This is a genomic window from Telluria sp. AIW5, assembly GCF_056680575.1.
The window spans coordinates 5,201,995-5,259,665 of sequence record NZ_CM155289.1 but is presented as its reverse complement, the minus strand read 5'-3'; the positions used below and the strand labels follow the sequence as shown (position 1 = coordinate 5,259,665).

At 64.3% G+C, this 57,671-nt stretch carries 47 protein-coding genes and 2 pseudogenes (2 of these 49 only partly in view); 30 read left to right on the top strand and 19 right to left on the bottom strand.

The features are described 5' to 3' along the window. The 6 genes from AC1MEM_RS23130 to AC1MEM_RS23105 form a co-directional block, all read left to right on the top strand. Positions 1 to 542, top strand: partial view of an adenosine deaminase gene (locus tag AC1MEM_RS23130; RefSeq protein ID WP_499474430.1) — the end only. 973 nt of this gene lie to the left of the window's left edge; 542 of the gene's 1,515 nt are visible here — the last part of the coding sequence; the start codon falls outside the window, past its left edge; the stop codon is at positions 540 to 542. A gap of 534 nt (positions 543 to 1,076) precedes the next feature. Continuing rightward, positions 1,077 to 3,449, top strand: a complete 2,373-nt coding sequence (locus tag AC1MEM_RS23125; protein WP_499474429.1) for a TonB-dependent receptor — start codon at positions 1,077 to 1,079, stop codon at positions 3,447 to 3,449. A gap of 285 nt (positions 3,450 to 3,734) precedes the next feature. After that, positions 3,735 to 5,441: a bifunctional metallophosphatase/5'-nucleotidase gene (locus AC1MEM_RS23120; protein ID WP_499474428.1), complete on the top strand. Its 1,707-nt coding sequence runs from the start codon at positions 3,735 to 3,737 to the stop codon at positions 5,439 to 5,441. 21 nt (positions 5,442 to 5,462) lie between these two features. Next, the gene (locus AC1MEM_RS23115; RefSeq protein ID WP_499474427.1) at positions 5,463 to 6,530 is read left to right on the top strand and encodes a S1/P1 nuclease; all 1,068 of its coding nucleotides are present in this window, start codon (positions 5,463 to 5,465) and stop codon (positions 6,528 to 6,530) included. 210 nt (positions 6,531 to 6,740) lie between these two features. Further along, a complete protein-coding gene (locus AC1MEM_RS23110) occupies positions 6,741 to 7,598 on the top strand; it encodes a MipA/OmpV family protein (protein WP_499474426.1) in 858 nt (285 codons plus the stop codon). A gap of 88 nt (positions 7,599 to 7,686) precedes the next feature. Beyond that, positions 7,687 to 9,057: a hypothetical protein gene (locus tag AC1MEM_RS23105; protein WP_499474425.1), complete on the top strand. Its 1,371-nt coding sequence runs from the start codon at positions 7,687 to 7,689 to the stop codon at positions 9,055 to 9,057. Positions 9,058 to 9,135: 78 nt separating this feature from the next. Here AC1MEM_RS23105 and AC1MEM_RS23100 read toward each other — a convergent pair. The 6 genes and pseudogenes from AC1MEM_RS23100 to AC1MEM_RS23075 form a co-directional block, all read right to left on the bottom strand. Continuing rightward, positions 9,136 to 10,703, bottom strand: a pseudogene (locus AC1MEM_RS23100) (IS3 family transposase). A gap of 171 nt (positions 10,704 to 10,874) precedes the next feature. After that, complete coding sequence (locus AC1MEM_RS23095) at positions 10,875 to 11,843, bottom strand: ABC transporter permease (RefSeq protein ID WP_499474424.1); 969 nt, start codon at positions 11,841 to 11,843, stop codon at positions 10,875 to 10,877. Between the two features lie 3 nt (positions 11,844 to 11,846). Continuing rightward, entirely contained in the window at positions 11,847 to 12,932 is a 1,086-nt protein-coding gene (locus tag AC1MEM_RS23090; RefSeq protein ID WP_499477743.1) for an ABC transporter permease, read from the bottom strand. A 5-nt stretch (positions 12,933 to 12,937) separates the two neighbouring features. Beyond that, entirely contained in the window at positions 12,938 to 14,467 is a 1,530-nt protein-coding gene (locus tag AC1MEM_RS23085) for an ABC transporter ATP-binding protein (RefSeq protein ID WP_499474423.1), read from the bottom strand. A 97-nt stretch (positions 14,468 to 14,564) separates the two neighbouring features. After that, positions 14,565 to 15,572, bottom strand: coding sequence for a BMP family lipoprotein (locus AC1MEM_RS23080; protein ID WP_499474422.1), 1,008 nt, complete (start codon positions 15,570 to 15,572; stop codon positions 14,565 to 14,567). Positions 15,573 to 15,958: 386 nt separating this feature from the next. After that, positions 15,959 to 16,831: an alpha/beta hydrolase gene (locus AC1MEM_RS23075; RefSeq protein ID WP_499474421.1), complete on the bottom strand. Its 873-nt coding sequence runs from the start codon at positions 16,829 to 16,831 to the stop codon at positions 15,959 to 15,961. Between the two features lie 271 nt (positions 16,832 to 17,102). On the opposite strand from AC1MEM_RS23075, the gene AC1MEM_RS23070 reads away from it, so the two are divergent. After that, positions 17,103 to 17,405 carry a YciI-like protein gene (locus AC1MEM_RS23070; RefSeq protein WP_499474420.1) on the top strand — a complete coding sequence of 101 codons (303 nt, stop codon included), beginning with the start codon at positions 17,103 to 17,105 and terminating at the stop codon, positions 17,403 to 17,405. Between the two features lie 30 nt (positions 17,406 to 17,435). Here the strand turns inward: AC1MEM_RS23070 and AC1MEM_RS23065 are convergent, their stop codons facing one another. Further along, positions 17,436 to 18,620: an NHL domain-containing protein gene (locus AC1MEM_RS23065; RefSeq protein WP_499474419.1), complete on the bottom strand. Its 1,185-nt coding sequence runs from the start codon at positions 18,618 to 18,620 to the stop codon at positions 17,436 to 17,438. A gap of 248 nt (positions 18,621 to 18,868) precedes the next feature. Between AC1MEM_RS23065 and AC1MEM_RS23060 the strand changes: the two genes are divergently transcribed. From AC1MEM_RS23060 to pcp, 3 genes are read left to right on the top strand one after another with little or no spacing between them, the layout of a single operon-like run. Then, entirely contained in the window at positions 18,869 to 19,561 is a 693-nt protein-coding gene (locus AC1MEM_RS23060; protein ID WP_499474418.1) for a DUF969 domain-containing protein, read from the top strand. After that, complete coding sequence (locus tag AC1MEM_RS23055) at positions 19,558 to 20,532, top strand: DUF979 domain-containing protein (RefSeq protein ID WP_499474417.1); 975 nt, start codon at positions 19,558 to 19,560, stop codon at positions 20,530 to 20,532. The genes AC1MEM_RS23060 and AC1MEM_RS23055 overlap by 4 nt, the downstream gene beginning before the upstream one ends. Beyond that, positions 20,529 to 21,173, top strand: a complete 645-nt coding sequence (gene pcp, locus AC1MEM_RS23050) for a pyroglutamyl-peptidase I (protein ID WP_499474416.1) — start codon at positions 20,529 to 20,531, stop codon at positions 21,171 to 21,173. The genes AC1MEM_RS23055 and pcp overlap by 4 nt, the downstream gene beginning before the upstream one ends. A gap of 136 nt (positions 21,174 to 21,309) precedes the next feature. On the opposite strand, the gene AC1MEM_RS23045 is transcribed toward pcp, so the two are convergent. The 3 genes from AC1MEM_RS23045 to AC1MEM_RS23035 are packed head-to-tail and all read right to left on the bottom strand — an operon-like array spanning position 21,310 to position 24,259. Next, complete coding sequence (locus tag AC1MEM_RS23045) at positions 21,310 to 22,221, bottom strand: LysR family transcriptional regulator (RefSeq protein ID WP_499474415.1); 912 nt, start codon at positions 22,219 to 22,221, stop codon at positions 21,310 to 21,312. A gap of 12 nt (positions 22,222 to 22,233) precedes the next feature. Then, positions 22,234 to 23,151: a pseudouridine-5'-phosphate glycosidase gene (locus AC1MEM_RS23040; protein ID WP_499474414.1), complete on the bottom strand. Its 918-nt coding sequence runs from the start codon at positions 23,149 to 23,151 to the stop codon at positions 22,234 to 22,236. A gap of 16 nt (positions 23,152 to 23,167) precedes the next feature. Beyond that, on the bottom strand, positions 23,168 to 24,259 hold the full coding sequence (locus AC1MEM_RS23035) for a carbohydrate kinase family protein (RefSeq protein ID WP_499474413.1): 1,092 nt from the start codon (positions 24,257 to 24,259) through the stop codon (positions 23,168 to 23,170). A gap of 310 nt (positions 24,260 to 24,569) precedes the next feature. Here AC1MEM_RS23035 and xapA point away from each other — a divergent pair, with 310 nt between their 5' ends. The 9 genes from xapA to AC1MEM_RS22990 all read left to right on the top strand — a co-directional run bounded on the left by xapA (position 24,570) and on the right by AC1MEM_RS22990 (position 37,251). Then, positions 24,570 to 25,415, top strand: a complete 846-nt coding sequence (gene xapA / locus AC1MEM_RS23030) for a xanthosine phosphorylase (protein ID WP_499474412.1) — start codon at positions 24,570 to 24,572, stop codon at positions 25,413 to 25,415. 19 nt (positions 25,416 to 25,434) lie between these two features. Further along, a complete protein-coding gene (locus AC1MEM_RS23025) occupies positions 25,435 to 26,628 on the top strand; it encodes a phosphopentomutase (RefSeq protein WP_499474411.1) in 1,194 nt (397 codons plus the stop codon). Beyond that, positions 26,625 to 27,581 carry a deoxyribose-phosphate aldolase gene (gene deoC, locus AC1MEM_RS23020; protein WP_499474410.1) on the top strand — a complete coding sequence of 319 codons (957 nt, stop codon included), beginning with the start codon at positions 26,625 to 26,627 and terminating at the stop codon, positions 27,579 to 27,581. The genes AC1MEM_RS23025 and deoC overlap by 4 nt, the downstream gene beginning before the upstream one ends. 18 nt (positions 27,582 to 27,599) lie before the next feature. Then, entirely contained in the window at positions 27,600 to 29,978 is a 2,379-nt protein-coding gene (locus AC1MEM_RS23015) for an aldehyde dehydrogenase family protein (protein WP_499474409.1), read from the top strand. A 181-nt stretch (positions 29,979 to 30,159) separates the two neighbouring features. Next, complete coding sequence (deoA, locus tag AC1MEM_RS23010; RefSeq protein ID WP_499474408.1) at positions 30,160 to 31,485, top strand: thymidine phosphorylase; 1,326 nt, start codon at positions 30,160 to 30,162, stop codon at positions 31,483 to 31,485. A 9-nt stretch (positions 31,486 to 31,494) separates the two neighbouring features. Continuing rightward, entirely contained in the window at positions 31,495 to 31,899 is a 405-nt protein-coding gene (locus AC1MEM_RS23005; RefSeq protein ID WP_499474407.1) for a cytidine deaminase, read from the top strand. Between the two features lie 269 nt (positions 31,900 to 32,168). After that, a complete protein-coding gene (locus AC1MEM_RS23000) occupies positions 32,169 to 35,060 on the top strand; it encodes a type VI secretion system Vgr family protein (RefSeq protein WP_499474406.1) in 2,892 nt (963 codons plus the stop codon). A gap of 11 nt (positions 35,061 to 35,071) precedes the next feature. Further along, the gene (locus tag AC1MEM_RS22995) at positions 35,072 to 36,451 is read left to right on the top strand and encodes a hypothetical protein (RefSeq protein ID WP_499474405.1); all 1,380 of its coding nucleotides are present in this window, start codon (positions 35,072 to 35,074) and stop codon (positions 36,449 to 36,451) included. Positions 36,452 to 36,516: 65 nt separating this feature from the next. Beyond that, positions 36,517 to 37,251: a hypothetical protein gene (locus tag AC1MEM_RS22990; RefSeq protein WP_499474404.1), complete on the top strand. Its 735-nt coding sequence runs from the start codon at positions 36,517 to 36,519 to the stop codon at positions 37,249 to 37,251. Positions 37,252 to 37,273: 22 nt separating this feature from the next. Here AC1MEM_RS22990 and AC1MEM_RS22985 read toward each other — a convergent pair whose 3' ends face one another. The 6 genes from AC1MEM_RS22985 to AC1MEM_RS22960 all read right to left on the bottom strand — a co-directional run bounded on the left by AC1MEM_RS22985 (position 37,274) and on the right by AC1MEM_RS22960 (position 40,738). Continuing rightward, entirely contained in the window at positions 37,274 to 37,660 is a 387-nt protein-coding gene (locus AC1MEM_RS22985) for a VOC family protein (RefSeq protein ID WP_499474403.1), read from the bottom strand. Positions 37,661 to 37,679: 19 nt separating this feature from the next. After that, positions 37,680 to 37,934: a DUF1272 domain-containing protein gene (locus AC1MEM_RS22980; RefSeq protein ID WP_499474402.1), complete on the bottom strand. Its 255-nt coding sequence runs from the start codon at positions 37,932 to 37,934 to the stop codon at positions 37,680 to 37,682. Positions 37,935 to 38,137: 203 nt separating this feature from the next. Beyond that, a complete protein-coding gene (locus AC1MEM_RS22975) occupies positions 38,138 to 38,905 on the bottom strand; it encodes a LytR/AlgR family response regulator transcription factor (protein WP_499477741.1) in 768 nt (255 codons plus the stop codon). 5 nt (positions 38,906 to 38,910) lie between these two features. Then, the gene (locus tag AC1MEM_RS22970; protein WP_499474401.1) at positions 38,911 to 39,801 is read right to left on the bottom strand and encodes a sensor histidine kinase; all 891 of its coding nucleotides are present in this window, start codon (positions 39,799 to 39,801) and stop codon (positions 38,911 to 38,913) included. A gap of 2 nt (positions 39,802 to 39,803) precedes the next feature. Further along, entirely contained in the window at positions 39,804 to 40,055 is a 252-nt protein-coding gene (locus tag AC1MEM_RS22965; RefSeq protein ID WP_499474400.1) for a hypothetical protein, read from the bottom strand. A 95-nt stretch (positions 40,056 to 40,150) separates the two neighbouring features. Continuing rightward, positions 40,151 to 40,738, bottom strand: coding sequence for a GNAT family N-acetyltransferase (locus tag AC1MEM_RS22960; RefSeq protein ID WP_499474399.1), 588 nt, complete (start codon positions 40,736 to 40,738; stop codon positions 40,151 to 40,153). A 344-nt stretch (positions 40,739 to 41,082) separates the two neighbouring features. Between AC1MEM_RS22960 and aptA the strand changes: the two genes are divergently transcribed. From aptA to AC1MEM_RS22910, 10 genes and pseudogenes are all read left to right on the top strand, one after another. Further along, the gene (gene aptA, locus AC1MEM_RS22955) at positions 41,083 to 42,399 is read left to right on the top strand and encodes an omega-aminotransferase AptA (RefSeq protein WP_499474398.1); all 1,317 of its coding nucleotides are present in this window, start codon (positions 41,083 to 41,085) and stop codon (positions 42,397 to 42,399) included. Between the two features lie 12 nt (positions 42,400 to 42,411). Continuing rightward, entirely contained in the window at positions 42,412 to 43,926 is a 1,515-nt protein-coding gene (locus AC1MEM_RS22950) for a CoA-acylating methylmalonate-semialdehyde dehydrogenase (RefSeq protein ID WP_499474397.1), read from the top strand. A gap of 345 nt (positions 43,927 to 44,271) precedes the next feature. Further along, positions 44,272 to 45,643 (top strand): annotated as a pseudogene (locus AC1MEM_RS22945) (NAD(P)-dependent oxidoreductase). Then, positions 45,631 to 46,950 carry an NAD-dependent dihydropyrimidine dehydrogenase subunit PreA gene (preA, locus tag AC1MEM_RS22940; protein WP_499474396.1) on the top strand — a complete coding sequence of 440 codons (1,320 nt, stop codon included), beginning with the start codon at positions 45,631 to 45,633 and terminating at the stop codon, positions 46,948 to 46,950. The pseudogene AC1MEM_RS22945 and the gene preA overlap by 13 nt, the downstream one beginning before the upstream one ends. A gap of 103 nt (positions 46,951 to 47,053) precedes the next feature. Beyond that, positions 47,054 to 48,541, top strand: coding sequence for an NCS1 family nucleobase:cation symporter-1 (locus AC1MEM_RS22935; RefSeq protein ID WP_499474395.1), 1,488 nt, complete (start codon positions 47,054 to 47,056; stop codon positions 48,539 to 48,541). Between the two features lie 40 nt (positions 48,542 to 48,581). Further along, on the top strand, positions 48,582 to 49,973 hold the full coding sequence (hydA, locus tag AC1MEM_RS22930) for a dihydropyrimidinase (RefSeq protein WP_499474394.1): 1,392 nt from the start codon (positions 48,582 to 48,584) through the stop codon (positions 49,971 to 49,973). An 87-nt stretch (positions 49,974 to 50,060) separates the two neighbouring features. Then, on the top strand, positions 50,061 to 51,335 hold the full coding sequence (locus AC1MEM_RS22925; RefSeq protein ID WP_499474393.1) for a Zn-dependent hydrolase: 1,275 nt from the start codon (positions 50,061 to 50,063) through the stop codon (positions 51,333 to 51,335). An 82-nt stretch (positions 51,336 to 51,417) separates the two neighbouring features. Then, entirely contained in the window at positions 51,418 to 51,747 is a 330-nt protein-coding gene (locus tag AC1MEM_RS22920) for a hypothetical protein (RefSeq protein WP_499474392.1), read from the top strand. Positions 51,748 to 51,803: 56 nt separating this feature from the next. Beyond that, a complete protein-coding gene (locus AC1MEM_RS22915) occupies positions 51,804 to 52,676 on the top strand; it encodes a DMT family transporter (RefSeq protein WP_499474391.1) in 873 nt (290 codons plus the stop codon). A 373-nt stretch (positions 52,677 to 53,049) separates the two neighbouring features. After that, a complete protein-coding gene (locus AC1MEM_RS22910) occupies positions 53,050 to 53,379 on the top strand; it encodes a hypothetical protein (protein WP_499474390.1) in 330 nt (109 codons plus the stop codon). 36 nt (positions 53,380 to 53,415) lie between these two features. Here AC1MEM_RS22910 and AC1MEM_RS22905 read toward each other — a convergent pair whose 3' ends face one another. Continuing rightward, positions 53,416 to 54,354 (bottom strand): LysR substrate-binding domain-containing protein, encoded by a 939-nt coding sequence (locus tag AC1MEM_RS22905; RefSeq protein ID WP_499474389.1) that lies wholly within the window; start codon positions 54,352 to 54,354, stop codon positions 53,416 to 53,418. A 116-nt stretch (positions 54,355 to 54,470) separates the two neighbouring features. Between AC1MEM_RS22905 and AC1MEM_RS22900 the strand changes: the two genes are divergently transcribed. Beyond that, positions 54,471 to 55,697 carry a urate hydroxylase PuuD gene (locus AC1MEM_RS22900; protein WP_499474388.1) on the top strand — a complete coding sequence of 409 codons (1,227 nt, stop codon included), beginning with the start codon at positions 54,471 to 54,473 and terminating at the stop codon, positions 55,695 to 55,697. Positions 55,698 to 55,778: 81 nt separating this feature from the next. Here AC1MEM_RS22900 and AC1MEM_RS22895 read toward each other — a convergent pair whose 3' ends face one another. Continuing rightward, a complete protein-coding gene (locus tag AC1MEM_RS22895; protein WP_499474387.1) occupies positions 55,779 to 57,464 on the bottom strand; it encodes a vWA domain-containing protein in 1,686 nt (561 codons plus the stop codon). A gap of 89 nt (positions 57,465 to 57,553) precedes the next feature. Then, on the bottom strand, positions 57,554 to 57,671 hold the 3' portion of the coding sequence (locus tag AC1MEM_RS22890; RefSeq protein ID WP_499474386.1) for a hypothetical protein. 2,159 nt of this gene lie beyond the right edge of the window; the window shows 118 of its 2,277 coding nt (coding positions 2,160–2,277); its start codon lies beyond the right edge, outside the window; the stop codon is at positions 57,554 to 57,556.

The following is a 57,671-nucleotide window of genomic DNA, read 5'->3' as shown; positions in this document are numbered from 1 at the left end:
AAACCATCTACCCGGACGTCAAGGTGGCGCTGCACGCGGGCGAGCTGGCGCTGGGCGACGTGCCGCCGGAGGGCCTGAAGTTCCACATCGACCAGGCCGTGAGCGTGGCCGGCGCCAACCGCATCGGCCACGGCATCGACCTCGCGCACGAAGCGAATGCGCCCGCCATCCTGCGCAAAATGCGCGCTGATGATATCCCGGTCGAGATCAACCTGACCTCGAACGCTTTCATCAACGGCATCAAGGGCGAGAACCATCCGGTCACGCTGTACCGCAAGTACGGTGTGCCCTATGTGATCTCCACTGACGACGCAGGCGTCACGCGCCATACGCTGTCGCAGGAATACGTGCTGTTCGCGAGCCGCTACAAGCCGGACTACGCGGAAATCAAGAAGGCCTCGTACAACAGCATCCGCTATGCCTTCCTGGCACCGGGTGACAAGGCGCGCCTGACGCGCCAGCTCGACGCGCGCTACGCCGCCTTCGAAGCAGGCGTGGCCGGGCTGGCCCGCACGGCGGTGGGCCAGCGCAGCAAGCGCTGAACGCGCGCCAACCGCCCGCGTTAACAACAAAAGGCGAGCGCCCAACGGCTGCTCGCCTTTGTTGTTTTTAAAGGAGCGATCCTGCCTCTTTTTAGGGCGGATGTGGCCTTCTAGCTACACATTCTGAGCCGCCCCGGGGCATTTCAAAAAATAGTTGCCTGTTTTATTTCCAGCGAGAATGCCTCCTTTATAATCGCCGCCGTAGCGTAGACACATCAAATCATGTCGCTGTGGCAGGTTTAAGTGTCTAAAGGGCAGCGATTTATTCGCACAATGTATAAATTCCTAACGGAAACAATATTTGTGTCGGATATCGGAGGCGTGCATAGTTTCTCAGGTTGACAAGAAGCTTAGTCAATCGATCAACTTTGCCGCAGTCGGCAGCTGGGTCAGCGAGTTTGCAAGTTGTCATCAGCTTGACACAAGCTGTCCTTATATTGGCGTGCCCTGAAGCAGGAATCCGGTTCCCTACGTATGCCGTCATGCAGGTTCAAGCTTGCAGCTGAAAATTTTTAAACACTCTAGGAGTTTTGAATGCAATCCGCTTTGATTCAACAACCGAAGTTGCGCCTGAGCCTGATCGCTCTGGCATGCCACGTGGCATGTGTGGGCGTCGTCCACGCCCAGGAAACGACGGCTTCGGAAGCCGCGCCACGTTCGCAGGTGGTCATCACCGGCAAAAAAATCGGCATGGGCCTGATGGTGGCGGAAGACGCACCGAAAGCGCGTTCGACCGTGACGGCGGAAGAGTTGGAAAAGCAGCGTCCGACCGGCAATGCATACGAGGCACTGGAGATGCTGCCATCGGTAAACAGCTACAACCATGACGCAACCGGCCTGTTCGGCGGCGGCCTGACCCTGCGCGGCTTCAACAGCGACCAGATCGGCGCCACCATCAACGGCGTGCCGGTCAATGACTCGGGTTCGTTCTCGGTCTACCCGCAAGAATACGTCGACCAGGAAAACACCTGCAGCCAGTTCGTGACCCAGGGCTCGACCGACGTCGATTCGCCACAGGTCGGCGCGACCGGCGGCAACTTCGGCATCATCACCTGCAACCCGGAAAACACCCAGCGTTTCCGCGTCATGCAGACCCTCGGTCAGCTCAACAGCTACAAGACCTTCGTGCGTTTCGACAGCGGCAAGCTGTCGGACAACCGTTCGAAGTTCTTCGTCTCGGCCTCGCGCGCCGAAGCGGACAAGTGGAAGGGCAAGGGCCAGGCCAAGCGTGACCACATCGACGGCGGCTTCAACTACGACTGGGACAAGTACAACTACATCCACGCGACCATCCTGTGGAATGAAGCGATGAACAACAGCGTCAACAACCTGACGCTGAAGGAAATCAACGAAAAAGGTTACTACTACGACACGAGCGACGTCTTCGCTGGTCACCTGGCCCCTGTCAACGGCACCGCCCAGGTCGAAGCGACCCAGAGCCCGCTGTACTACGGCCTGTACATCAACCCGTTCAAGAACGCGATTGCGTCGGCCGAAGCGAAGTTCCGCCTGACCGACGACCTGAACCTGAAGATCGTTCCTTACTTCTGGTACGGCTTCGGTAACGGCGGCCTGCAGCAGCGCGTCCAGCGCGAAGGTTCCGGCTTCCTGAACCCGGCGACGAACAAGAACACCGGCGCGGTGGACCTGAACGGCGACGGCGACACGCTCGACACCATCATCATGGCCAACGCCAGCGTGACCAACACCAAGCGCCCAGGTATCACCTCGTCGCTGACCTGGAACTATGGCGACCACCAGATCCTGGGTGGCTTCTGGTGGGAGCGCGCGCGTCACCGCCAGACCGGCACCATGGTGCCTGTGACGGCCGAAGGCAATCCAGTCGATCCATACCTGGAAGACCAGGCCGTGCATCGCGCCGACGGTTCGCTGTTCGAGAGCCGCAACTGGGATACGGTCTCGACCGCCTACCAGGCCTTCATCCAGGACACGATCAGCTTCGCCGACAACAAGGGCCAGATCAACGTCGGTATCCGTACCCCGTTCATCAAGCGTGACTTCACGAACTTCGCCAGCGAAGGCAACCAGAATCCGACGTACAACATCCAGAAGAAGTACGACGACATCCTGCCGCAGCTGGGCGCGCGCTACCGCGTGACCAACGACGACCAGTTCTTCGCCAGCATCGCGAAGAACATGAAGGCGCCGCCGAACTTCGTGTTCAGCAACGTCGGTACGAACGTGATCCTGAACGGCAACGTCGCTACCCTGCGCGGCGACGTCAAGGAAGAGACCTCGTACAACACCGACATCGGCTTCCGTCACCAGGACAGCAAGTACATCGCCACGGTGACCGTGTTCAACGTCGACTTCCGTAACCGCCAGGCAACCGCATTCGACCCGATCACCAACACCAGCAGCTACACCAATGCCGGCCACGTGGTCACCCGCGGCTTCGAACTCGAAGCGGGTAACACCCCGTTCCACGGCTGGTCGTTCTACGGCTCGTTCGGCTACACCGACAGCGAGATCAAGGACGACCTGCAGGTGAGCGCAACGGCATCGCTGCCGACCGCCGGCAAGGAAATGCCGCTGACGCCGAAGCTGAAGGCTGGCCTGTCGGCCGAGTACCAGGTCGGCGCCTTCTGGGCCCGCCTGAAAGCCAAGGCAACCGGCAAGCAGGCCGCCACCCTGGTCAACGACGAGTGGGCACCTGGCTACACGACCTTCGGTATCGATGCCGGCTACACCTTCGACAACTTCGGTATCTTCAAGCGTCCGAAGCTGAACGTGAACCTGAGCAACATCACCAACAAGCAGTATCGCAACCCGTCGTCGCAGAGCGTGAACAACACGACCGCCTACCCAGGCGTGAACCCGGGCACCCTGCGTTACTACCTGGGCGCACCACGCTTCGCGTCGGTCACCCTGTCGGTCGACATCTAAGTCGCCCCGGGTCCGCCGCGCCGGCGTGGCGGACCGTAGCAAGGGCAACATCCCAACAGGCCTTCGGGCCTGTTTTTCATTGCGTAAAAAGCTGGGGTCAGGTCTGACATTTGGACACGGCCTCAACGATACCAGGGCGAGTAAGGCAGAGGTCGCGCCAAGGCGGTAGTCCGAATGTCAGACCTGACCCCAGCCCTGCTGTAAAGATGGCCGAGCGCGATCCCACGTGCAATAATCCGGAGCGCCGCGGGCGTCCGTGTTCACCAGCATCAGCGAAAGACTTCCATGATCGTTTCCCCGCGCGCCCGCGCATCCCTGACCCTCCTGGTGCTGTCCCTGGCCGTCGCCGGCTGCGCCACGCCGACACGTGAGCCGATCACGCTGAACCTCGTCGCGATCAACGATTTCCACGGCAACCTCGAGCCGAGCAAGTACACCTACACCAGCGCCGCCACGGGGAAAAGCGAGACCCTGCGGGCGGGCGGCATCGAAACCCTGAGTGGGGCGCTGGCCGCCTGGCGCAAGGAAGACAAGGACCTGCTGTTCATCGGCGCGGGCGACCTGATCGGCGCCAGCCCGGCGCTGTCCTCGATGTGGGCCGACGAGCCGAGCATCGAAGCGATGAACCTGCTCGGCCTGCGCCTGTCCTCGGTGGGCAACCATGAATTCGACCAGGGCCGCAAGGAACTGCTGCGCCAGCAAACCGGCGGCTGCGATTCGCCGCGTCCCGGCAAGGCCTGCCGCCTCCTGCCGAACTACACCGGCGCGCGCTTCACCTATCTCGCCGCGAACGTTCTCGACAGCGCCACCGGCAAGCCCTTCATGCCGGCTTACCGCATCGAAAATGTGAAAGGTGTGAAGATCGGCGTGGTCGGCGCGGTGCTGCAGGGCACGGCCTCGGTCGCGGTCGCATCAAGCATCGCCGGCCTGGACTTCATCGACGAAGCCGAGGCCATCAACAAGGCGCTGCCGCAGATGCGCGCCGACGGCGCCAGGGTATTCGTCGCACTGATCCACGAAGGCGGGCACACGGCCACGCCGCCGGACCAGCCGGCCTGTAACGATTTAAAGGGCGGCATCGTCGACATCGTGAAAAAGCTCGACCCGGCCTTCCGCCTGGTCATCACCGGGCACTCGCACCAGGGCTATCTGTGCAAGGTCGACGGCCGCGTCGTGACCCAGGCCGATGCTGCCGGGCACCTGCTGTCGCGCATCGCATTGAAGGTCGACCCGGCCAGCGGCGCGGTGGCCGACATCGACGTGCACAATGTCGTCATGAACCCGGAACAGTTCCCGGCCGAGCCGCGCATGACTGCCTTCCTTGCCCGCGTGAAGGAGCGCAGCCGCGCGGCGCTGGCCAGACCCCTGGGCAAGCTCGGCATCGCCACCGTCGCGCGCAAGGCCAATGAGGCGGGCGAGTCGCCGCTCGGCAACCTGATCGCCGACGCCGTGCTGGCCGCGACCCGTGCCCAGGGCGCGCAGATCGGCTTCATGAACAATGGCGGCATCCGCAAGGACCTGGACACCTCCGACGCGGGGCTGGTCACCAATTTCGGCCATGCCCAGGCGGTGCTGCCTTTCGGGAATACCCTGGTCGTGATGGACCTGACTGGCGCGCAATTGCGCCGCCTGTTCGAACAGCAATGGCAGCGCCCGAGCGCCTCCGGCACGACCATCCTGCAAGTGTCGCAAGGCCTCAGCTATACCTGGGACGAGGCGCGTCCCGTCGGCCAGCGCCTGGTGCCGGGCAGCCTGAAGTTCAATGGCGCGCCTGTTGAAGATACGAAAACCTACCGCGTGGTCGCAAACAACTTCCTGGCCGAAGGCGGCGACAACTTCCCCGAATTTGCCAAGGGCACGAACCGCGTCGACACGCAGGTCGTCGACCTCGACGCCCTGAGCGACTATATCGCCAAACATCCGGGCGCCGGCGGCACGCAAGCCGGCCTGGCCCCAAGAGTGCGCATCGATAAAGTGCGCGCGCAAAAATAAACCGCTCAACACGGAGAACCCATGAAAAAACTCGCTCTCGTCTTCGCGCTTGCAGGCGCCTTCGCCTCCAGCAATGCCTTCGCCTGGGGCGGCGACGGCCACCGTGCGGTCGGCGCCATCGCCGACAAACTGCTGAAGGGCACGAATGCCGAAAAGCAGATCGCCGCCTTGCTGCTGCCGGGCGAATCGCTCGAAGCCATCGCCAACTGGCCTGATTGCGTGAAGGGAACCTATTGCGGCCCGCAGTCGCCGGAAATGGTCGAGTACACGAACGCCAATCCGAAGCACGGCGAGTACCACTACACCGACGTGCCCTTCCAGCTCGCGCACTACCATGACGGCGCGGTCGGCACGACGGACATGGACATCGTCCAGACCCTGAAGCAGTGCATCGCCGTATTGCAAGGCAAGACCGACCCGGCGCTGAACCCGCACAAGTTCACCAAGCGCCAGGCGCTCATTTTGCTGACCCACATGACCGGCGACATCCACCAGCCGCTGCACGTGGGCGCGGCCTATGTCAGCAAGGACGGCAGGTTCGTGGTGCCGAAGACCCATGCGGAAGTGGACGAGGCCGCGATTTTCGACTCGCGCGGCGGCAACAACCTGCTGCTCGACGACCAGAAGCTGAGCCAGCTGAGCGCGAACCTGATCCCGCCGGGCGAGCCGAAGCCGGTGCGGGAAGGCGTGCTTAAGGAAGGCATACCCCAAGCGCTGACGAAACCTTTCCACTCGTACTGGGACAGCACCACGGTCGACTACGCTTTCCGCCGCATCCGCACCAAAACGCCGGGCCAGTTCGCCCAGGCGGCGATCGACAGCAAACCGTCCATCATGGCCAATACCGGCGACCCGGCCACCTGGCCCTACCAGTGGGCGGACGACGCGCTGGTGGTGGCGAAGTTTGCCTACGCCGACGTGGTGCCGGGCAAGATCACGCAACAGACCAGCAAGAAGGGCGACACCTATTACACCTTCGCGCTCGAAGTGCCGGCCAATTATCCGGTGCCGAGCTCGCAGATTGCCAAGGAACAGCTGATCAAGGGCGGCTACAAGCTGGCCGAGGTGCTGAAGGCGATCTACGGTTAAGGCGGGATGAATGGTGGAGCGGGGCGCAGGTCCCGTTCCGGCAAGGGCCGCGGCGGATGCGCCGGCGGCCCTTTTTTTGTCCTGTTTCCGGACTGCTGTGCGGTGACCCGCGGGGAGGCTGGGTTGCCGTGCATGGCGTGCGGCTGGGCTTGCGCGGCCGCGGCTAGAATGGCGGTTCCGGCGCGCCGCGCCTTCATTTTCGGGTAACGCATGAACCGTCACCTCCTTGCCTGCGCGAGCCTTGCCTGCCTCGTTGTGTCCAGCGCCCACGCCCAGACGGGTGGCGTTTCCGAAACTGCGCCCGACCCGCGCCCCGGCCAGCCGCTGTGGGAACTGGGCCTGGCCGGCGGCGTGGTCAGCACGCCCTCGTATCCGGGCGCGATGGATCGCGAAACGCGCGGCCTCGGGCTGCCCCTGCTTATCTATCGCGGCAAGGTATTCCGTTCCGACCAGTCCGGTATCGGTGCGCGCGTGTTCAAGAGCGATGCCGCGGAACTCGACGTCGGCCTGGCGGCTTCCCTGCCTGCGCGCTCGAATGATGTCGCGGCCCGGGCCGGCATGCCGGACCTGGGCGCACTGGCCGAATTCGGTCCGCGCCTGAAATTGCGCCTGGCGCGCTTCGACGCGCAAAGCGGCCTGCGTGCCGAGTTCCCCTTGCGCGCGGTGATGGAAGTGAAAAACGGCCTGCGCCACCAGGGCTATACCTTCGAACCGCGCCTGGTCTACGAGCGGCGCAGCCTGGACGGCAAATGGCTGTTCGACACCCACCTCGCCGCGGTCGTCGGCGACGGCAAGATCAACCGCTATTTCTACGAGGTGCGGCCCGAATACGCGACCGCCACCCGTGCCGCCTACAGCGCGGATGCCGGCCTGATCCTGGTGCGTGCCGGGGTGTTTGCGGCGCGCGTGGTCAATCGGGATGTGCGCGTGTATGGCTTCCTGCGCGCCGAGAATTATGGCGTGGGCGCGAATCGGAATAGTCCGCTGCACCTGCGGGATAATGGTCTGTCAGCCGGCTTCGGGCTGTCGTGGACCATCAAGCGCTCGATCGCGCTCGCCAGCGATTAGGCTTCTCGCGAGACCTTGTTCGTTCGCAATTCGTCAGGATGGCTGGAGGGAAAAATGGACTGTTTTCACTTCCTTCCAAGAAACGGACATGCGCACTCACACCCTTTGCCTGTGCCTCGCCGGCGCCTTGATCGCGCTGCCGGCAGCCGCCACCACCCCGGACCCCTACCTCGACCATAACGGACGCACGCCGGCGCCCGCCGACTACGCCGGGCCGCTGTTCAAGCTCAGCCATGACTATCCGTCCGGCCTGCCCGCACCACACATGCCCTGGCGCACGGCCATCGGCAACGTCCCGATCACGGCGGCGAACGCTGCTGCCTACACCCAGGCATTGAAGGACACGGTCGCGCGCGACATGGTGGCGCTGTTGTTTGACGATGGCGACTGGGATGCCGGCCGGCGCGGCTGGTACAACGATCCCTGGCTCGGCGCGCAGCGCGAAGCGGTCCACGGCATGCTGGTCGGAATGGAGCGCGTCGACGACGGCCTGTTCCCGAAGAGCGGCCTGGCTAAACCGTTCACGACCTATGTCGTCACCTATTACAACCGCACGGCGGCGCAGACGCTGGGCGCGATCTGGCGCGACCCGCAGGCGCCGCAGCTTGGCGGCGGCGTCACGCAGTACGCGGAAGGGTCGATCACGGTGAAACTCGCGTTCACGACGGCCGGTCCGCAGGAGTGGCCGGCCATGCGCGGCGCGCCGTCCTGGCCGATGATGATGACCGCCAACGCCACCACCGGCCAGTTCGACCGGCCCACGCTCGGCAAGGGCTACCTGATGCAGGTCGACATCGTGGTGAAGGACACCCAATCTGCGCCGCAGACAGGCTGGGTCTTCACGACCCTGGTCTATGACCGCAGCACGCGTCCCGGCAGCCGCGGCGTGTGGGACCAGATGGTGCCGCTGGGCGCGCAATGGGGCAACGATCCGCAGGTCGACAGCGCCGCCAATCCGGGCGCGCCGCTGTTGGAGTCCTGGATCAATCCGGCCGCGCCGCTGTACGCGACCGAGACGCTGGGCTGGGGAGGGCGCCTGTCGGGACCGAACGACCACGGGGCGAACGACATCTCGTTTGTCGCCGCAGGCAAGCGCAGCCTGCTGCTGCGTGCCGGCAATTCGTCCTGCCTCAGTTGTCACGGCACCTCGCAGTGGAACGCCGCCAACTCCGCGAAGGGCATGAGCTCCTTCCTGATGCCGCTGCTGCCGCCCGAGCCCGATGGCGCGCCGAACGCCGGCGCGCCCCACCTGAACTCGCCCGCGCCCGGTTCCGCCACCTGGCTGCGCTGGTTCCAGAACCGGGCGGGCGATGAGCCGATGGATGTCGGCAGCGTTGCCGGCGATTATGATTTGGCGCTGACGTTCCGGGTGCTGCCGGCCTGGCAGGAGGCGCAGAGCGGCAGGAAGCATGCGCTGCAAAAGCTCGATGCGGGTGGCGCCACGCTGCAACGCGAATGACCGATACCGGCGTGCGGAAGAGCTGGGGTCAGGTCTGACATTCGGTGGTTGTCAAGCTAGTTGTCGCGTGAGCAGCCGTTAAGCTGCTCTTCTAAAAGCCGGCATATTGGTCGCCGGCGCTGTGGTTTCGCTGATCGCGTGGTCGGGGTTGAGATGCACTTCCCTGATCGGCGACCAGTTGCGTATGGCCCCGGTCCAACGCAGCGGATTGGCCTCACGTGCAGCGTTGTAGACGGCTGTGCGGGCTGCCAGCAACACGTGGTGGAGGCCCGCGTGACGTTGGGTCGGCGTCACGAAGTTGATGGTGCTGTGACGGTGCTCGTTGTTATACCAGCGCACGAATCTGGCCACCCAGTTGCGTGCGTGTGCGAGGTCCGTAAATGCTTTACCGGGATAGTCGGGACGGTACTTCAAGGTCTTGAATAACGACTCCGAATACGGGTTGTCATTGCTGACGGCCGGCCGGCTGAACGAAGGCATCACGCCCAGTGCCTGCAAGGTCGCCAGCATAGTCGCGCCCTTCATCGGGCTGCCATTGTCGGAATGTAGAATCACCTGGTTGGGCTGGATTTTTTCACGTGCACAGATGTCGCGCATGACCTCGGCCGCAAGGTTGCTATGCTCGTCCCGATAAACCTGCCAGCCAACGACCTTTCGGCTGTAGATATCGATGAACATGTACAGGTAAAAATAGATTCCCTTTACCCCGCTCGGCAAATAGGTAATGTCCCAACTGTAGAGCTGGTTAGGCGCCGTGGCACAGATGGCGCGCGGTTTGCTGCGCTCTTGAACCGGCCGCGCCGCCTGCCGATGCTTGACCAGGCCAGCGCTTCGCAACACCCGATAGAACGTCGATTCGGAGGCCAGGTAAGTGCCCTGGTCGGCCAGGCGCGGCACGATCTGGCTAGGCGGCATCTGGCCAAACTCGGCCGAGTTGGCGATAGCGAGAATCTCTTCACGCTCTCGCGCCGTCAACGCATGAACTGGTTGTTGGACGCGCGTCGTACGCCCATCGGGCGCAGCACCGACTAGCTTCCAGCGCTGCAATGTGCGCAAGCTCAAGCCGATGATTTCACATGCTTTGGTATGGCGCGCTCCCGAGGAAACGGCTTGGGCGACCATCGCGACGATATCGGCCCGCGCTGCGGGCAAGGTCATTTGACCTCGTCCTCCCACAGCGCATTGAACTTTTTTTGCAGTAAAAGCAGCGCTGCGGCCTCCACCAGTGCTTTCTCTTTCCGATCCAACTCCCGCTTCAATTTGTCATTCTCTTGCTGCAAGCTGCGCACCTCGCGTGCATCGGTGGCCACGGCCGGCTTTGCATCCAGGCAGAAGGCCGTACGCCATGCTTCGAGATGGTGCACGAACAGCCCACGCTCACGACACCATGCCTGCAGCGCTTCCTCATCCAATGCGTGCGTTTCGTGCAGGGCCACCAGCTGCTCGCTTCGGCTCCAGTCCTGCGGCCGCTTTTCCCTGTCGGAAGAGGCTTTCAACATATACAAATTCTTTCTGCGTATCCAGTTCTTGACCGTGTAGACGTTGACGTGCAAATCGTCTGCAACGTCTTGTATGGTGCGTTTTCCGCGAGAATACACCTTCACCAAGGCTTGTTCGATGAAGGCGTCAGAATACATTTTACTCATGTTGTCTCCTAAAAATATAAGGTGACAACTAGCCTGACAGAGGGGGCATTCGGACACGACCTCTGCCTTAATCGACCCGGTATCGTTGAGGCCGTGTCTAAATGTCAGACCTGACCCCAGCTTTTTCCGAGGCCGTGTCTAAATGTCAGACCTGACCCCAGTTTTTTCCGATCAGCGCGACTTGACGAATGGCTTGCCCACCGCCTTCGGTGCCACCGACTTCGCCATCAGGCCCGCCAGCACGACCACCGTCACGACATAGGGAATCATCTGGATCAGCGAACCCGGGATGCGCCCGACCAGGGGCAGGTCGCGGCCTTCGAGCTGGATCTGCACGGCCGTGAAAAAGCCGAACATCAGGCAGCCGAGCACCGTGTGCAGCGGGCGCCAGTTGCCGAACACGAGGGCGGTCAAGGCCAGGTAGCCGGCGCCGGCCGACATGTCGCGCAAGAAGAAGCCACTCTGGACGATCGACAGGTAGGCGCCCGAGAACGAGCACAGCACGCCGGCCACCAGCATGGCCAGATAGCGCGTCTTCTCGACCGAGACGCCGGCCGCATCGGCCGCATGCGGGTTTTCGCCGCAGGCGCGCAGGCGCAGGCCGAAGCGGCTGTGGTAGACCACCCAGTGCACCACCGGCACCAGCGCAAACGCGAGATACACCAGCGGCGAGTGGCCGCCGATCACGCTGCCCCACAGCCAGCCGAGGAAGGGCACGTCCTTCAGCAGCTCGGTCCCCGGCAGGACGATGTTCGACAGGCGCGCTTCGCCCAGGTCCGGCGTGCGGCCGCCTTGCTGGAAAATGAACTGGGCGACGACAAAGGTCAGGCCGCTCATGGCGATGTTGATGGCGATGCCGGCGACCAGCTGGTTGCCCTTCTGGGTAATCGACACGAAGGCCTGCACCATCGCGATCGCAACCGAGACGGCGATACCGGCCGCGATGCCGGCCCATGGATTTTGCGTCGAATAGGCGACGGCAGCCGACACGAAAGCCGAGGCCAGGATCTTGCCCTCGAGGCCGAGGTCGACCACGCCGCTGCGTTCGGCGAACAGGCCGGCCAGCGCGGCGAACATCAGCACTGGCGCGCTGCGCACCATCGAGACGATGACGGCGCCGGCGAAATCAAAGAATTCCATGGTTTATCCCTTGCGTGTTGCGTTGATCAGTTTCAGGAGCGCGGGTGCGTAGAAGTGTTCCATCGCGCCGCAGAACAGGATGATCAATCCCTGGATGAAGATGAAGGTCTCGACCGGGATGTTCGGCTTTTCCAGCGACAGGTCGAAGCCGCCCTGGATCAGCGCGCCGAACAGCACCGACGACAGGAAAATGCCGACCGGGTGCTGGCGGCCCATCAGGGCAATCGCGATACCCACGAAACCGGCGCCCGCAGGGAAGTTCAGGCTCAGGTAGTGGGTCGATCCCATGATCGAATTCATGGCGGCGAGGCCGGCCAGCGCGCCCGAGATCAGCATCGCGACGATGATCATGCGGCTGATGCGCACGCCCGCGTAGTGGGCCGCGTGCTGGTTCAAGCCGGTGGCGCGCAACTGGTAGCCCCAGCTCGAACGCGACACCATCACGCCATAGATCGCAAGCGCGACGATGGCGATCGGGAAGCCGATGTTCAGCGGCGAATCGCCGAAGAAGGAGAACCAGGTATTCAGGGTCGGCAGGGCGGCGGCATCGGCGAACACGCGGCTGGCCGGGTTCTGCTCGCCCTCGGGCAGCAGGGCCTTGACGATGATGAAGTTCATCAGGTTGGCGGCGATGAAGTTGAACATGATGGTCGTGACCACCACGTGGCTGCCGCGTTTGGCCTGCAGGTAGCCGGGCAGGAAGGCCCACAGCGCGCCGAACAGCGCGCTGCCCAGCATCGCCAGCGGGATCAGGAGCCAGGGCGAAAGCGTGTGGTCGAAGGCCAGTACGGCCAGGGTCAGGCCCAGGCCGCCGAAATACATCTGGCCTTCGGCGCCGATGTTGAACAGGCCCGCCTTCATCGCGATCGACACGGCCAGGCCCGTGAAGATGAAGGTGCTGGCGTAGAACAGCGTGTAGCCCAGTCCTTCTGGATTGATGACCGCGGAGTTGATCAGGATCTGCATCGACTCGACCGGGCTTTCGCCCAGCAGGTGGATGACGAGCGCGGCGACCAGCAGCGCCGACAGCAGGTTCAGGAGCGGCAGGACGAAGCCTGTCGCCCAGCGTGGCAGTTCGGTGGTTTTCATCTGTTTCATGACTTGTGCATCCCGCCCATCAACAGGCCGATGCGGGTGGTGTCGAATTCATCGATATTCAGTTCGCCGGTGATACGGCCGCCCGACATGACCACGATGCGGTCGGCCAGGGCGCGGACTTCTTCCAGTTCCACCGACACCAGCAAAATCGCCACGCCTTCGTCGCGCAGGCGCAGCAGCTGGGTGTGGATCGATTCGATGGTGCCGATGTCGACGCCGCGGGTCGGCTGGCCGACCAGCATCAGTTTCGGCTGGGCCGAGACTTCGCGTGCGATCACGACCTTCTGCTGGTTGCCGCCCGAGAGCAGGCCAATACGCAGGTCCGGATTGTTCGGACGTACGTCGAAAGCTTGCAGCAGGTGCGCGCAGCGCTTGGCGATGGCATCGGAATCGAACAGGCCCCAGCGGTTTTTCACGCGCTCCTGGTAGCCGAACACGGTGTTTTGCATCACCGAGAAATCCTTGATGACACCGTCGCGCAGGCGGTCTTCCGGCACGTGGCCGATGCCGAGATTGCGGAAGGCGGCGGGCAGGCCGTCGGCGTTCGTGCGGCGGCCGAAGGGCAATGCCTTGCCTTCCAGCTCGACCTGGCCGGAGGTCGGCAGGCGCATGCCCGCCAGGATTTCCATCAGCTCGCTCTGGCCGTTGCCCGACACGCCGGCGATGGCGACGATCTCGCCGGCGCGTACGTTGAGGTCGATGTCGGCCAGCAGCTGGACGCCGTTCGCATCTTTCAATTGCAGGTTCGAGACCTTCAGCACCGGCGCGCCCGGGTTGAACGGCTTGCGCGGCAGGTTGCCCTCGATCGGGCGTCCCACCATCATGTTGGCCAGCTGCTCTTTCGACGTCTCGGCGGTCGTGACGGCGCCCGACACACGGCCGGCGCGCAGCACCGTCACCTGGTCGGTGATGTCCATGATCTCCTGCAGCTTATGCGTGATCAGGATGATGGTCTTGCCCTGGTCCTTGAACAGGCGCAGGATCTCGAACAGCGAAGCCGTTTCCTGGGCCGTCAGCACGGCGGTCGGCTCGTCCAGGATCAGGATATTGGCGCTGCGGTAGATCTGTTTCAGGATTTCGACCCGCTGCTGGGCGCCGACCGACAGGTCCTCGATGGTCGCCAGCGGATCGACGTCGAGGCGGTAGGTGGTGCAGATTTCGCGCAGCTTCGCTTCGACTGCGGCGCGCTTTGCTGCCAGCTTGAAACCGCCCTCGGCGCCGAGCATCACGTTGTCGAGCACGGTCATGTTCTCGACCAGCATGAAGTGCTGGTGGACCATGCCGATGCCCAGGTCGATGGCTTCCTGGCTGCTGCGAATAGCGCGCGCCTGGCCGTCGATCACGAGTTGCCCGCTGTCGGCGTGGTAATAGCCGTACAGGATGCTCATCAAGGTGGATTTGCCGGCGCCGTTCTCCCCGATGACGCCATGGATGGAACCCTTGGCGATCGTGAAGCTGACGTCAGCGTTCGCTTGCACCGGCCCGAAGGCCTTGCTGATGTTGCGAAATTCTACGGCTGGCTGCATAGCGATCAGTAGTGAAAATGTGAATGCTTCTACTCAAAAGCGCGCCGCGCCGGAATCCCGGCGCGGCGCGCTTTGGTTTCTTGAAACTGAAGTTGAATCAGACCGGGCAGCTGCCTGCGGCGCGGTAGTCGATGACCTTGATCTTGCCGCTGATGATGTCGGCCTTCACGCCATTGACGCGCTTTTCGATTTCCGGCGAGACGACCTTGCGGTTGTCCTTGTCCAGCACCCAGTCGACGCCGCCTTCCTTCAGGCCCTTATAGGTCGTGCCGGCCTTCCAGGTGTTGTTCTTGACCTGCATGAAGGCGTCGTAGATCGCGACGTCGACGTGCTTGACCATCGAGGTCAGCATCGAGCCCGGATGCAGGTAGTTCTGGTTCGAATCGACACCGATCGCCAGCTTGCCTTTTTCCTTGGCCATCTGCAGCGCGCCCATGCCCGAGCCGCCGGCAACGGCGAACACGACGTCGGCGCCGCGGTCGAATTGCTGGCGTGCCAGCTCGCCGCCCTTGGCCGGGTCGTTCCAGGCCGCGCTGGTGGTGCCGACCATGTTCGACATGATCTCGATCTTCGGCAACTGCGCCTTGGCGCCCTGGCCATAACCGCAGGCGAATGCGCGGATCAGCGGGATGTCCATGCCGCCGACGAAACCGATCTTCTTGGATTTCGAGGCCATGGCCGCGGCGACGCCGACCAGGTAGGAGCCTTCCTGTTCCTTGAACATGATCGAGTTCACGTTCGCGCCCGGCGCGATCGAATCGATCAGGACGAATTTCACTTTCGGGAATTCCTTCGCGACCTTGGCCACGGCCTGGGTCTGCGAGAAGCCGATGGCGGCGATCATGTCGAGCTTCTTGCGCGCAAGACCGCGCATCACCTGCTCGGCCTGGGTATCGCTGTTGGCCTGGACTTCGATATAGGGGATGTTCGTTTCTTTCTTGAAACGCTCAGCGCCTTCGTAAGCGGACTGGTTGAACGATTTGTCGAACTTGCCGCCGGCATCGTAAATGATCCCCAGCTTCGGTGCGCCGGCGGGTGCTTGTGCCATGGCGCTGCCGGCGAGGAACAAAGCCGCAATCGTGGTGCTGAGTTGCTTGAATTTCATGAATGAGCTCCTGGAATGTCGATATTGTACCCGGCGCAACCGTTGCGTTGGGAGGCATGACCTAGAGGCAAGGCTCGGCGCACCAGCGAATTGCGTGTCGCACGGCGCGGCGTAATGCCGTGCGGATTGTGTCAGTCCCCAGCGTTTCATGGGGTTACGATTTGTATCGGAACCTTTCCCCGGCGCGCTGCGGGCGCGAATGTGGCGTCATCGCAACATTTATTTCGGGGAAGGTTGGCCATGCTGCGTCGACCGGATGGCGAAAAACACTGCGCAGCTCAAGCTGTCGAATATGCATCAGTCCGCCGATGCAAGGCAAATACGATTTTACTTGGCAATTTATTCGGAGGAAATATAAATGCCGACAAGATTCGGCATTTTTTCGCCTACGCGACAGTCTGGATGAGCTCGGGCGTTGCCAGGGGCTGGCTGAAGCGCTGTGTGAGAAAACCGGCGATGCGGCTTTGCGTCGCTTCCAGGTAGGGGATGTTCATGTGGTCGGAGCCGGGAACGATGTCGTCGAGGATCAGGTTGGCGAGTTTTTCGCACAGTTGGTCGGTATGCGAGTGCGGCACGATGTCATCGCGCTCGGCGCGCACTACATAGGTCGGCACTTTCAGCAAAGGCGCATGCTTGATCGACTCGAAGCGGTGGCGCAGCATGTATTCGATCGGCATTGCGCGGAACTTGCGCTTGGCAATTGCCAGGATCGAATCGTAGGGCGTGATCAACACGACCGAATGCGCCGCGCGTTCCTTGGCGACCTGTACCGCGACGCCGGAACCGAGGCTGCGCCCGACCACGGCGATGCGGCGCGCGTCGACCTGGCCCAGGGCGGCCAGCCAGTCGAACAGCGTGCAGCCGTCCTCGATCAGCAAGGTCTCGTCGGGGATGCCATGCGAATTGCCGTAGCCGCGGTAGTTCAGCGCCAGGACCGTCATGTTCGGAAACAGGTTGCCGGCATCGCGCACGACCCAGGACACTTCCTCGGAGCGGCCGCCGAAGTAGAGCACGGCCGGACGCGGGCCAGGCGTGCGCGGCGTCATTAGCCAGCCGCACAGGCGGGTGCCGTCTTTTGCGCGCAGCACGATCGGACGGGTACGGTGGCCGCTGCTGCGCGGGCTGTTCACTTCCGGGGTGATGGTCGGGTTGAACACCAGCCGGCGCTGGTTCGCCGCGACGGCAGCCGTGAGGCCCAGCCACAACACGCTGGCGAAGCCCGCCATTCCTGCCGCCATCTTTTTGCTCGATGTGTTCATGGGCCCAGTCTACCTCGTCGTTAGAAGTTGTTCTGTGCGCCATGTCGCAATGCACCGCAGCATAAAGCGTTGTCGGCCGGCGAGTATGGTTTTCGCTACAAAAGAACATGGGGGCGGGAGGGGCCGGAAGGCCGGCAGGGACGCATGCCCGCGTCCTGCCGCTGAGGAAGCGGCACGCTTATCCCGGAAATTCGCCGATGCGGGCTCGCGTACGCCGTCGTCCCAATGGGGTAACATTGGACAACCATTGCCCATCCAACAAGGAACCGCCGTGCACTACCTGCTCACCTATGACCTCGCCCCCGACTATCTCGAGCGCCGCGCTGAATTTCGCGACGAACATCTGAAACTGGCGTGGGAAGCCCAGGAACGCGGCGAAATCGTGCTGGCCGGCGCCCTCGGCGAACCGGCCGATCGCGCGCTGCTGGTCTTCAATTGCGACAGCGCCGAAACACCACAGCTGTTCGCCGCGACAGACCCGTACGTGACGCACGGCCTGGTGCGCGCCTTCCACGTGCGTCCCTGGAACACGGTGGTCGGCGACATGGCGACCTCGCCGGTGCGCCCGGAATAAGCCTGGCCACTGCCGCGCCTGAACCCCGGTTCAGCGCGGCACCAGTTTCAGTACCAGGTTGTGCGTGGTGACCGCCAGCGCGCCGCTACCGAACGCCGTAATGCCGCGCGGCGCGTTCAGCCCGCCCGGCAGGGGACCGAGCACGTTGTTGTGGGTGCCGGCGACCCCGATCACCGTGCTGACCGCGTTCGAGATACTGATGCGGCGGACCGTGCCGTTACCGGTATCAGCCACGTATATGTTGCCGCTGCCGTCGAGCGTGAGCCCGGCCGCATGGCACAGGCGTGCATCCGTGGATGTGCCGTCGGCGCTGCCGCACTGTCCCGCCGCCCCGGCGATCGTGCGCACCTCACCCGCGGGCGAGATTTCGCGGATGGTCGAATTGCCCGTATCGGCAACGTACAAATAGCCCGCGTTGTCGACCTCGATATCCTGCGGCTCGCAAAAGCGCGCCGCCGCGCCGTGCCCGTCGCTGCTGCCGCAGGCGCCGGCCGCGCCGGCAATCGTCGTCACCACATTGGCTTTGTCGATGCGCCGGATCGTGTGGTTCAAGGTATCGGCCACGTACACATTGCCTTGGCGGTCCAGCGTAATCCCCTGCGGCGAGCAGAAGCGGGCGTTGCGCGCGTCGCCATCGACGCTGCCGCACTGGCCCGCCGCGCCGGCCAGCGTGGTGACGGCGCCGGCGGCGCTGATCTTGCGGATGGTCGAGTTGCCGGTATCGGTCACGTACAGGTTGCCGTCGGGATCGGCCTCGATCCGGGTCGGCATGTTGAAGCGCGCGGCGGTGCCGGCGCCGTCCGCGCTGCCAATCGCGCCCACGCTGCCGGCGAAGGTGACGGCCACGCCCTGGGGCGAAACGCGGCGGATCGTCGCGCTGTTCTTTTCGGCGACGTACAGGTTGCCGTCGGGGGCGTTGACGATGCCCTCGGGCGCGTCGAAGCGGGCGCTCGAGCCCGAACCGTCGAGCGCGCCGCCGCAGGTCGGGCACAGGCTGCCCGCAATCAGGAAGATGCCGGTCTCGGCGCTGGGACGATCATGGTCCGGGCGGTCCGGCCTGTCGTGGTGCCCGAGATCGTCATCGCTGTAGCCGAAGCCGATCGCCACCCCGCCGCCGCAGGCGGCCAGGGCGCCGCACAGGACGAAGGGACCGAGCCGCCGGGCGAGGCGGCGCAGGGCGTGCAAAAGCGCGGGCAAGATCGCAGGCAGGCGCATGGTGTCTCCTTGTCGATGGCAGGACTTCCCGCCGTTTGTGCCCCGAGATTAATGAAGGTGTGCGCCCTGGGCATGAGCGCGATCAAGCGTGCGCGGGTGGGTCAGGCAGCGGCGGAAAGCGTGCGGCAGCGGCGCCACAAAGCGTCGATGCGGTGCACGTCTCCATGGCCCGGTCCGCGGCCGTGTTTCGTTCCCGCAAGCTCGCTTCGGGTACACTCGCTCGGCTAAATAGTGAAGCCGGAGAGTGCATGCAAACTGCCGTCAACCTGTGGCCGCTGCTGGGCGTGGCCGTCATCGCCGCCGGCTTCCTGCTGCGGGCAAACCCTGTGCTGGCCGTGGTCGCCGCCTGCGGCGTCACCGGCGCAGCAAGCGCCATGCCCCTCATGCATGTGCTCGAGTCGCTCGGCAGCGCCTTCATCAAGACGCGCAACCTGCCGCTGGTCTTGCTGCTGCCGCTGGCGGCAATCGGCTTGCTCGAGCGCTTCGGCCTGAAAGAGCATGCGATGGCGAGCATCGCGAAGATCCGCTCGGCCACAACCGGACGCCTGTTGATCGTGTATTTATTCCTGCGCGAGATCTCGGCGGCGGCCGGCCTCACCAGCCTGGGCGGCCAGCCGTCGATGGTGCGTCCGCTGATTGCGCCGCTGGCCGAGGGCGCGGCCGAGGCGCGCAACGGCACGCTGTCGGATGCGCTGCGCCACCGCATCCGCGCGATGGCGGCGGCCACCGATAACGTCGGCCTGTTTTTTGGTGAGGACATATTCGTCGCCTTCGGCGCAATCGTGCTGATGCAGACCATCCTGCGCGCCGAAGGCATCGAGGTCAATCCGATCCGCATGGCGCTGTGGGGCATCCCGACGGCGATCTGCGCCTTCGTGATCCACAGCTGGAATTTGCGCCGCCTGGATGCCGCGATCCGCCGCGAAGGGGAGGGCAAGTGATCTTGTCGCCGATTTTTTCCCTGCCTTTGCTGTACCTGCTGGTCGGCCTGCTGCTGGGCTTCGTGGCGCTGTTGACCGCGCTCGACCGTGCGCACCCGCGCCGTTTTACCAGTGCGCTGTTCTGGGGGTTGTACGCGGCCGTCTATCTGGTGGGTGACTTCATGGCGCCCGCGCTGGCCGGGGCGCTGATGATCGCGATGGCGCTGCTGGCCGGATGCGGCCTCGTCAAGCCAGGCAAGCATGGCAGCCTGGCCGAGTCCGATCGCCGCGCCAGCGCCGCGCGGCTGGGCAACCGCCTGTTCCTGCCGGCGCTGCTGATTCCGCTGGTGACCGTGCTCGGCGCGACCTTGTTGAAGGATATCCACATCGGCGAATTCGCCCTGTTCGACAAGGCGCACCTGACCCTTGCCAGCCTGGGCCTGGGCGCGCTGCTGGCGCTGGGCACGGCTTGCTGGCTGACCCGCGCCAGCCCGCTGCAAGGCCTGCGCGAGGGGCGTCGCCTGGTCGATGCGATGAGCTGGGCGGTAACGCTGCCGCACATGCTGGCCGTGCTGGGCCTGCTGTTCACGGAAGCCGGCGTCGGCAAGGCGGTGGCGCACGTGACGACGTCCTGGTTCGCGGTCGATTCGCGCTTTGCAGCGGTCGCGCTGTATTGCGTCGGCATGGCGCTGTTCACCATCATCATGGGCAATGGCTTCGCCGCCTTCCCGGTGATCGCCGGCGGCATCGGCGTACCCATATTGGTTGGACAATACGATGCCGATCCTGCTGTAATGGCTGCCATCGGCATGTTCAGTGCGTATTGCGGCACATTAATGACACCGATGGCGGCGAACTTTAATATCGTCCCCGCCGCCTTGCTGGAGTTGCCCGACAAGAATGCCGTGATCAAGGCGCAAATTCCGACGGCGCTGCCGCTATTGGCGGCGAACATTGTCCTTCTCTACTTCCTGATGAATCGATCGCCATGAAAAAAACTGTGCTGCTGACTGGATTCGAACCCTTCAATGGCGCGACGATCAACCCGGCCTGGGAGGCGGTGCGGGCCTTGAAGGGCTGGGTGGAAGACGATTTTCTGGTCGAAGTCCTGCAGCTGCCCTGCGTATTCTGCTTTGCCAACCGCGTGCTGTGCGGCGCGGTGGACGAGATCAAGCCCGATGTCGTGATCTGCGTCGGCCAGGCCGGCGGGCGCACGGACCTGACGGTCGAGCGGGTCGCGATCAATGTCGACGACGCGCCGATCACCGACAACGACGGGCAGCAGCCGATCGATGCGCCAATTGCGGTCGATGGTCCGGCAGCCTATTTCGCGACGCTGCCGGTGAAGGCGATCGTCGGTGTGATGCAGGAGCGCGACCTGCGCGCGTCGGTGTCGCAGACGGCGGGCACCTTCGTCTGCAATCACGTGTTTTATGGCTTGATGCATCACATGCAGGGAACGGAGACGATCGGCGGGTTCATTCACGTGCCGTATCTGCCGGAGCAGGCCGCGGCCTTCGAGGGTGCGCCGTCGATGCGGCTGGCGCAGATGGTCGAGGGCTTGAAAGTGGCGGTGGAAGTGGCGGTGCGCGGTGGTGACGAACAGGTTGAGGTACTCGGAGCAACCCACTAAACGCAGGGTGGGCTCCGCCCACGCGGTGCTGCGCGTGATAGGTGGTTGCCCTTGCAGGCGAACGGTTCGCATGCGTTACGGATGACGATCGGCGCCGCCGCATGGCAACCGGTGAACCGCGTGGGCGAAGCCCACCCTACATATCGCGATCGCCGTCCGGCTTTAAAATCTTCAAAAACGCGCGCACCACCGGCGCGTCGTCCTGGCTGGTGTAGGTGATATACAAATTCGCCGACGGCGTATTGGTCCGGATCGGCACGAATACCACCCCCGGCCAGCCGATCCGGCTGGTCGTCTCCGGCATCAGCGCCACCCCTAAACCCGCGCCCACCATCGCCAGCAGCGTCTGCGGTTCGGCCGCTTCCTGGAAAATCGTCGGCTGGAAGCCGGCGTTGATGCAGCACTGGACCAGGTAACGCGGTTCGGCCGACTGGCTCAGGTGCAGGGTCAGCATCGGTTCGTTCGCGATGTCGACCAGGTCGATCGCCTCACGCCCGGCCAGCGCGTGGCCCTTGTGCACGGCCACGCAGACATCCTCGCGAAAACACAACTCCTGGTGCAGTTGCGCCGTTTTCAGTTCTTCTTCCCCGAGCCTCGGCTCGCGCCAGAAGCCGACGTCGATCTGCTTCGAGCGCAGCGCCTCGAACTGCTGGTCGGGACCCATTTCGTGCAGGGTCCAGGTCACGCGCGGAAATTCGCTCTGGAAGCGTTCCAGCAGGCTCGGGATCGGCCCCCACATCGCCGAGCCGACGATCCCGACGCGCAGGCGGCCGACTTCGCCCCGGTCGATCTGGCGGATGGTGTCGATCGTCATGCGCATGCGCGCCAGCAGGTCCGCCGCTTCCGTCATCAGCGCCTTGCCCGCCACCGTCAGCTCGAAGCTGCGCGTGGTGCGCGCGAACAGGCGCACGCCCAGTTCGGATTCGAGCTTCATGATCTGCTGGGAGAGGGGCGGCTGCGAAATGTGCAGGCGCTCGGCGGCGCGGCTGAAGCTTTTTTCCTCGGCGACCGCCAGGAAGTATTTCAGCTGTTTCAGGTCGATCGACATGGTGTGTGCAGCTTATGCGGCGTGTGCGTTCAAAGCGACGGCCAGGCGCGCCCCGACCAGGGCGTTGTGCTCGACCAGGGCGATATTCGTGGCGAGGCTGCGGCCCTCGGTCAGCTCCTTGATGCGCGCCAGCAGGAAGGGCGTGACCTTCTTGCCGGTGACGCCCTGTTCACCCGCTTCTCGTAAAGCCTGTTCCGTGATGCGGTCGATCTCGTCCTTCGGCATCGCGAACTGCTGCGGCACCGGATTGCTGACGACGACGCCCCCTTCCAGGCCCAGCTGCCATTTGGTGCGGATGAACTTCGCCTGCTGCTCGGCGCTGTCGAGCTGGAAGTCCGCATTGAAGCCGGACTCGCGCGTAAAGAAAGCAGGGAATCCGGGCTGGCCGACGCTCACCACCGGCACGCCATGCGTCTCCAGGTATTCGAGCGTGAGGCCGATGTCGAGGATCGATTTCACGCCGGCGCACACCACCGCCACGCTGGTGTTGGCCAGTTCCTGCAAATCCGCCGAGATGTCGAAGCTGGTCTCGGCGCCGCGGTGCACGCCGCCGATGCCGCCGGTGACGAACACTTCGATGCCGGCCAGCTGCGCGCAGATCATGGTTGCGGCGACGGTGGTCGCGCCCAGCAGGCGCTGCGACAGCACATAGGCCAGGTCGCGCCGGCTCACTTTAATCGCATCGGGCGCGGTGCCGAGCTGCTCCAGCTGCTCGTCGGAGAGACCGATGCAGATCTTGCCGTCCATGATGGCAATGGTGGCGGGCACGGCGCCGGCATCGCGGATGATCTGTTCGACCTTGCGTGCGGTCTGCACGTTCTGCGGGTAGGGCATGCCGTGCGAGATGATGGTCGACTCGAGCGCGACGATGGGGCGGCCCGCGTTGCGTGCACTGACGACTTCGGGGGAAAACAGCAGGAAGGAGTGCATGGTGGTTCCAATATTTTTAAATGAGAGCGCCGAAGGTGTCCGGCGCCAGTTGCGGACAAACCGTCTCGCGGCATTCGATGGTGAGCGTGGCGAGCTGCAGGCCACGGCGGCAGGCCAGCGCCAGGTCGGCACCGCCGTCCTGCAGCGACAGCACGAGCGCGGCGGCAAAGGCGTCGCCGGCGCCGGTGACATCGACCACGTTTGCCGGTGGCGCGTCCAGCCGTTCGACGCCGTTTGGCGTGGTGAACAGCACGCCGCGCGGGCCCAGGGTGACGACGACATCCTGCACGCCTTGCGCCTGCAGTTCGCGGCAGGCGGCCGCCAGTTCGTCCTCGCCGTTCAATTCGCGGCCGAGGCGTGCACCGAGCTCGCCGCGGTTCAGGATCAGCAGGCGCACGCCTTCCAGGGACGCCGGCAGCCGGTTCATCTTCGGCTCGGAGACGGCGACGATGACCAGCATCACGCCGTCGCGCGCGGCGTCGAGGCGCAGCGTTTCGACCGCCTCCACGCCCAGGTTCAGGTCCGCCACGATCAGCGAGGCGGTTGCGCGCTGCTGCTGGCGCAGGGCGAGGAAGTCCGGGGTGATGCGGTCGTAGAGCGCCATGTCGGCCAGGGCGACGACCATCTGGCCGTCATGGTCGAGTACCGCGGTGTAGGTGCCGCTGGCCGCGTCGTCGAGTTTCAGGGCGCCGCGCGTGTCGATCCCGACAGCGTCGGCGTGGGCGAGCAGGGCGCTGCCGGACGAGTCCTTGCCGACCGCCGTGATCAGGCCGACCGCTGCGCCCATCCGCGCCAGGTTCTCGGCGATGTTGCGCGCCACCCCGCCGAAGGATTCGACCGCGCTGGCCGGGTTCGAGCTGCCCATCGCCAGCGGGTTCGATGCACGCAGCTTGCGGTCCAGGTTGGCCGCCCCGATGCACAGGATCGGCCGTGCGTCGGGCAGCACATAGGCGCGTCCGAGCAGGCGCCGTTCGCGCACCAGGCTGGCGATATAGCCGGCCACGGCCGAGCGCGACAGCTGCAGCACGGCGGCGAGCTCGGTCTGCGCGATGAAGGGATTGGCGCGGATCAGCTCGTACAACTGCTCTTTTTTCGAAAGGTCGGTCACAGTGAAATAGGGTTAAACAAATGTTTGTCTAGATTAGACAAATGTTTTGGTGACGTCAACCGATATCGCTTGCGCGATCAATCTTGGCGCCCTCCGAATCGATCATTGCGGATTTATTCGATCGTCATATAAATGGGCAAGAGAAATGGTATTTGCTATACATATCCGCGATAATGCATAGTTCTCATAATTTTTCGGCTTCGTTCGCTCGCTCGACGCCGCCGGGCCGTTCCTGCGCCCGCCCGCACGACTGCCTCTCCCATTTCAGCTTATTTTCAGCTTATTTTCGGATCCAACAGAAGGAAACCTCATGTCCAGCAATACCCCATTCGAAGCCGCCGAGATCATCCGCGCCCGCAAACCAGGATTCGAGCCGCGTGTGGCGATGATCCTCGGCTCCGGCCTCGGGGTGCTCGCCGAGCAGATGCTGGACGCGGTCTCGATCAGCTATTCGGAACTGCCGGGCTTCCCGATCAGTACCGTGCATGGCCACGCGGGCGAACTGGTGCTGGGCACCCTGGCCGGCGTGCCGGTGGTCTGCATGAAGGGCCGCGGCCACTTCTACGAAGGCTACGGCGCCAACGTGATGACCTCCGCCGTGCGCACCTTTAAATTGCTCGGCTGCGAGATGCTCTTGGTGACGAATGCCGCCGGCTCGCTGCGCACCGAAGTCGACGCCGGCAGCGTCGTCGTCCTGACCGACCACATCAACTTCCTGCCGGGCAGCCCGATGGCCGGCCCGAACGACGACCGTTTTGGTCCGCGCTTCTTCAGCATGGCCAACGCGTACGACGCCGACCTGCGCGCCCTGGTGAAAGCCACCGCGCTTGAAAAGAACATCACGATCGCCGAAGGCGTCTACCTGGCCGCGCCGGGTCCGAACTTCGAGACCGCCGCCGAAATCCGCGCCTTCCGCACGCTGGGCGCCGACGTCGTCGGCATGTCGGTGGTGCCGGAAGTGATCTCGGCGCGTCACTGCGGCCTGAAAGTGGTCGGCATCTCCGCCATCACCAACCTGGCGGAAGGCTTGAGCCCATTCCCGCTGTCGCACGAGCAGACCCTGAAGTACGCGGCCATCGCGGCGAAGGACCTGGTCACCCTGATCCATTCGTTCACCGAGCGCCTGGGTTCGATCCCACGCGCTGCCGCCGTTTAATTTAACGTCGAGGACTTCCATGTCACGCGCATTCATCCTCCTGCTTGACTCCTTCGGCCTGGGCGCGCTGCCCGACGCCGACAAATACGGCGACACGGGCGCCAACACCTTCGGCCACATCGCCGAGTGGGCCGCGAAAGAGGGCAAGCCGATGTCGCTGCCCAACCTCGAGCGCCTGGGCCTCGCTGCCGCCGCGCACAAGGCGAGCGGCGAATGGGCCGCCGGTTTCGCGCAACGCGACGGCTTCACCGGCGCCTGGGGCGCCGCTCGCGAACAGTCGACCGGCAAGGACACGCAGAGCGGCCACTGGGAGATCGCCGGCGTCCCGGTGCTGTTCGACTGGGGTTATTTTCCGAAGACGGTGCCGTCCTTCCCGAAGGAGCTGACCGACAAGCTGCAAGAGATCACGGGCGTCGCCGGCTGGCTCGGCAACTGCCACGCCTCGGGCACGACGATCATCGACGAACTGGGCGACGAGCATGTCGCTACCGGCAAAGTCATCCTCTACACCTCGGCCGACTCGGTGCTGCAGATCGCCGCGCACGAAGAACACTTCGGCCTGGAGCGCCTGTACGCGGTCTGCGAAGCGGCCTATGAACTGGTCAAGCCCTACAACATCGGCCGCGTGATCGCGCGTCCTTTCCTGGGCGCGAACGGCAAGTACAAGCGCACGTCCAATCGCCACGACTACGCCGTGCCGCCAACCGCGCCGACGCTGCTCGATCACGTTGCCAACGAAGGCGGTGATGTCATCGCCCTCGGTAAAATCAGCGACATCTTCGCGGCGCAGGGCGTGACCCGCCTCGTGAAAGGCGTTGACAACATGGCGCTGTTCGACCGCCTGCTGGAAGTGGCGGACCATGCCCCGTCGAAGTCGCTCTCCTTTGTTAACTTCGTCGACTTCGACATGCACTTCGGCCACCGCCGCGACGTCGCCGGTTATTCGAACGCGTTGCACGAGCTGGACGCGCGCCTGCCGGAATTCATGGCGAAACTGAAGGACGGCGACCTGGTCGTCATCACCGCCGACCATGGCTGCGACCCGACCGCGCCGGGCTCGGACCACACCCGCGAACACATCCCGATGATTTTCTTCGGCCCGAACGTCACGCCGCAGGAACTGCCGATCGCGAGCACCTTCTCCGACATCGGCGCCACGCTGGCCAAACACCTCGGCGTCAAACCTCTCTCCAACGGAACCGCACTGCTATGACCCAGAACCTGGACTTCAAACGTAACACCGCCGTCGGCCTCGACCTCGGCTGGGTGAACAGTATCAAGGTCAACCGCAATGCGGCCGACCGCCGCGCCGCCAGCCTGGCGAACCGCCGCACGGTGAAAAAGGAATACCAGGCCGCCTGGCTGATCCGCGCCGTGCAGTGCATGGACCTGACCACCCTCGGCGGCGACGACACGCCGGGCCGCGTCGAGCGCCTGTGCATGAAGGCGATGCGCCCGCTGCGCGCGGACCTGATGCAGGCCCTCGGCCTCGAGTCGCTGACCACCGGCGCCGTCTGCGTGTACCACGAGATGATCACGCCTGCAGTGAAAATCCTGCAGGGCCGCCTGCCGATCGCCGCCGTGTCGACCGCTTTCCCGGCCGGCCTGTCGAGCCTGGAAACCAAGATCCGCGAAATCGAACTCTCCGTCGCCGCCGGCGCCGCCGAGATCGACATCGTCATCACGCGCCAGCACGTCCTGACCGGTAACTGGCAGGCGCTGTACGACGAGATGGTCGCTTACCGCGCCGCCTGTGGCGAAGCGCACGTGAAGGCGATCCTCGCCACCGGCGACCTGGTCACGCTGGACAACGTGGCGAAAGCGTCGTGGGTCTGCATGATGGCCGGCGCCGACTTCATCAAGACCTCGACCGGCAAGGAAGGCGTGAACGCCACCATCCCGGTGTCGCTGGTGATGACCCGCGCGATCCGCGAATACTACGAGCAGACCGGCTTCCAGGTCGGCTACAAGCCCGCAGGCGGCGTCTCGACTGCAAAGTCCGCGCTCCAATACCTGACCGTCATGAAGGAAGAGCTGGGCAACGACTGGCTGCAGCCGCACCTGTTCCGCATCGGCGCGTCCAGCCTGATGACCGACATCGAGCGCCAGCTCGAGCACTACGTGACCGGCGCCTACTCGGCCGCACATCGCCACGCGCAACCTTAAATACCGAACGGATTCGTCATGCCAACAATTAAAGAGATTCTGCAAACCATGGATTACGGCCCCGCACCCGAGAGCAGCAAAGAAGCGCAAGCGTGGCTGGACCAGCACGGACGCCGTTTTGGACTGTTCATCGACAATGCGTGGAGCGAGGGTAGCGAGACCTTCGCCTCGAACAACCCGGCCGATGGTTCGGAACTGGCGCAAGTCACCCAGGCGACCAGCGACGACGTGAACCGCGCCGTCGAAGCCGCGCGCCGCGCGCAGCCGGGCTGGGTCGCGCTGGGTGGCCACGGCCGCGCCAAGGTCATGTATTCGATCGCACGCCTGCTGCAAAAGCACTCGCGCCTGTTCGCGGTGCTCGAAACGCTCGACAACGGCAAGACCATCCGCGAAACGCGCGATGCCGATTTGCCGCTGGCCGCACGCCACTTCTATCACCACGCAGGCTGGGCGCAGCTGCAGTCGGAAGAATTCGCCGACTACCGCGCCGTCGGCGTCGTCGGCCAGATCGTTCCCTGGAACTTCCCGGTCCTGATGCTGGCATGGAAAATCGCACCGGCGCTCGCCGCCGGCAACACCATCGTGTTCAAGCCGGCCGAATACACCTCGCTGACCGCACTGCTGTTCGCCGAGATCTGCCAGCAGGCCGGCGTGCCTGCCGGCGTCGTCAACATCGTCACCGGCGATGGCCGCGTGGGCGAAGCCATCGTGAACCATCCCGGCATCGACAAGCTGGCCTTTACCGGTTCCACGGAAGTGGGCCGCATCATCCGCAAGGCCACCGCTGGCAGCGGCAAGAAGCTGTCGCTGGAGTTGGGCGGCAAATCCCCGTTCATCGTCTTCGACGACGCGGACCTGGACGCCGCCGTCGAAGGCCTGGTCGATTCGATCTGGTTCAATCAGGGGCAAGTCTGCTGCGCAGGTTCGCGCCTGCTGGTACAGGAATCGGTCTACGACCGCTTCATCGCCAAGGTCAAGGTGCGCATGCAGAACCTGCGCGTCGGCTCGCCGCTCGATAAATCGAACGACATCGGCGCACTGGTCGATCCGGTGCAGCAGCAGCGCATCCACGGCCTGGTGGAAGCCGCCCGTGCGGAAGGCTGCGAAATCTGGCAGCCAAGCTGCGAAGCACCTGTCGCCGGTTCGTGGTACCTGCCGACCCTGATCACCGGCGCCTCGACTTCGGCCGCTGTCGCCCAGACCGAGATCTTCGGACCGGTGCTGGTCGCGATGAGCTTCCGCACCCCGGGCGAAGCGGTGCAACTGGCAAACAACACCGTCTATGGTCTGGCCGCCTGCGTGTGGTCGGAATCGATCTCGCTGGCGCTGGACGTCGCGCCGCAGATCAAGGCCGGCGTCGTGTGGATCAACACGGCGAACCAGTTCGACGCAGCCTGCGGCTTCGGCGGCTACAAGGAATCGGGTTTTGGCCGCGAGGGCGGCAAGGAGGGCATGTACGAGTACCTGACGCCGCTGTCGGAAGATGCACGCCCAAGCGCACCTCTCAAGCCTGAACAAGCCAAGCTCAAGTCGTCCGACGCGGGCAGCCCGTTCGCAGTGGACCGCACCGCCAAGCTCTACATCGGCGGCAAGCAGGCCCGCCCTGACGGCGCCTACAGCCGCGCGATCAATGGCGCCAACGGCGCCTTCCTGGCCGACGTCGGCGAAGGTAACCGCAAGGACATCCGCAACGCCGTCGAAGCCGCCCATAAAGCTGCCGGCTGGTCGAAGGCCACCGCGCACAACCGCGCGCAGGTCCTGTACTACATCGCCGAGAACCTGGCGATCCGTGCCGAGGAATTCGCAGCCCGCCTGGCTGCCATGACCGGCGTGCGCGACCCGCAGCGCGAAGTCGCTGCTTCGATCGAACGCCTGTTCTACTGGGCCGCGTGGTGCGACAAGTACGACGGCGCAGCCCACCAGCCGCCGATGCACGGCATCACCGTCGCATTGAACGAGCCGGTCGGCGTGATCGGCGTGATCTGCCCGAACGAGAACCCGCTGCTGGGCTTCATCTCGCTGGTCGCGCCTGCGCTGGCACTCGGCAACCGCGTCGTCGCGGTGCCGTCGGAAGCCTATCCGCTCTCAAGCACGGACCTGTACCAGGTGCTCGATACCTCTGACCTGCCGGGCGGCGCACTGAACATCGTCACCGGTTCGGCCGACGAGCTGGCACGCACGCTGGCCACCCACGGCGATGTCGATGCCGTGTGGCGCCACGACGGCTCCGCCGAGGGCTGCGCCGAAGTCGAGCGCCTGTCGTCCGAGACGCTCAAGCGCACCTGGGTCGGCGGCGGCAAGGGCCGCGACTGGTTCGATGCGAAGCAGGCCTGCGGCCGTGTCGTGCTGCAGCACGCGAGCCAGGTCAAGAACGTCTGGATTCCGTACGGCGTCTGATTGGTTTTGTAGGGTGGGCACTTGTGCCCACGCGGTGATACGAACCGGCTCCGATTTCGCGATCGGGCCGGCATCCGTTAACGATCACCGCGTGGACACGGGGCGCCCACCCTACGTCGTTTTCCGGCGCAATCGATATGGTCGCGTCCAACACTGATTAACATCGAGAGGCGATTACGCCATGTTCCTCCCCCAAGAAATCATCCGCAAAAAACGCGACGGCGGCATCCTTACAAAGGAAGAAATCCAGTTCTTCGTCCGCGGCATCCCCGACAACACCGTCACCGAAGGCCAGATCGCAGCCCTCGCCATGGCCGTCTACTTCAACGACATGACGATGGACGAACGCGTCGCCTTCACCCTGGCGATGCGCGACTCCGGCCAGGTGCTGGAATGGAAATCGATGAACCTCCCAGGCCCGGTGGTCGACAAGCACTCGACCGGCGGCGTCGGCGACGTCGTCTCGCTGATGCTCGGACCGATGATCGCCGCCTGCGGCGGTTTCGTGCCGATGATCTCGGGCCGCGGCCTGGGCCACACCGGCGGCACGCTGGATAAATTCGATTCGATCCCCGGCTACAGCACCGTTCCTGACCCGGAACTGTTCCGCAAGGTCGTCAAGGAAGTCGGCGTCGCCATCATCGGCCAGACTGCGCAACTGGCGCCGGCGGATAAACGCTTCTACAGCATCCGCGACACCACGGCGACCGTCGAATCGGTGGCGATGATCACCGGTTCGATCCTCTCGAAGAAGCTCTCCGCCGGCCTCGACGCGCTGGTGATGGACGTGAAAGTCGGCAGCGGCGCCTTCATGCCAAGCTACGAAAAATCGGTCGAACTGGCCGAGAGCATCGTCAGCGTCGGCAACGGCGCCGGCACCCGCACCTCGGCCATCCTGACCGGCATGGACGAATCGCTCTGCCACGCCGCCGGCAATGCGGTCGAGGTGCGCGTCGCCATCGATTACCTGACCGGCAAGGCGCGCCCGGCACGCCTGCACGAAGTGACGATGGCGCTGTGCGCCGAGATGCTGGTCATCTCGGGCCTGGCGTCGAACGACGAGCAGGCGCGCGCCAGGCTGGTAGCGGCCCTCGATTCGGGCGAAGCCGCCGAGCGCTTCGCGCGCATGGTCGCCGCCCTCGGCGGCCCGGCCGACCTGATGGACAAGCCGGACGCCTATCTGGAGACCGCACCGGTCATCGTGCCGGTACCGGCAACCCAGGCTGGCTACGTCAATGCCGTCGACACCCGCGGCCTCGGCCTGGCTGTCGTCGCCCTGGGCGGCGGCCGTGTGCGTCCGCAAGACGCGATCGACTTCGCCGTCGGCCTCACCGGCCTCGTCGAACTGGGCGACCAGATCGCCGTCGGCCAGCCGCTGGCGATGGTCCACGCGCGCACCCAGGAAGCTGCCGGGCAGGCCGCACGCCAGGTGCAGGCTGCCTACCAGATCGGTCTTGAGAAAGCCGCCGCCGCGCCGATGATCCACCGCACCATTCGCCCAGAATAAGCAAACGCCATGAAATACGAAAAACTGATCGACGAAGCCCGCGCCGCGCGCGAACTGGCCTACACGCCGTATTCGAAATTCCAGGTCGGCGCCGCCCTGGAATGCAAGGACGGCCGCGTCTTCCGCGGCTGTAACGTCGAAAACGCGTCCTACGGCCTGTGCAACTGCGCCGAACGCACGGCCTTCTTCAGCGCCATCGCCCACGGCTACAAGCCGGGCGACTTCACGGCGCTGGCCGTGATCGGCCAGACCGATGGCCCGATCGCTCCCTGCGGCGCCTGCCGCCAGGTCATCCTCGAACTGGGCGGCAACGCGCTGCCGGTCGTGCTGACCAACCTGAAGGGCGATATCCTCGAGACGACCGCGGCCGCCCAACTGCCGAACGCGTTTGGCGGCTGGGACCTGAACAAGTAATCATCGGCCTTGCCGATGTGAGAGAACGCTGCGCGGATGACCGTCGCAGCGTTTTTTTTCGTGTCGCCATCGGATCATTCCGAACACTTCTTTCCGACTTCTCTCACACGGGTGTCGCGCCAACAGCGCATTCCATGCCGGGCGGCAAACGGCCTGATCTTCCTCAACAGTAAAAACGGCAACTCGACGTGTAATCGTCGGGTTCACTTGCGCGTGCGCATGCTGTTAGCGCCGCAGCCCGGAGTTTGCCGCATTCATGGGAGAGATCAATGCCGGACCAATCCGACGCCGCATGCCTGCTCGCGTCGTTCAACCGTTTTACGCAGGACACGCGCCTGCTCAGGCTGACCACGCCGCTCGGACAGGACCTGCTGGCCGAATGCGTGCGCGGCGAAGAGGCCATCAGCGGTGGATTTTCCTTCAGGGTCGACGCCTTGTCGACGGACGCGCACCTGTCCCTCAAAAGCCTGCTGGGACAGCCGGCATTGCTACAACTACTGACGGCGACCAGCGGCCAGCCGCGTTCCTTTCACGGTCATGTCACGGCCGCGGAGATCAGCGGCGCCAACGGCGGCTTTGCCCGTTATGTCCTCACGATCGAACCCTGGACGCGCTTCCTGGCGCTCGGGCGCGACAGCCGCGTCTTCCAGGACATGACGGTCATCGAGATCCTCGACCGCGTCTTCAAGACCTGGTCAGGACGCGGCAGGCTGGCGCCCGACTGGCGCTTCGCGCTGGCCGACAGCCGGGTCTACCCGAAGCGCAGCCTGACGACGCAGTACCAGGAAAGCGACCTGGCCTTCGCCGAGCGCCTGATGCACGAGGAGGGCCTGTTCCACTTTTTCGAGCACAGCGGCGATCCGCGCAGTCCTGCGCTGGGTGCCCACACGCTCGTCATCGCCGACCACAACGGCGCGTTCCAGCCCAACGCGCAGGCATCGGTCGCGTTCACCCGGCCGGGCGCCGTCATGCGGGCCGACAGCATCGACCGCTGGCGCATCGAATCGCGCCTTGTCACGGATGCGATCGAGATGGGCAGCTGGGATTACCGCACCGTGCGCCAGCGCCGGGTCGATGCCGCCGGTGTCGGCGGCGAGGTTTCGCTGGCGAGCCGCGACGCGCCCGGCGTCTACGCCTGGCCCGACCGCGAGCAGGGCCAGCGCATCGCCCTCAACCAGATCCAGGCGCTGGAGGCGACGCGCCAGGTGCACGTCGCGGCCGGCACCGTGCGCAGCTTCGCGCCCGGCACGACTTTTACACTGCATGGCCACGCGCTGTTCGACGCGGCCGACCACGAGGACGACCGCAGCTTCCTCATCACGCGGGCTGTGCACCTGATGCACAACAACCTGGGCGCGGACGTACTGGGTTCCGTGAACAAGCTGCTGGGGAACGGGACGGTCACGACGGCGGCCGCCGATGAATTCAGCTTGTCCGCGGACGCGCGTCCGATCTACCGCAACCGGATCGATGCGCTGCCTGCGCGCGTTCCGTATCGCAGCAGCGGCACCGACGCCCACGGCCGCCTGCTGCATCCGCGCCCGACCGTGCGCGGCCAGCAGACGGCGATCGTCGTCGGCCCGCCCGGCGCGACGATTCACACGGACCGCGATCACCGCATCAAGGTGCAATTCCACTGGCAGCGCGGCGACGCCAGCCACAGCCGGCTGGTCCACCCTTATCCGGACGGGCATACCGGCGCGCCGGGCGACGACAGGGCGGGCACCTGGGTGCGCGTCGCGACGCCGCTCGCCGGTGCGAACTGGGGCGCCTTCATGGTGCCGCGCGTCGGCCAGGAAGTACTGGTCGATTTTCTGGAAGGCGACATCGACCGTCCCGTCGTCATCGGCAGCCTGTACAACGGACGCGGCCAGCGGGACGCGCAGCACAACGAGATGGCGCACGGCGCGGCCGGCATCACCGGCAACGCACCCACGTGGTTTCCGGGGGAGGGCGGCGTGCACGCGCACCCGGCGGTGCTGTCGGGCTTCAAGTCGCAGGCGATGCAGGCCAGCCAGGAGGGCGGCGGTGCCTACAGCCAGCTGGTGTTCGACGACAGCCCGGGCCAGTCGCGCCTGGCCTTGCAGCGGCATACCAAGCCGCACGATGGCGCGGCCGAGCTGAACCTCGGCCAGTTGCGCCATCAGAGCGATAACGCGCGTTTGCAGCCGGCGGGTTTTGGGGCTGAACTCAAGACTGCTCACAGCGCGGCCGTGCGTGCAGGGCAGGGCTTGCTGTTGTCGTCGGACGCGAAGAGTGGTGGCAACCAGCTCGATTCGCGCGAGGCAGCTGCGCAGATCGACGCGAGCCGCGAATTGCAGGTCGCGCTGGCGACGCAGGCGCAGAAGCACAATGCGCGGCTGAAGGATGAGCCGGAGCCGGCCAGGCTTGCTGCAGTCGAGCAGAAGGGGCACAGCACGGAAGTTATCGAGGCCGTCGATGGCGACGCCAATGGCAAGGCGACCGCGTACGCGGAGCCGCAGCTGCAATTGTCGAGCCCTGCGGGCATCGTCGCCGCCACGCCGGCCGATGCAGTGCTTGCGGCGGGCACGACCGCCAGCATCGGTGCGGGCCAGGATATCAATCTCGTCTCCCAGGCCAACGCGGCCATCGCTGTCGTGGGCGGCATCAGCCTGTTCACCTACGGCAAGGCGAACAACAAGGCGAAGCCGAACCAGGAGGTCGGCCTCAAGCTGCATGCGGCCAGCGGCAAGGTCAGCAGCCAGAGCCAGTCGGGAACGACGTCGCTTGTCGCGGACAAGACGGTGACGGTGGCCAGCGTCACCAAAACCGTGGCGATCTCGGCGCCGAAAAAACATGTACTGCTGACGGCGCAGGGGGCGTACATCAAGCTCGAGGGCGGGAATATCGAGGTGCATGCGCCGGGGAAGGTGGACTTCAAGGCGAGCGCGAAGGAGTTGGCGGGGCCCGTCAGCGCGCCGAGTGCCGAAATTGCGTCGAAGATTTCGGAACTCAACATGAAGCGTGATCTTGAAATTGAATACGTCGATGCGCACGGAAACGTGCTCACCGATGAGCCTATCGACATCTCGTTTTCTGGCGGAGATAACAAGACGGTAACGCTCGATGGCAGCGGGAAGGCAACGCTGAAGAATGTACCCCTCGGGCCTTTTCGCTCGAAGCAACCCAAACGAAGGTAAAAGGAGGATTGATGGCTGCGACGAACGTGAACTGGAACGCTACCCCGACACAGCAGAAACTTTGCATCGATCTTCCTGGGGAGGCCGTGAGCTGCTGGCGCTCAAGCGACAATATTCAGGTAGTACTGCGAAAGCACCGTGATGTCATCTTTGAGCTGAAACTTGGGAAGGGCCGAAAGAATACGGTCGAGTCCAATGGATCAGATTTTTACAATGCGAACGAAAAGAAGCTGGTTGCTGGAAGAGGAACGGGACATGTGTCCTTTAACGATGAGGATCGCCTGCATTTGTGGTTGGCGCGTGATTTTAAAGGCGAGCTCATTTTGAAGTCTGAAGGAAAAATAATGTTGAAAATGGAGCCGATGAAGCTCGACGCTCAACAGTACGATGACGAACCTAAAACCAAACCTGCGCCGATTATCGTAGCTTTGGGCACGTCGTCTCAGCAGCCTGATGCGCAGTTGCATAAGAAAAGTCAAAAGTTGAAATCGCTTGAGACTATGCCGGAACATCCAAGTGCCCATTCAGCCGCGGCTTCGGTCGACGACGACTGTGCACTTGTATGTGTTGTGGAGGGGGATATAAAAGGTATGCCGCCGGCTATATGGGAAGTACTCAAGAACGGAGGAGGGAATTCTGGTTTGGCTGATCTGGATCCTAATAACATTGCAACCAGAAACTGGCTATTGGCACAGTTGGCTGGCGCTGGCGCTTACGTCGGCGATAATTGGGATTGGTTGAAAGCAAGTCTCGACAACAAAACGCATGCGGGATTCAAATTGGTAAAGGCGAAGATTCATTACGTACGAGGGAAAGCGCGGTTTTTCTTCTCCGGATATGGCAAACAAAATGCAGTGTTTGGTCCGGGCGGGTTTGGTCCGGGAAATGAACGTATAATGAGTATCTTCGGAGGCACAGGCAAAGCAAGCAGCGTGCTCACTGCCGCAGCTAAGGGAATAGCAGGATCTTTTAAAAACTGCGCGCTGGTCAGCTTTATTTTTGGCAGCGCCGCGGCTTTGGCGGAATGGAAGGCTGACGCTTCTAAGGACGGTTACGACTTGACCGCGTCTTTAATAACCAACTCCATAAAATCGATCGTCGTCGCTGTGCTAACGGTGACTGTTGTGGCATGCATAGTATTTCTAGTTATGTTTGCCTTGGAAGTGAGTTTGTCTGTTGTCGCCATAGGCGCAATAACGATAACGGCTGGAGCTATTATTGGCTACGGCGTCGATGCTGTAGATAAAAAATTAGGAAGAATGGTAGTGGGAGAGTCGCATCAGGATGGGCTTTCAGCCGTGCTAGCTGAACACATGAGGAGGAGTCTTGAATCTAATTGGTACTATTTGAAGAAGAAGTTCGCGTTGGACTACGAAGGAGGCGTATTTTGAGAGATCTCGACGCTATTAATCCAACGATATTGCGACCCTCCAAGTTCGCTAGTATTAGTGTTGGCATGCTCTTTTTGTTCGTGCTGATCAGTGTTCCGCTAGCGTATGGCGCGGCTCCAAGCATACCGCTTGCAGAAAACGCATTGGTGCTATTGATGGGTGGAGTTTTGGGACTATCGTCGATATTAGCCTTTCTCTCCGTGGTTTTTCGATGGGGTTGGAAGGCAAAATACTATGGAGTTTTCTCGTTAGCTGTCGCAGGTATTTCTTTTATGGGTATTGTGCCGTGCCTGGCGGCGCTGCTCTATGGTGGGGCGCCCTATTGGGTCAGGGTAGGAATTATTTTGTTCTATATAATTAGTCATTTTTTCTGGTGCCGGAAATTCTTCGTTCTTTATAGAAATGTTTTTAACGATACATCGTTGCGAAGTGTTGTTTTCGAGGAGGAAGAAGACGCCGTTTATTACATGAGGAGGGGAGATAACTTTCTCCTCGAAAAGCATTTCAAATTTTCGCAGACGCCTCGGGATCGAGACTTTTTACTATATATGGCTCTCGCACTCCTGATGATTCCAATCATGGATATTGCGCGTACATTTCTAGGGCTGCCATTTGTGCATATTTTTCTGATCGTTGCAATGCTTCCGGTTAGCTGGATGAGTATTGGTCTTGCGTTTCGCGTGTATTTAATTTTTTATTTCTATCCGGCGCGGATAAAAAAGGCCACAGGGAAGGATGTCTATGTTGACTTGGCAAGTAAGCATCGACCGTTGAGCAAACAACGTGCACAGAACGCTTAGTGGCCTTCGATGGCTCGGCCTCTCAACCCGCCCCGGCATCCATCTGCATCATCCCAAATATATTCCCATCCGGATCCTTCACGTAAGCCAGCCACCCAACCCCGGCAATCGCCATCTTCGGCACGCATATCACCGCACCGCCACCGAAGGCCTTCGCGAGCGACGCATCCAGATCAGTGACATCCACCGTAATCACAAACGCATTCGGCGACGCCATCGGCCCCGGCGCTGGCCCCGGCCGCGGCAACAGCCCACCATTGATGCCCGGCTGGCTGTCCGGCCCCGTATTGATCATCCAGTACTCGCCAGCCGGGAACTTGCTGAACGACCAGCCAAACAAATTCGAATAGAAGTCGATGAGCGACTGCGGATTCGTTGCGTGGATTTCGAAATGCACTGCGCGTGACATGACGGCTCCTCTCGACGGTTCAGCTGGCCTTGGTTTCGATAGCGCGCCGCTTGACTGGCGTACGCTCGGCGCGTGCCGGGAATTTCAGGAGGGCGTCGGCAGGACGCACCGGGCGCCGCACCAGTTCGCCCCCGCAACTGGGGCAGACGAGGGCGAGTTCGCCCTCGGCGCAGTCGCGGCAGTAAGTACATTCGAAGCTGCAAATAAACGCATCGCGCGAATCGGGCACGATGTCGCGGTCACAGCATTGGCAGTTGGGGCGGAGTGCGAGCATGGTTCCCTTGAGGGTGAACAATAAGCAGAATGATGCGTGCCAAGCGGGTCAGCCACCCGCGCGAAGCGGATCGCCAGTCCCGATACGCCAGACGTGCCCTCGAGGTCCGTGCACGCAGGCAAGGGACAACAGTTGAAGGTCGCGCCGACATCGCATTCTCCAGAAGCAAAAATAACCGGCCGTATGCCGGTCAGCATAAAAAATCACATCTGCTGAAACAGATGCGAGTGATTCCGGCTCACTTCCAGCTCCTGCGGATAATTGCGCACCCTCAGCATTTGCCGCCCGCGCAGGTCGCGCGACACTTCGGCGATCGCATCCACCCGAACCAGGGTCGAGCGGTGGATGCGCCAGAATTCGTCGGGGTCGAGCTCGTCCGCAAGTTCTTTGAGCGTCTTGCGGATGAGAAGTTCAGCCGTGGCCGTCTGCACCCGCGTATATTTTTCGTCGGACTGGAAAAACAGGATTTCGCGCGTGCTCACCATGCGCAGGCTGCCGCCCACTTGCGCCTGGATCCAGCGCAGGTAGGGGCGCTTGGGCGGCGTGCCCTGCTGCAGCAGGCTGCCGAGCTGGGCCAGTTGGGCGCCGATGTCCTGGGGCGCTTGCTGCAAGCGCTTGCGCAGGCGCTCGCAGGTGGTGGCGAGGCGTTCGGCGGTGACGGGTTTCAGCAGGTAGTCGATCGCTCCGTGCTCGAAGGCGTCGACGGCGTACTGGTCATAGGCGGTGGCGAAGACGATATGGCAGCGGTTGTACAGCTGGCGCGCTGCCTCGATGCCGCCCATGCCGGGCATGCGGATGTCGAGGAAGGCGATCTGCGGCTGGTAGCGCGCGGCCATCTCGACGGCTTCGATGCCGTTCGAGGCGAGGGCGACGACCTCAAGTTCGGGCCAGGCTTCCGCCAGGCGCGCACGCAACTGCTCGCGCATCGGGGCTTCGTCGTCGGCGATCAGGGCGGTGACGGCGCCGGTCATACTGCTCATGCTCCCTCCATCATCTTGTACGGAATGCGCACCGAGGCGCAGGCGCCGCCGCCTGGGGGCGCTTCGATCACCAGCTCGGCCTGGGTGCCGTAGAGCAGCTGCAGGCGTTCGCGGATGTTGGCGAGACCGACGCCGTCGTCGGCGTGCAGGTCGATGCCGATGCCGTCGTCGCAGACGTCGACGACCAGGGTGGCGACGTCGACCCGGGCACGTACCGTGATGGTGCCGCCTGCGATCTTCGGTTCCAGGCCGTGCTTGATCGCGTTTTCGATCAGGGTTTGCAGCATCATCGGCGGGAAGGGTGCGCTGCCGAGGAAGTCAGGCACCTCGAAGCGCACCGCGAGCCGTTCCTTCATCCTTGCCTGCATGATGGCAAGATAGGCACGCGACAGCTCGAGCTGCTTGCCGAGCGTCGCGCCGCCGGAGGAGCGCATCTGCGGCAGGCTCGAACGCAGGTAGGAAATCAGGTGGGCGTGGACCTTGGCCGCTTCGACGGGATCGGTCTCGATCAGGCGGCCGATCAGGGCCAGGGTGTTGAACAGGAAGTGGGGCTCGACCTGAGCCTGCAGGGCCGCCATTTGCGCTTCGGTCAGGCGCCGCTCCAGTGTGGCGACCTCGGCCTTCAAGGTTGCGTCTTTCGCCACCAGTTCGGCGCGGCGCTTGCCGCCGGCCGCCACCTTGATGCCGAACGACACCAAGATGTACCAGGCCGCCGGTTCCGGCATGTTCACCATGCCGAAGAACACGAGCGCGAGCAGCCAGGTGACGGCCAGCTGGCGCCATGCGACGACGGCCAGCCAGTCGAAAAATGCCCAACCGAGCTTGCTCGCTTCCCTGCCAGCGTCGCGCAAGAAATCGAGTGCCTGGTTGATCTGGCTGGCTTGCATGTTCAATCCTCGATTGGGGTGGTCTTGTCGCCATTGATCGCCAGCACCGCGTACTTGATGGCGAGGAAGATCGCGAACAGCATCAGGGCGGTCGGGATGACGGCGATCGCGCAGGCGGTCAGTACCGCGGCCAGCAGCAGGGCCGGCCAGGGCAGGGCGGAGAAGGTGCGCAGGCCGCCACGAAAGAAACGCACGCAGCCCGCGGCGGCATCTTCGAGTTCGGCGGCGAAGGATCGGAAAGTGGTCGTTTTCATGTCTGTGCTCCTCGTGGTGGGGTGTCGATGGAAGCACTGTATCCCGGGCAGCAAATGCCGGCGAGGGTACTGCGACGAAGCGCGCATTTCATGGGCTAACCGGCAGCGGCAACCGACGAACGGGACGGCGCGCGCGCATCCCAATAGCGCTTGAGCAGGCCATAGAAGGCGGTATCGGCCTTTTCGCCATGGACAATCCAGCGTTCCGGCATGCTGCCCTCGAGGCGAAACGCCAGTTTTTCCAGCACCCGGCTCGACGCGATGTTCTGCGGATCGACGTCGGCCTCGATCCGGTTCATGCCGAGCGCGCCGAATGCGTGCGCGATCACCGGTTCCAGTGCTTCACTGGCATAGCCCCGGCCCCAGTGGCGGCTGCCGAGCACATAGCCGGTTTCGCAGCGCCGGTTGTCGCGGCTGAAGGCGAACAGGCTGGCGACACCGACCAGTTCGTTTGTCGCCGTGACCACGATACCATAGCGCAGGCCGCTGCCGTCGGCATAGTCGCGCATGGCGGCGGCGAGCATCTCGTCGGCCTGGGCCATGTCGGTCCAGGCGCTGCGCGACCAATAGCGCACCACTTCCGGGTCGGAGAAGATGGCAAACAGGGCGGTGCCGTCGCCCTCAAGCAGCGGGCGCAAGGTCAAACGCTCGGTCGTCAGGATGGGCGGCATCGGTTCGGGCATGGCGGTCTCCAGTCAGCATTGCGCGCTTACCCGCGATGGCTGAGTTTGCGTTATATCAAACGCGTTGACATTCTCACACTGGCTGTCGGCCCGGTGATTTAGCATGATTGTTTACCGCCGCTGACTTCGCATATACGCAAATTGATATGACGGCATCACGGCGCGCGTTTATATTACCGGATCGGCAGGTTCTTTTGCATTTTTGCAACGACCTCGGGCCAGACCGGCCAGCGTAAAAGTTCCGCGGCTTTACATTCGCCGCGCGGACGCGCACGATTGCCTCATCGTTTTGCCATTCAGACCAAGAAATATCAACAATTGGCTGCAAACAAGGGAGAGCCTGCATGAACGAGTCCAGACCCGAATCGATGTCCGCCTTCTGGATGCCTTTCACCAATAACCGCGACTTCAAGGCCAATCCGCGCCTGCTGGTCTCGGCCGAAGGCATGTACTACAAGGACGTGGACGGCAACCAGATCCTCGACGGCACCGCCGGCCTGTGGTGCGTGCCTTGCGGCCACGCCCAGCCGAAGATCGTGAGTGCGGTGCGCGAGATGATCGGCCAGCTCGATTTCGCCCCCACCTTCCAGATGGGCCATCCTGCCGCCTTCGACCTGGCCGAGCAGCTGATGGACTACACCGGCCACAAGTTCGGCCACGTTTTCTATACCAACTCCGGTTCCGAGGCGGTCGATACCGCCCTGAAAATCGCGCTGGCCTATCACAAGGCGCGCGGCGAAGGCGGGCGCACCCGCCTGATCGGGCGCGAGCGCGGCTACCACGGCGTCGGCTTCGGCGGCCTGTCCGTGGGCGGCATCGGCTCCAACCGCAAGAGTTTCGGCCCGCTGCTGCCCGGCGTCGACCACCTGCCGCACACGCACAACCTGCTGAAAAACGCGTTCTCGCGCGGCGAGCCGGATTTCGGCGCCGAGCTGGCGGACGAACTCGAGCGCCTGGTCGCGCTGCACGACGCTTCCACCATTGCCGCCGTCATCATCGAGCCGGTCTCCGGCTCCACCGGCGTGCTGGTGCCGCCGAAAGGCTATCTGAAACGCCTGCGCGAGATCTGCACCAGGCACGGCATCCTGCTCATTTTCGACGAAGTCATCACCGGCTTCGGCCGCCTCACCACGCCGTTCGCGGCCGACTATTTCGAGGTCGAGCCGGACCTGATGACGACCGCGAAAGGGCTGACCAACGGCGTGATCCCGATGGGCGCGGTGTTCAGCAAAAAGTTCATCCACGACGCCTTCATGGAAGCGCCCGCGGGCATCGAACTGTTCCACGGCTATACCTATTCCGGCCACCCCGTCGCCTGCGCCGCCGCGCTGGCCACGCTCGAGGTGTTCAGGGACCAGCAGGTGCTGGCGCATGCGAAGGGTATCCAGTCCTATTGGGAAGACGCGGTGCATGCATTAAAAGGCTTGCCGCACGTGATCGACCTGCGCACCATCGGCCTGATCGCCGGCATCGAGCTCGAACCGATTCCGGGCAAGCCGGGCGCGCGCGCCTACCAGGCATTCAAGAAGGCGTTTGCCGACGGCATCCTGATCCGCACCACGGGCGACATCATTGCGCTGTCGCCGCCCCTCATCCTCGAGAAACAGCACATCGACGAATTGTTCGGCAAGCTGGCCACCGTTTTGAAGAACCTGGACTAGAAGAGACAACACATGAATCAACCCGAACTCAGTTCCCCCGTCATCGGTCACTTCATCGGCGGCCACGTCGTCGACACCGCGGGCGAGCGCTATGCCGACGTGTTCAACCCGGCCCTGGGCGAGCCCTGCGCCCGCGTGACGCTGGCCAGCGTCGACGAAGTCAACGCCGCCGTCTTCGCCGCGCAAGCCGCGTTTCCGGCCTGGGCCGCCACGCCGCCGCTGGCGCGCGCGCGCGTCCTCTTCAAATACCTGCAGCTGTGCCAGCAGCACACCGACGAATTCGCGGCCATGATCACGCGCGAACACGGCAAGACCTTCAGCGACGCGCAGGGCGAAGTCGCGCGCGGCATCGAAGTCGTCGAATTCGCCTGCGGCATCCCGCAACTGCTGAAAGGCGAATTCACGGACCAGATCGCGCGCGGCATCGACGCCTGGGCGATGCGCCAGCCGCTGGGCGTGGTAGCCGGCATCACGCCGTTCAATTTTCCGGTGATGGTGCCGATGTGGATGTTCCCGGTGGCGATCGCCTGCGGTAACACGTTCGTATTAAAACCGTCGGAGCGCGATCCGTCGCCCTCGCTGCTGCATGCGCGGCTGTTGAAGGAGGCGGGTTTGCCGGACGGCGTCTTCAACGTGGTGCAGGGAGATAAAGTCGCCGTCGATGCGCTGCTGGATAACCGCGACGTGCAGGCGATCAGCTTTGTCGGCTCGACCCCGATCGCCGAATACATCTATGCGCGCGGCAGTGCCAACGGCAAGCGCGTGCAGGCCCTGGGCGGCGCCAAGAACCACATGGTCGTCATGCCCGACGCCGACATGACCATGGCGGTCGACGCCCTGATCGGCGCCGCCTACGGTTCGGCGGGCGAGCGCTGCATGGCGATCTCGGTCGTCGTGGCCATCGGCGACGCTGGCGACAAGCTGGTGGCCACGCTGGCCGAGCGCACGAAGAACTTGAAGATCGGCGAGGGCATGAGCGCTGGTGCCGAAATGGGACCGGTCGTGACGCAGGCGGCGCGCCAGCGCATCGAACGCCTGATCGGCGAAGGCGTGGAGCAGGGCGCGACGCTCGTCGTCGATGGCCGCGGCCACAAGGTCGACGGTTTTGAAAACGGCTTCTTCGTCGGCGGCACCCTGTTCGACCACGTGACGCCCGAGATGAGCATCTACCAGGAAGAGATTTTCGGGCCGGTGCTGTGCGTGGTGCGACTGCCGGACATCGGCAGCGCGGTCGAGCTGATCAACGCCAACGAATACGGCAACGGCGTCGCCGTGTTCACCCGCGATGGCGGCGTGGCCCGCGAATTCGTGCGCCAGATCCAGGTCGGCATGGTGGGCGTCAACGTCCCGCTGCCGGTGCCGATGGCCTTCAACAGCTTCGGCGGCTGGAAGCGCAGCATGTTTGGCGACCATCACGCCTACGGCCCCGAAGGCGTGCGTTTCTATACGCGCCACAAGGCCGTGATGCAGCGCTGGCCGAATACGGCGAGCTCCGGCGTCGAGTTCGCGTTCCCGCAGATGAAATAACCCGGCACGCGTACATGACCGGAGGGTGGGCGCCCCGTGCCCACGCGGACGTGTGCGTCGTGTTGGCGGTATCCGGCGATGGCGATTACCTCAAGCAGAGGGACGTAGGGTGGGCCTCGGCGGCCCCGCGGTCCCCCGCCCACGCGGTGATAGTTATAACAAGATCAGCCACACGACAAATCGAAGGGTAGGTATCACCGCGTGGGGCGTAGCGGGGAATTCGGGCAGCATGCTGCTCGCCCGCGAAGCGCCCTGACCGACAGGGAAGGGCACAAGCGCCCACGCTACAAAAGCAAGGTACGAAGCAGTCGAACACCAGCACTCCAACAAACACCAGGGATGCACATGATCGAGACTCTCCAGCACCTGCCACCGGCAGCCGATTCGCACGGCGCGCTCGCGGCCCAGTTCACCGACCTGGCGCCGCCGCTCACAGCACGCCAGGCCGCCATCGAGGCAGCCCGCTGCCTCTACTGCTACGACGCCCCCTGCATGCGTGCCTGTCCCACCGGCATCGACGTCGCCAGCTTCATCCGCAACATCCACGACCAGAACATCAACGGCGCCGCCCCTCGGCATCCTCAAGCAAAACATCTTCGGCGGCAGTTGCGCCCGCGTCTGCCCGACCGAAATCCTGTGCGAGGACGCCTGCGTGCGCAACCACTACGCCGAGCGCGAGCCCGTCAAAATCGGCCTGCTGCAACGCCATGCCGTCGACAACGCGCGCTTCGCCGGTCACCCGTTCGCGCGCGCGCCCTCCACCGGCAAGACGATTGCCGTGGTCGGCGCCGGGCCGGCAGGCCTGTCCTGCGCCCACCGCCTTGCCATGCTGGGCCACGATGTCGTGGTGTTCGAGAGCAAACCAAAGGCCGGCGGCCTGAACGAATACGGCATCGCCAAATACAAACTGCCCGGCGACTTCGCGCAGCAGGAAGTCGATTTCCTGCTCTCCATCGGCGGCATCGACATCCAGTACGGCCAGTCGCTGGGCGACAACCTGCAACTGCACGACCTGCACGCGCGCTTCGACGCCGTCTTCCTCGGCCTCGGCCTGGGGGCCAGCCGCCGCCTCGGCCTGACGGGCGAAGACGCCCCGGGCCTGCTCGCCGCCACCGATTACATCGCCGCGCTGCGCCAGGCGGGCGACCTGTCGACCCTCCCGGTGCCGCGCCGCGCGATCGTCATCGGCGCCGGGAACACCGCGATCGACATGGCGGTGCAGCTGAAGCGACTCGGCGCCGACGAGGTGACCCTGGTCTACCGCCGCGGTTTCGACGCCATGAGCGCGACCGGCCACGAGATCGAGATCGCCAAGACCAATTTCGTGCGGATTAAAACCTGGGCGTCGCCGCTGGAAGTGCTGTTCGACGAGGCCGGCCGCGTGAACGGCATGCGGTTCGAGGAAACCCGCATGGACGCAGGACGCCTGGCGCGCACCGGCGCCTTTATCGAGATCGCGGCCGATGCCGTGTTCAAGGCGATCGGCCAGGCGATGGCGCCGCCGCCTGAACTCGACACCCTGGCCCAGGGCCTGTGGCGCGACGGCGAACGCATCGTGGTCGACGGCGCGTTGCGCACCAAAGTACCCGGCATCTACGCCGGCGGCGACTGCGTCGCGCTGGGGCAGGACCTGACGGTGCAAGCGGTCCAGCATGGCAAGCTGGCCGCGCTGGCGATCCACAACGACATTGCAGCGGAGGCAGCATGGCCGACCTGAGCATCGATTTTTGCGGCATCAAATCGCCCAATCCCTTCTGGCTGGCGTCGGCGCCGCCGACCGACAAGGCGTATAACGTCGTGCGTGCCTTCGAGGCCGGTTGGGGCGGCGTGGTCTGGAAGACACTGGGCGAAGACCCGCCGGCCGTGAACGTCTCCTCGCGCTACTCCGCCCACTACGGCAAGAACCGCGAAGTCATCGGTTTCAATAACATCGAGCTGATCACCGACCGCAGCCTGGACATCAACCTGCGCGAGATCACGGCCGTGAAAAAAGCCTGGCCGGACCGCGCGATGATCGTCTCGCTGATGCTGCCTTGCGAGGAAGCGCCGTGGGCCGCGATCCTGCCGCTGGTGGAAGCGACCGGCGCCGACGGCATCGAACTGAATTTCGGCTGCCCGCACGGCATGCCGGAACGCGGCATGGGCGCGGCGGTGGGGCAGGTGCCCGACTACGTGCAGATGGTCACCGCCTGGTGCAAGAAGCACACGCGGCTGCCGGTCATCGTCAAACTGACGCCGAACATCACCGACGTGCGCGCCCCGGCACGCGCGGCGCTGGCCGGCGGGGCGGATGCCGTCTCGCTGATCAACACGATCAATTCGATCACCCATCTCGACCTCGACCGCATGATCGCCTTCCCGGCGGTCGGCAACGCCAGCACCCACGGCGGCTATTGCGGTTCGGCCGTGAAACCGATCGCCCTGAACATGGTGGCCGAGATCGCGCGCGACCCGGCGACGAGCGGCTTGCCGATTTCCGGCATCGGCGGCATCGGCAACTGGAGAGATGCGGCCGAATTCATCGCGCTCGGTGCCGGCTCGGTGCAGGTGTGCACGGCGGCGATGCTGCATGGCTTCCGGATCGTCGAGGAGATGAAGGATGGCCTGTCGCGCTGGATGGACACCCAAGGCTACGCCAACATCGCCGCCTTCTCGCGCAAAGCCGTGCCGAACACCACCGACTGGAAATACCTGGACATGAATTACCAGGTGATTGCCCACATCGACCAGGACAAATGCATCGGCTGCGGCAAGTGTTTCGTCGCCTGCGAAGACACCTCGCACCAGGCGATTGCGCAGCTGCTCACGGAAACGGGCGCGCGCCGCTACGAGGTGATTCGCGACGAATGCGTCGGCTGCAACCTGTGCGAAATCACCTGTCCGGTCGAGGCCTGCATCGCGATGCTGCCGCAGGAGACCGGCAAGCCCTACATGAACTGGACCCAGGATGCGCGCAACCCGCGTGCGGAAATCCAGCCCGCGCCCAGCGTGGCGGGAGCGGCGGCAGTCATCGAACCTGCCTGAGTTCATACGACGGGCGCGGGGGGCTTTTCCCCTCGCGCCCGTACTGACGTTTGCGCTACACTGGGTCGCACGCAAGAATCAACCCAATTGGAAAGGCAATATTGTGACGCAACACCCTGTCAGCGCCGAACTCTGGAATCACGACCTCGCGCCCACCAGCGCCGCGCAGCGCACCTGGCGCTGGTATCACTTTGCGGCGCTCTGGGTCGGGATGGTGATCAGCATTCCCGCCTACATGCTCGCGTCGAGCCTGATCGAAAGCGGCATGTCGGCCTGGCAGGCAGTGGTCACGGTGTTCCTCGCGAACGTGATCGTGCTGCTGCCGATGCTCCTGATCGGCCATGCCGGCACCAAATACGGCATTCCCTACGCGGTGCTGGCGCGCGCTTCGTTCGGTACGCGCGGCGCGCGCCTGCCGGCGCTCATGCGCGCGATCGTCGCCTGCGGCTGGTACGGCATCCAGACCTGGTTCGGCGGCAGCATGATCTACACCTTGCTGGGCGTGCTGCTCGGCGGCCCCGTGGGCGGCGCCAGTCTCCCTGGTCTCGGCATCAACGCCGGCCAGCTGGCCTGCTTCCTCGCCTTCTGGGCCATCCAGATGTACTTCGTCGTGCATGGCATGGAATCGATCCGCAAGTTAGAGACCTATACGGCGCCCCTGAAGATCGCGATCTGCTTCGTGCTGCTCGGCTGGGTCTACAACAAGATAGGCGGCTTCGGGCCGCTGCTCGACCAGCCGTCAAAATTCGTCGAGGGCGGACCGAAAGCCGGCATGTTCTGGAGCGTCTTCTGGCCGTCGCTGACGGCCATGATCGGCTACTGGGCCACGCTGGCGCTGAACATCCCCGACTTCACCCGTTTCGCCAAATCCCAGCGCGACCAGGTCGTCGGCCAGTCGCTCGGCCTGCCGCTGCCGATGGCGCTGCTGGCGGCGCTGGCGGTGACCGTCACCTCGGCCACGATTGTCTTGTACGGCAAGGCGCTGTGGGACCCGGTCGATGTCGCCAGCCGCATGACGGGGGTGGCGGTGCTGGTCGCCCTGTTGATCCTGCTGATCGATACCGCCAGCGTCAACCTGGCCGCCAACCTGGTCGGCCCGGCCTACGATTTTTCCGCACTGTCGCCGCAGAAGATCTCGTACCGCGTCGGCGGCTACATCACGGCCGGGATCGCGCTGGCGATGATGCCGTGGAAAATCCTCGAGTCGTCGCAGAACTACATCTTCATCTGGCTGACCGGCTATTCGGCCCTGCTCGGACCGATCGCCGGCATCATGATCATCGACTATTACTTCATCCGCAAGACGGAGCTCGACGTCGACCAGCTGTACCGCGATAAAGGCGTGTACACCTATCGCGGCGGCTGGAACATCGCCGCGATCGTTGCCTTTGCCGCCGGCGTGCTGCCGAACCTGCCGGGCTTCCTGAACGCCGCCTTGCCGGCCTCGTTCCCGCACGTGGGCGAGGCCTTCAAGGCGATCTATACCTACGCCTGGTTCGTCGGCGTCGTCATTGCCGCCGTCGTGTACGGCCTCATGATGAAGGGCCGCACGGCCCAGGCAGTGCGCATGGCGGCCGACGCTTCCACCTGAGCCTTCGACCTGATCCCCACCACCTGACAAAGGAGTGTCCATGACGACGATTATCCGCGGCGGCACCATCGTGAACGCCGACCGTGCTTTCCGCGGCGACGTGCTCTGTTTCGGCGACAAGATCGTGGCCGTCGGCGAGAGCATCGACGCGCCCGCGAACGCCACCGTCATCGATGCTGGCGGCCAGTATGTGATGCCGGGCGGGATCGACACCCACACCCACATGCAGCTGCCTTTCATGGGCACCGTCACCGCGGATGATTTTTTTACCGGCACCGCCGCGGGCCTGGCCGGCGGCACGACGACGATCATGGACTTCGTCATCCCCGACCCGAAACAGTCGCTGATGGAGGCATACCGCACCTGGCGCGGCTGGGCGCGGAAGTCGGCCGGCGACTACACTTTCCACGTGGCCGTGACCTGGTGGGACGACTCGGTGCATGCGGACATGGGCACCCTGGTGCGCGAGCATGGCGTGAACAGTTTTAAGCACTTCATGGCCTACAAGAACGCGATCATGGCCGACGACGAGACCCTCGTGAAAAGTTTCAGGCGCGCGCTGGAACTGGGCGCAATCCCGACGGTCCATGCCGAGAACGGCGAGCTGGTTTATCAGTTGCAGCAGGAGCTGCTGCAAAAGGGCATCACCGGCGCCAGGGCGCACCCGCTGTCGCGCCCGCCGGAAGTGGAGGCGGAAGCGGCGAACCGGGCCATCGCGATCGCCAAGGTACTCGGCACGCCGGTGTATATCGTGCACGTGTCCTGCGCCGAGTCGCTCGACGCCATCACCCTCGCCCGCGCCAGGGGCCAGCGCGTGTATGGCGAAGCGCTCGCCGGGCACCTGGTCATCGACGACAGCGTGTACGCGAGCGAAGACGACGACTTCGCGCGCGGCCACGTGATGAGCCCCCCGTTTCGCAGCAAGCATCACCAGGCGGCGCTGTGGCAAGGCCTGCGCGGCGGCAACCTGCACACGACGGCGACCGACCACTGCACCTTCTGCGCCGAACAAAAGGCCGCGGGCGCGGACAATTTCACGCGCATCCCGAACGGCTGCGGCGGCGTGGAGGAACGCATGGCCATCGTCTGGGACGCGGGCGTCAATGCGGGCACGCTGACGCCCTCGGAGTTCGTGCGCGTCACCTCGACCAATGCAGCGCAGATTTTCAACATGTACCCGAGAAAGGGCGTGATCGCCGCCGGGGCTGACGCCGATATCGTCGTCTGGGACCCGAACGGCACCCGGACCATATCGAGCAAAACCCAGTTCGCGAAGGGCGGCTTCAACGTCTTCGAAGGCCGCACCGTGCGCGGCATCCCGACCCACACGATCGCCGCCGGCAAGCTCGTCTTCGAACGCGGCGATTTGCGGGCCGAAGAGGGCGCCGGCCGCCACATCGACCGGCCTGCATTCACCACGACGCAGGCATGAACCCGTAGCGTGGGCGGCTCTGCCGCCCGCGCGTTCAACGCACGCCTGCGTACCGCGCTCCGATTTACACCGCTATTTGGAGAAACCATGCCCGACACCCTGCGCATCAACGGCCAACGCCTGTGGAGCTCCCTGATGGAGCTCGCCCGGATCGGCGCCACCCCCAAAGGCGGCGTCAAGCGCCTCACCCTGACCGACCTTGACCGCCAGGGCCGCGACCTGGTCGTCGGCTGGGCCCGTGAAGCCGGCATGAGCGTCACCGTCGACAAGATCGGCAACGTCTTCATGCGCCGCGCCGGCCGCGACAACAGCCTGCCCCCGATCGTCACCGGCAGCCACGTCGACACCCAGCCCACCGGGGGCAAGTTCGACGGCAACTACGGTGTACTGGCCGGCATCGAAGTGGTGCGCACCCTGAACGACAAGCACATCGTCACCGAAGCCCCGATCGAAGTCGCCTTCTGGACCAACGAGGAAGGTTCGCGCTTCGTGCCTGTGATGATGGGTTCCGGCGTCTTCTGCGGCGCCTTCAGCCTCGAGACGGCCTATGCCGCCAAAGACGTCGACGGCAAAACCGTGCGCGAGGAACTCGAACGCATCGGCTACCTCGGCACCGAGGAACCCGGCCGGCACCCGATCGGCGCTTATTTCGAAGCCCATATCGAGCAGGGCCCGGTACTGGAAGACGCCGACAAGGTGATCGGCGTGGTGCCCGCCGTGATGGGCCTGTCCTGGTACGATTGCACGGTGTCCGGCATGGAAGCCCACGCCGGCCCGACGCCGATGGGCCTGCGCCGCGACGCGCTGCAGGTGGCGACCACCATCATGCAGGAAGTGGTCGCCATTGCGAACCGCTATCCGCCCTACGGACGCGGCACGGTCGGCATGGTGCAGGTGTTCCCGAACAGCCGCAACGTGATCCCGGGCCAGGTGAAATTCAGCATCGACCTGCGCAACGTGAACGACGCGTTGCTCAACACGATGCACGAGGAAATGCTGGCCTTTGTCGCGAAAACACGCGCGGACACCGGCCTCGGCATCGAGATCGAGCGTGTGTCCTACTACCCGCCATGTCCCTTCCACCCGGATTGCGTGGACGCCGTGCGCGCCGCGACCAGCAAGCTCGGTTACTCGACGATGGACGTGGTCTCGGGCGCCGGCCACGACGCCATCTATACCGCCCGGGTGGCGCCGTCGGGCATGATCTTCGTGCCCTGCAAGGACGGCATCAGCCACAACGAGATCGAGGATGCGCAGCCGGCGCACCTGGAGGCCGGCTGCAATGTGCTGCTGCATGCGATGCTGGAGCGCGCCGGCGTGGCGGAGCGCGCACTGGCGGCCGGGGACGAAGCAAACGCCTGACGCATCAGGCAGCGAAGGAGGGGGCGTGTTCATGGCTTGCCAGCGTGCACAGGCCTTGTGAAAACTTGGCTAAAATGCCGGCATGCCGAGCAAAACCCCTACCTTTCCCGGTCCGCTGACCGCGCGCGGCGCCGTGCTGGCCGTGCTGTTGTCGGACGAAGACCAGACCGGCGCCGAGCCGCTGCGCGGCCGCGTCACGCTGGCGGCCATCGTGCGCACCTTGAAACGCAAGTACAACTGGCCGATCGAAACGAACAGCTTTCCGTCGAACGGGGCGGACGGGCGCGCAACCTGGGCGACCGTGTACAGCCTGCCGCCGGCAGTCGTCGCCCGCGCGCTGAACGCGGGCGGACGGGACTGGCTCAAGAGCCGGGCGACGGCGAAGCGTGCGCCGCCGCGCGACGACGAGTAAGCGGCACCGGCGCCGGCTTCGGCCAGGCGGCCTGACGTGCAGCAGTGCCAAATTTGATGGGGTACAGGCCCTTGGAAAGATTACCGCCGCAGCTGGCCACGCTCGCCTTCACGGCCGCGGCGATGCTCGCGTTTGCCGCCAATTCGCTGCTGTGCCGCCTGGCGCTGGCGCGCGGCGGCATCGATCCCGCCAGCTTCGGCGCGATCCGCGTGGTGTCCGGCGCGCTCGCGCTGGCGCTCATCGTGCGCCTGCGCGCGGGCCACGAGACGAGCGTGCGCGGCGACTGGACGTCGGCCGCGATGCTGTTCGCGTATGTCGCCTTTTTCTCGTTCGCCTATGTCGGCCTGGCGGCCGGCACCGGGGCGCTGATCCTGTTCGGCGCGGTCCAGCTGACCATGTTCGGCGCGGCACTGCGGGGCGGCGAACGCTTTGCCCCGACGGCCTGGTGCGGCCTGGGACTGGCAGCCGCCGGGCTGGTCTACCTGGTGCTGCCCGGGGTGAGCGCGCCACCGCTGCCTGGCGCCACGCTGATGGCGCTGGCCGGCGCGGCCTGGGGCGTGTATTCGCTGCGCGGACGCGGCGCGCCCGATCCGCTGCGCGCCACCGCCGGCAATTTCCTGCGCGCGGCGCCGCTGGCCTTCGTCCTGTGGCTGCCGTTTGCCGGCCATGCCCACGCAGACGCACGCGGCATCGTGCTCGCCATCGTGTCGGGCGTGGTCACCTCCGGCGTCGGCTATGCCCTCTGGTACACGGCACTGCGCGGGTTGACGGCGATGCGCGCGGCGACGGTGCAGTTGTCGGTGCCGCTGATTACCGCATTCGGCGCGGTGCTGTTCCTGGCCGAGCCGCTGAGCTGGCGGCTGGTGCTGGCGTCGCTGGCGATCCTGGGCGGGATCGCGCTGGTGCTGGCGCGGCGTGCCAGGCGATAGGCGTCCTTATTGTTTGCCGTCGCGTAACGTAGGGTGGACTCCTGAGTCCACGCGGTACGGCATTTGCACGTCGCACCCCTTGACGCGGACGCTGCCTACGCGGTCCCTGGCGCCGTCGCGTCATATCAAACGCTGCACCGCGTGGGCACAAGTGCCTGCGCGGCCCGGCCACACCCTACGTTACGCGACGGCCAACATAGCTCGCGTGCGGTCCTTGCGGCGCGCTGCCCGAAGTCCGATCATTGTGCTTGCTTGATCTGGATGCGAGCGCCTTTGATTTCCCAATGACAGCAATCAGTACCCTGATCCCCCAGGCACGTCATCTTCTTTCGCACACTGACTCACCTCGACCCGACACCGATGAGGAGCGAATATGGACATGGTTTATTGCCCGGGCTGTGCGAGTGACCTGCATGACGGTACCGGAGGCTGTCCGGTGTGCGGTGTACCGCGTGCCGCACCGGCCGCCAGGGCGTCGCAACGCAATCCCTTCAAGCTGGTCGCGCTGTGCGCCCTGTACGCCGTCGCGCTCTGGTTCGCGTCGATGTTCGCCATCGATGTCGTCTTCGGTACGTCCGATGGCGCAGGCAGGGGAGAGCCGGGGCACATGTTCAGCGGCTCGCTCCTGCTGACATCCATCGCCCTGTCCATCGCACTGACCGTCCGCGGCAAGCTTCCCGGCACCGCAAAAACGGCCGCCTGAGCATTGACACCGGGTAGCGGCGCAGGAAATCGATCGCTACTTCTGCACCAGCGCCCGCGCCGCCTGGCTGACCAGGTCGCGCAGCCATTTGTGTTCCGACGACTGGTGCACGCGCTGGTGCCACAGCTGGTAAAAACGCATCGGCGGGAATTTCAGGGGCATCGTGAATGTCTTCAGCGGCAGCGTCTTTTCGTACGAGCGCATGAACTGGCGGCCGGTGGTCAGCACCAGGTCGGTCTGGGTCAGCATGTAGGGAATCAAGCCGAAATAGGGCGACTCGACCGCGATCTTGCGATGCATTCCCTGGCGCGCGAGGAAGGAGTCGATCACGCCGTGGTAGCCGGGCAGCGTCTGCGAGGGCGCCACGTGCGGCAAACCGAGGTAGTCTTCGATGGTCATCGCGTCGCTTGCGGTGCGCCGCGCGTACGGGCTGTCGGCGCGCATGGTGCAGACGATCGGGTCTTCGAACAGTTTCGAGATGTGCAGGTGCGCGGGCGGCTCGTCCCAGTTGGCGATCACCAGGTCCATCTCGCCGTCCGACAGCATGCGCAGGTAGTCGGCGCCGGCGCCCATGCCATGGATCGCGACCCGGCTGTTGGGCGAACCGCGGCGCACCGCGGCGACGACATTCGGCAGGAACTGGGTATCGAGATAGTCGGGCGCGGCGATGTGGAAGGTACGCGCCGCTTCTTCCGGCACGAAGGCCGACTTCTTGACGAACAGGCTCTCGGTTTCGTCGAGGATGCGCTTGGCGGGTTTGAGCAGGCTCTCGCCGTGCTGGGTCGGCACCATGCCGCGCGCGCCGCGCACGAGCAGCGGATCGCCCGTCAGTTCGCGCAGTTTGCGCAGCGAGGCCGAGATCGAGGGCTGCGGCTGGTTCAGTTTCAGTGCCACCCGCGAGACGTTCTTCTCCACCAGCAGCAGGTAGAGGATACGGATCAGGTGGATATCCAGGTGCTGGGGGAGGGCGGCCATGTGCGTGTTATATACGAGTGCGTATGTCGAATATACGATATCTTTCATGTTGTACAAAATGAAATCGGATTATCGTCACTCGGTTACCACTACCAATAACGCGACAAGGACTCTGCATGGACGTGTTCGGACCCCTGGCATCCTACGGCCTCGAATGGCTCAACCTGCTCGTGCGCTGGCTGCACATCATCACGGGCATCGCCTGGATCGGCGCCTCCTTTTATTTTGTCTGGCTCGATAACACGATCAAGCCGCCCGCGCCGGGGTCGGAGCTGGCGAACAAGGGCGTCGCCGGCGAACTCTGGGCCGTGCACGGCGGCGGCTTCTACAACCCGCAGAAATACCTGGTCGCACCAGGCGAACTGCCGAAGGAGCTGCACTGGTTCAAGTGGGAAGCCTATTCGACCTGGCTGTCGGGCTTTGCGCTGCTGTTCATCGTCTACTACCTGAACGCGCAGGCGATGATGGTCGATCGCAGCGTGCTTGAGCTCACCAGCTGGCAGGCCGTCGGCATTGGCCTGGGCAGCCTGGTCGTCGGCTGGCTGGTCTACGACCTGCTGTGCAAATCGCCGCTCGGCAAACGCGACCTGGCCTTCGGCGTCGTGATCTTCGCCTTCCTGGTGGGCAGCGCGTATGTGCTGACGCACCTGCTGAGCGGACGCGCGGCCTACCTGCACATCGGCGCGATGATCGGTACCATCATGGTGGCCAACGTCGCCCACGTGATCATTCCCGGCCAGCGCAAGATGGTCAATGCGATGATGGCCGGCCAGAAGCCCGATCCGGTCCATGGCATCCGCGCCAAGCAGCGCTCGGTCCACAATAACTATTTCACGCTGCCGGTGCTGTTCCTCATGATCAGCAACCACTATGCGATGACCTACCGCCACGAACACGCCTGGGCCGTGCTGGCGGTGATCATGGCGGCGGGCGTGTTGATCCGCCACTTCTTCAACCTGCGCCACAAGGGCCGCATCGAGTGGAAATATCCGGCGGCGGGCGTCGCGCTGCTGGCCGTGCTGGCGGTGCTGATCGCACCGAAAGCGCCCCTTGCGCAGCAGCCCGGCAGTGACACCGCCGCCCAGTTCACGCAGGTGAAAGCCATCGTCGACCAGCGCTGCGTGGCCTGCCATTCGGCGCACCCGACCCAGCCCGGCTTTGCCACCGCGCCGGCGGGCGTGATGCTCGATTCGCCGGAACGCGTCGCCCAGCACGCGGCGCGCATCTATCAGCAGAGCGTGCAACTGAAAGCCATGCCGCTGGCGAACCTCACCAACATGACCGACGCCGAACGTGCGCAGGTCGGCGCCTGGTTCGAAGCCGGCGCAAAGACTGGAAAATAAGGAGGAGCAGCACCGGTGCGTTGAACGCGTGGGCGGCATTGACGTCGCGTGCTCATTGCCGCCCGGGTGGAGCCGCCCACCCTACGGTTGCCCGAACTGCCCCGCCTTGCCCAGCGCCTCCGTCATCCGCACCAGCTTCACGAATTCGGCGCGATACCCCTCCGCGTCGACACCGCGCGCGCCGTTCGCCAGCTCGGCGATATCGGCATAGCTGTAGTCCGCCACTTGCGGCTCGCCGCGCAGGCGCTGGCCGAAGGCGGCGACGGCCACCGCAAAACGCTGGTCCAGCGGCGCCGAGGCCAGGGTCTTGTGCACTGACCCGGCGCGCACCGGCTGCTCCACCACGCGGCTGCTCGACTCGCCCGGCAGCTTGTAGCGCACCCGCACGAAACACAGTTCGTCGCTCTTCGCGCCGGAAGCAGGCTTTTTGGCGCCGCCGTAGCGCAGCGGATCGACCAGCTTGCCGCTTGCCGTCGCCGGCGTGATCTCGTAAATCGCGGTGACCGTGTGGCCCGCCCCCATGTCGCCCGCGTCGACCTTGTCGTCCTTGAAATCCTGGCGCGCCAGCATGCGCGTCTCGTAGCCGATCAGCCGGTAGGCCGCGACCTGCGCCGGATTGAATTCGACCTGCATCTTGACGTCGTTCGCGATCGGGAACATGGTCGAGCCGAGTTCCTCACTGAGGGCTTTGCGCGCTTCCAGCAGCGAGTCGATGTAGGCCGCGTTGCCGTTGCCCGACTGCGCCAGGCGCTGCATCAGCGCGTCGTTCAGGTTGCCGCTGCCGACGCCCAGGATCGACAGGTAGACGCCGCTCTTGCGCTTGTCGGCGACGAATTTCTCGAGCTCGCGCGGGTCCGTGATGCCGACATTGAAGTCGCCGTCGGTGGCGAGGATGACGCGGTTGACGGCGCCCTTGTCGAAGTGGCGCTCGGCCATCGCATAGGCGCGCTGCAGGCCTTCGCTGCCGGCCGTGCCGCCGCGCGCGTCGAGGCCGTCGATGGCGTCGAGGATGGTCTGCTTGTCCTGTCCCGTGGTCGGTTCCAGTGCCACCGCCGTGCCGTTGGCATAGGTGACGATCGCTACCCGGTCCTGCGGGCGCAGGCGCTCGGCGAACAGGTGGAAGCCCTGTTTCAGCAGCGGCAGGCGCTCCTGCGGACGCATCGAACCGGACACGTCGACCAGCAGCACCACGTTCATCGGCGGCTGTTCGGCCGCCTTGATGTCGAAGCCGCGCACGGCGATGTGCAGCAGCTGGTTCTCCGCTTTCCACGGACTCGGCATGACCTCGGTCGTCACCGCGAAGGGCTGGGTGCGGCTGAATGGGAGGACGTAACTGTAGGGGAAATAATTCACCATTTCCTCGACCCGCACGGCGGCCGCCGGCGGCAGGCGGCCGGCATTGAGCTGGTGCCGCACGAAGGCCCAGGAAGCGGTATCGACGTCGGTGCTGAAGGTGGAGACGGGCTGCTCCTCGACCAGGATCGACTTGTTCGCCTGCGCGTCGGGGAACTTGTCGACGCCCGGCAGTTGCAGCATGGTGAACCCATACGCCATCGGCAGCGGCGCGGGCGCATAGGTGAACTTGTCCGCCGAGGTGTTGCGCGCGCCGGTGACGTCCACCCGCCGCTGTGCAGGCGCCGGCGGCGCGCCGGCCGTGGCCCTGGCAGCCGCTTCGTGCGGCTGCGGCGGGCTGCCCCCCGTGCTGCAGGCGGCGAGGAGGAGGGAAACGGCTGCCAGGGCGGGCAGCGCGGCGGACGCGCGGTTCATGTCAGGACCTTGTCGATTTATTGTTCGACCAAGATGCGCCAGCGCCCGCGCCAATGCAACCGCGGTTACATGTTGTAATCGTTTCCCGGTCAGCGCGGCACGATCGCGAACTGCGGGCTCACGCCGTAATCGGGCTTCACACTGCGTGCCATGAACTGCGCCCAGGCCTTGCGGCCGGCCGCGCCGCCGGCATTGGCGGCATAAGCC

Coding starts and splice junctions, on each gene's coding strand:
- AC1MEM_RS23125 (WP_499474429.1), top strand. CDS start 1,077: ATGCAATCCGCTTTGATTCAACAACCGAAGTTGCGCCTGAGCCTGATC.
- AC1MEM_RS23120 (WP_499474428.1), top strand. CDS start 3,735: ATGATCGTTTCCCCGCGCGCCCGCGCATCCCTGACCCTCCTGGTGCTG.
- AC1MEM_RS23115 (WP_499474427.1), top strand. CDS start 5,463: ATGAAAAAACTCGCTCTCGTCTTCGCGCTTGCAGGCGCCTTCGCCTCC.
- AC1MEM_RS23110 (WP_499474426.1), top strand. CDS start 6,741: ATGAACCGTCACCTCCTTGCCTGCGCGAGCCTTGCCTGCCTCGTTGTG.
- AC1MEM_RS23105 (WP_499474425.1), top strand. CDS start 7,687: ATGCGCACTCACACCCTTTGCCTGTGCCTCGCCGGCGCCTTGATCGCG.
- AC1MEM_RS23095 (WP_499474424.1), bottom strand. CDS start 11,843: ATGGAATTCTTTGATTTCGCCGGCGCCGTCATCGTCTCGATGGTGCGC.
- AC1MEM_RS23090 (WP_499477743.1), bottom strand. CDS start 12,932: ATGAAAACCACCGAACTGCCACGCTGGGCGACAGGCTTCGTCCTGCCG.
- AC1MEM_RS23085 (WP_499474423.1), bottom strand. CDS start 14,467: ATGCAGCCAGCCGTAGAATTTCGCAACATCAGCAAGGCCTTCGGGCCG.
- AC1MEM_RS23080 (WP_499474422.1), bottom strand. CDS start 15,572: ATGAAATTCAAGCAACTCAGCACCACGATTGCGGCTTTGTTCCTCGCC.
- AC1MEM_RS23075 (WP_499474421.1), bottom strand. CDS start 16,831: ATGAACACATCGAGCAAAAAGATGGCGGCAGGAATGGCGGGCTTCGCC.
- AC1MEM_RS23065 (WP_499474419.1), bottom strand. CDS start 18,620: ATGCGCCTGCCTGCGATCTTGCCCGCGCTTTTGCACGCCCTGCGCCGC.
- AC1MEM_RS23060 (WP_499474418.1), top strand. CDS start 18,869: ATGCAAACTGCCGTCAACCTGTGGCCGCTGCTGGGCGTGGCCGTCATC.
- pcp (WP_499474416.1), top strand. CDS start 20,529: ATGAAAAAAACTGTGCTGCTGACTGGATTCGAACCCTTCAATGGCGCG.
- AC1MEM_RS23045 (WP_499474415.1), bottom strand. CDS start 22,221: ATGTCGATCGACCTGAAACAGCTGAAATACTTCCTGGCGGTCGCCGAG.
- AC1MEM_RS23040 (WP_499474414.1), bottom strand. CDS start 23,151: ATGCACTCCTTCCTGCTGTTTTCCCCCGAAGTCGTCAGTGCACGCAAC.
- xapA (WP_499474412.1), top strand. CDS start 24,570: ATGTCCAGCAATACCCCATTCGAAGCCGCCGAGATCATCCGCGCCCGC.
- AC1MEM_RS23025 (WP_499474411.1), top strand. CDS start 25,435: ATGTCACGCGCATTCATCCTCCTGCTTGACTCCTTCGGCCTGGGCGCG.
- deoC (WP_499474410.1), top strand. CDS start 26,625: ATGACCCAGAACCTGGACTTCAAACGTAACACCGCCGTCGGCCTCGAC.
- AC1MEM_RS23015 (WP_499474409.1), top strand. CDS start 27,600: ATGCCAACAATTAAAGAGATTCTGCAAACCATGGATTACGGCCCCGCA.
- deoA (WP_499474408.1), top strand. CDS start 30,160: ATGTTCCTCCCCCAAGAAATCATCCGCAAAAAACGCGACGGCGGCATC.
- AC1MEM_RS23005 (WP_499474407.1), top strand. CDS start 31,495: ATGAAATACGAAAAACTGATCGACGAAGCCCGCGCCGCGCGCGAACTG.
- AC1MEM_RS23000 (WP_499474406.1), top strand. CDS start 32,169: ATGCCGGACCAATCCGACGCCGCATGCCTGCTCGCGTCGTTCAACCGT.
- AC1MEM_RS22995 (WP_499474405.1), top strand. CDS start 35,072: ATGGCTGCGACGAACGTGAACTGGAACGCTACCCCGACACAGCAGAAA.
- AC1MEM_RS22990 (WP_499474404.1), top strand. CDS start 36,517: ATGCTCTTTTTGTTCGTGCTGATCAGTGTTCCGCTAGCGTATGGCGCG.
- AC1MEM_RS22985 (WP_499474403.1), bottom strand. CDS start 37,660: ATGTCACGCGCAGTGCATTTCGAAATCCACGCAACGAATCCGCAGTCG.
- AC1MEM_RS22980 (WP_499474402.1), bottom strand. CDS start 37,934: ATGCTCGCACTCCGCCCCAACTGCCAATGCTGTGACCGCGACATCGTG.
- AC1MEM_RS22975 (WP_499477741.1), bottom strand. CDS start 38,905: ATGACCGGCGCCGTCACCGCCCTGATCGCCGACGACGAAGCCCCGATG.
- AC1MEM_RS22970 (WP_499474401.1), bottom strand. CDS start 39,801: ATGCAAGCCAGCCAGATCAACCAGGCACTCGATTTCTTGCGCGACGCT.
- AC1MEM_RS22965 (WP_499474400.1), bottom strand. CDS start 40,055: ATGAAAACGACCACTTTCCGATCCTTCGCCGCCGAACTCGAAGATGCC.
- AC1MEM_RS22960 (WP_499474399.1), bottom strand. CDS start 40,738: ATGCCCGAACCGATGCCGCCCATCCTGACGACCGAGCGTTTGACCTTG.
- aptA (WP_499474398.1), top strand. CDS start 41,083: ATGAACGAGTCCAGACCCGAATCGATGTCCGCCTTCTGGATGCCTTTC.
- AC1MEM_RS22950 (WP_499474397.1), top strand. CDS start 42,412: ATGAATCAACCCGAACTCAGTTCCCCCGTCATCGGTCACTTCATCGGC.
- preA (WP_499474396.1), top strand. CDS start 45,631: ATGGCCGACCTGAGCATCGATTTTTGCGGCATCAAATCGCCCAATCCC.
- hydA (WP_499474394.1), top strand. CDS start 48,582: ATGACGACGATTATCCGCGGCGGCACCATCGTGAACGCCGACCGTGCT.
- AC1MEM_RS22925 (WP_499474393.1), top strand. CDS start 50,061: ATGCCCGACACCCTGCGCATCAACGGCCAACGCCTGTGGAGCTCCCTG.
- AC1MEM_RS22920 (WP_499474392.1), top strand. CDS start 51,418: ATGCCGAGCAAAACCCCTACCTTTCCCGGTCCGCTGACCGCGCGCGGC.
- AC1MEM_RS22915 (WP_499474391.1), top strand. CDS start 51,804: ATGGGGTACAGGCCCTTGGAAAGATTACCGCCGCAGCTGGCCACGCTC.
- AC1MEM_RS22910 (WP_499474390.1), top strand. CDS start 53,050: ATGGACATGGTTTATTGCCCGGGCTGTGCGAGTGACCTGCATGACGGT.
- AC1MEM_RS22905 (WP_499474389.1), bottom strand. CDS start 54,354: ATGGCCGCCCTCCCCCAGCACCTGGATATCCACCTGATCCGTATCCTC.
- AC1MEM_RS22900 (WP_499474388.1), top strand. CDS start 54,471: ATGGACGTGTTCGGACCCCTGGCATCCTACGGCCTCGAATGGCTCAAC.
- AC1MEM_RS22895 (WP_499474387.1), bottom strand. CDS start 57,464: ATGAACCGCGCGTCCGCCGCGCTGCCCGCCCTGGCAGCCGTTTCCCTC.